The organism is Acrocarpospora sp. B8E8, from assembly GCF_039871605.1.
GTDB classification, from domain to species: Bacteria; Actinomycetota; Actinomycetes; order Streptosporangiales; family Streptosporangiaceae; genus Acrocarpospora; species Acrocarpospora macrocephala.
Genome location: NZ_JBDPLV010000082.1, coordinates 1 through 45,568 on the forward strand (window position 1 = coordinate 1; position 45,568 = coordinate 45,568).

Here is a 45,568-nt window from a genome sequence, read left to right on the forward strand (position 1 = left end):
TTGAGATGAGGTCTCCCACCCTGTGAGGGGGTAAGGCTCCCGGTAGATGACCGGGTTGATAGGCCGGGTGTGGAAGCGCGGTAACGTGTGGAGCTGACCGGTACTAATAGGCCGAGGACTTGACCATGAAGCAGTCTTTTGCTGCGGTGGTTGTGCTGCGCTCTGGGGCATGTGTGTTGTGTTCTGGGGCTGCGCGAACTCTTTGTAGCGATGTTTTGCTCGCGTCCACTGTGTGATTCTGAGACAACAAGCAGATACGCGTGCGTGCATGTGTGTGTTGGTTGTTTGTTTCATAGTGTTTCGGTGGTTTTAGCAGTGGGGAAACACCCGGTTACATTCCGAACCCGGAAGTTAAGCCCTCCAGCGCCGATGGTACTGCACCGGGGACGGTGTGGGAGAGTAGGACGCCGCCGGACAATCTTTAACGTTAGCCCCAGCCAGTACGGCTGGGGCTTTCGTGTTTTCTGAGGCTTTTCTGGGAGCTTCGCCAGGCAGGGGACAACCCACCCAAACCCCCACTAAGTTGGGTCCCAAACCCGACGCCGCTCCCCGGAGACCCCCCATGGCGCCCAGGCACGCGACGATCGCAGCCGCACTCGCCCTGGCAGCGGCCTGCGCACCGGCCTCTCCGTCGGTCACCCCCGCGGCGACTCCCCAGCAACAATCCGCTCCTGTCAGCCTGAGCGCGGTCGCCACGGAGAGAGCCGAACACGTCCTCCCGATCGACCAGGCAAAGCTCACCAAGCAGCTCCGCGCCTTCCTGGCCAAGCACCCCGGCCGGACAACCGCCGCCGTGGAAGACCTGCTAACCGGCCGCGTCTACCACTTCCGTCCCAATGAGCAGCTCCCGACCGCCAGCACCGCCAAGGTCAACATCCTCATGGCCGCCCTCCGGACAACCCGCTGGAAGAAACTCCCCGCCTCGGCCCGCCGCGACGCCGACATCATGATCCGCGTGAGCGATAACAAAGCCGCCGACCGCCTCTGGGAGCGAATCGGCCGAGAAGGCGGCCTGACCAGGGCAAACAAAGCCTTCAAACTCAAGAAGACCACCGCCATCGGCGGCCGCTGCGTAGACCTCTACTGCTGGGGAATCACCAAAACAACCGCCCCCGACCAGGTCCGCCTAATCAAACTCCTGGCCCGCAAGAACAGCCCCATCAAAGACCGCCGAACCATCCTGACCCTAATGGAAAAGGTAGTCCCCGAACAAAAATGGGGCATCAGCGCAGGCGCCTGCGAAGGCGAATCCGTCGCCTTGAAGAACGGCTGGCTCAAACACGTCTCGAACGAACAATGGGTCATCGTCAGCGTCGGCCTCATAGCCAACAGATTCGCCGTAGCCGTCCTCACCGAGGACAACCCATCCAGCGAGTCCGGCATCGCCAAGGTAGAAAAGATCACCGAACGCCTGATGGCGGCATTCCGCACGTGCCCGCCAGCAGAGTGACACCGGGTTGCTCGCCGTTATCCGGCGCCGTTTACGTCTAAGCCGCTTCTCGCCGCAGGTGGTCCGCATGGAGGGGTTGCGCGACCTCAGCCTGAGCGGGGACTTCACCGACGACGGCCTGGTCGCGCTGCGGTCGCTGCGCCGCCTGGAAACGCTCAACCTGCGCTCCGACCGCATGACCGGCGACATCGCCTTCCCCGATTCGCCGCTGCTCACGGTCAGGTTGCGCGGGCGGGCCCTCAGCGACCAGGTGTTCTGGCGGGTCGCCGAACTCCCGCTCGCGGTGCTGGCCGTGACCGGGGACGGGATCACCGGGTCCGGCCCCGGCGCGTTCGTCGGCTCGACGCGACCCGGGCTGAGCCGAGCAGACCGCCGCTCCCGCTACCGGGTGCCAGGGGCGATGTGGTTACCAGCCCAGCTCGCTGTCGTCTTCCTGGAAGGTGCCCGTGGGTCCGTCGCGGCCGATGGTGGCCATGCGGACGATGTTCCGTGCGCTGATCTCGACCGGGCGGCCGTGGCTGTTGTCGTGGCCACCGAGCTCGGTTGCGGTGTAGCCCGGCTCGACCGCGTTGAATTTGACCTCGGGCACTGCTCTCGCGTACTGGACCGTGAGCATGGAGACGGCCGCCTTGCTCGCACCGTAGACGATCGCGGAGACGTGCGACGCGGGGCGGGCGGGGTCGTGGTTGGCCGTGAAGGAGCCGAGCGCGCTGGAGACGTTGACGACGACCGGGTTGGCGGACTTCTTCAGCAGCGGGAGTGCCGCTTCCGTGACGCGGACGATCGAGACGGCGTTCGTGTCGAACACCTTCAGCGCGTCGGGGCCGTTGAGGGCGAGCATGGCAATGCCGGCGTTGTTGACGAGCACGTCGAATCCGCTGTCGGTCTCGATCTGCGCGAAGGCCGCGGCGACGGAGGTGTCGTCCGTGACGTCGAGCTGGACAAAACGGGCGCCGAGTTCCGCCGCGGTCGCACGGCCGCAGGCTTCGTCGCGGGCGCCGACGTACACGGTGTGCCCGACGGCGGTCAGCTGGCGGGCCGTTTCCTTGCCGAGGCCTCGGTTCGCCCCGGTGATAAGTGTGGTGGTCATGGTCCGAGCTTGGGAGATTGGTCAAAGGTCAGGCAGTCGTTCGGTTTTCCTAGGAATGCTAGGGCCAGGACAACGGCGGCACCTTCGTGCAGAGTGAATGAGTGGAGTCGTGGGAGTTCAGCCGGATGGTGCGCCGTTGGCGTGATCGTGTCGCGCCCGAGACCGTCGGTGTGCCTGTCGGCGGGCGCCGCCGGGCGAGCGGGCTCCGCCGCGAAGAGCTCGCCGGGCTCGCCGGAATCTCGGCCGACTATCTGACCCGGCTCGAGCAGGGGCGGGCGACAGCGCCCTCGGCGCAGGTCGTGGAGTCGCTCGCGCGGGCACTGCGCCTGTCCGACGCCGAGCGTGACCTTCTCTACCGGCTGGCCGGCCACGCCGCTCCCGGACTCGACGTCGTTCCGGCACGCATCACGCCGAGCGTGCAGCGCCTGCTCGACCGGTTGACACACACTCCGGTCGTGGTCTACGACGCCACCTGGACGCTCATTCTCGCCAACGCACCCTACGACGCGCTCATGGGCGAAACGTCCACCTGGCGCGGGATCGAACGCAACGCCGTCTGGCGTAACCTCGTCGGGCCCGGCACCCGCACCGTCCACACCGCGGCGGAACACGCCGACCACGAGGCGCGACTCGTCGCCGACCTGCGTCTCACCGCCGCCCGGTATCCCGCCGATCGAACGCTGACGCGGCTCGTCAGCGAGCTCGCCGCCAAGAGCCCGCGCTTCGCCGAACTCTGGGAGTCCGACGCCCCCGAGCCGCTCCCGGACCCGTCAAGGCGCAAGGTCATCGACCATCCCGCAGTCGGCCGCATCATGCTCGACTGCGACACACTCATCGTCGCCGCAGACGATCTGCGCATCACGGTGTACACGGCCGAGCCTGGCACCGAAGACGCCGCCCGCCTCGAACTCGCCATCGTCCTCGGCACGCAGACGCTCGTCGAATAACTGCCCGGACAAATCCCGGCTAGTGGGCCACCGTGTGGAAGACCGTCTACTACCGCGCCGACCCCGAGCAGGTCGCCGATGGCATGTACTCGGCGATCATCCGCGCAACTAAGCCCGCCAGCGCCGACGACAAGACCACGGCCAGCATTGCCGGCGCGGCACCGGCACAGGCCCGGCACTCGCAGGCCGCGCCCAGGCACAGCTCGTCTGCTGTGGGGTGACGGCCTGCTGCACCCCGGCCGACCAGACCGACGATCCCGCGCTCACCGTGACCCAGGCCAAGACACAGGCAGGCTGCGGCTGCCAAAGCGGAATTCAGCCATCAAGATGACGTACGCCCCTGGCTCCGACGTGTTCAGCGGTTCGGCGTGAGAGTGGGGAGCGCGTGGATGGTGCCCATGATGCGGGTCAGGCTGGCCAGCGCTGCCAGGGTCATTGCCCACGTGGGGGGTACCTCCACAAGCACGACGGCCAGCAGGGCCAGGCTATCCAGGACAATCAGGCCGCCGCTGGCGGCCAGAACGGCGGGCCGGGTGCGCCGGTAGTGCCGCCTGGTGCGCACCACCGCGAGCAGCAGCAGTGCGCAGAGCGTCAGCAGCACGCCGTAGCCGATCTTGATCTGGGCGGGGATTGGCCATCGCCATGCCTGGGTGGACAGCAGGGTGGTTGCCCATAGCGCGGCCATGACCGGGCCGGTGGCCAGCAGCAGCGTTGCCGCGCGCCGCCAGGGGGAGGCGCGGATGAAGGCGGCCGTGACGGTATCGGCGTCGCCGAATTCGGCGATCGCTGCCCGTGCGGCCGCCTCAGGGTCGCCGCGCCACGCGAGTTGGTGCTCATATGCCTCGCTCAGGCCGTCGGCCAGTTCTTCGGCGACTTCGGCGGGCAGCCGGGCGGCGAGCAGGCTGAGCTCGGCGTCGATTAGTTCGTGGCCGGCCATGACCCGGCCTTCAGTGCCGCGGTGACGGCGTCGGCGAACTGCCGCCAATGGTCGCGTTCCCCGCCTAGGGCGGCCTGCCCGGCGGCGGTGAGCCGGTAGGTACGGCGGCGGCGCCCGCCGACCACCGACCAGGTCCCGGTGATCAGACTGGCCCGCTCCAGCCGGTGCAGGGCCGGGTAGACGGTGCCGGTGGGCAGGTCGAAACGGCCGCCGCTGGTGTCGCGCAAGGCTTCTTTGACCGCGTATCCGTGCAGCGGCCCGTCTTCCAGCATGGCCAGCAGCAGGCCGTCCAGGTGCCCCTTGAGCGCCTCAGCCTTCATAGGTAGCAACGCTATATCGGGCCTTCTCTCCCGGCAATATCCGGAGTAGCATCGCTATATATAGTAACGCTACATATGAGGTCGCGATGGGCGGAATCGATCTTCTCGGGATCCCGGTGCCGGACGCGGGTCCCGTCTTCCTGGTCGCCCTGGCGGTCCACATCGTGGCTGGCGTGACGTGCGTCGCATTCGGGGCCGTGTCCGCGCTGTCAGCGAAGGGCGGGGTCTGGCATGTGCGGTCGGGCCGGGTCTACCTATGCGGTCTGGGCGCGGTGTTCGCCTCGATGGCGGTCTTGTCGGGTATCCGCTGGCGGGAGAACGCCCACCTGTTCGCCATCGGCTGCCTTGCCTTCACCTCCGCCTTGACCGGCTACCTGAACCGGCGACTACGGCCCCTACTCCATATCGCGGGCATGGGCACCTCCTACATCGCCCTGCTCACGGGGTTCTACGTCGACAACGGTGCCACCCTGCCGGTCTGGGACCGACTGCCCGGCTGGAGCTACTGGGTCCTGCCCAGCCTGCTGGGACTTCCCCTGATCGCGCGAGCCATCTGGCGCAGGCGTCCGGTGAAGACGACAACCTCGTGATGGTCGGCCCGCCCGGGGCCAGTCGGTGGAGCCACTGTCGGCTCCCCAAAGCCGGAAAGACCCGGCGACTCGACACCGAATCCACGCAGAATGGGCAGGACGCACACCGGCCGCAGCCGGTGGGCCACTCCCGGCGGCGTGAGTCCCGGCGCGAACAATTCCGCCGCCTCAAAACGGACCAGCTCCCGATTCGGCCGGCCCTCCGCGTCATCACACCACCATCCGGGTACCGCATAGCCCCGGTGTAGTTGCTCGGGTCTAGGGAGTGACCAGGCGGTAGCCGACGCCTCGGACTGTTTGGATGAGTTTGTCGTCTTCGTCGCCTAGGCGGGCGCGGAGGCGTTTGACGTGGACGGCGATGGTGTTGGTGGACATGGCGTCTACCGAGTGCCAGACGTGGCGCATGATCTGCTCGCGGGTGACGGTGCGGTCCGCGTTGCGCATCAGGTAGTGGAGGAGCTCGAATTCGCGGAGGGGCAGGTGGACCACGCGGCCGTCGACCTTGACCTGGTAGGCGGTGACGTCGAGGGACACCTCGCCGATGGTCAGGACGGTGCGCTGGATGCCCTGGCGGCGGAACGCGGCCTGGACCAGGGGGAGAAGTTCGGGAACGCGGTAGGGGCGGGCGACGCAGGCGGTGGCGCCGGCCGCCAGTGCCTCCATGGCCTGTTCCGCGTGGCCTTCGCCGACGCCGAGGAGGACGGGGATGGCGCGCGCCAGCCGTACCGCACGGACGAAGTCGACCGGGCCGATGATCGGCAGCGAGGCGCTGATCAGCACGGCGTCGGGGCGCAGGGCGCCTGCTTGAAGCAGGGCCTGCGCCCCGTCGAAGACACCGGTGACGTCGATGCCCTCGGATTCGAGTTCGGACGTCAGCGTCTGCACCATGTCACTGTCGGGATCCGCGATCAGTAGCACCGGCGCCGATCGAGTGTCCCCCTCCACTGCGGGTGCCGTCACCCGGGTCCTCCCTGCGAGTGTGCCTGTGAACCAGAGCGAGTTCCGAAGAAACGATCAGCCGAAGCGTCCGGTGATGTAATCCTCGGTCCGCTTGTCGGAGGGCTTGGTGAAGATCCGGGTGGTCTGGTCGAATTCGACCAGGCGCCCGTGCCGCACCCCGGCGCTGTCGACGTCGGCGGTGAAGAACGCGGTCCGGTCGGAGACCCGGGCCGCCTGCTGCATGTTGTGGGTGACGATCAGGATCGTGTATTCCTGGCGCAGTTCCTGCATCAGGTCTTCGATCTTCGTCGTCGCGATCGGGTCGAGGGCCGAGCAGGGCTCGTCCATGAGGATGACCTCAGGCTTGACCGCGATGGCCCGGGCGATGCACAGTCGCTGCTGCTGACCGCCGGACAGCGAGAGCGCGTTCTGCTTGATCTTGTCCTTGACCTCGTCCCAGAGGGCGGCCCTGGTGAGCGCCTCCTCGACGATGGTGTCCATGTTGCCCTTGATGCCGTTGACCCTAGGCCCGTACGCGACGTTGTCGTAGATCGACTTCGGGAACGGGTTGGGCTTCTGGAAGACCATGCCGATCCGGCGACGGACCTCGATCGGGTCGACGTGGTCCCCGTACAGGTCCTCCTCGTGATAGAGGATCTTGCCCTTGATGTGGGCACCTGAGATGAGATCGTTCATCCGGTTGAAGCAGCGAAGTACGGTGCTCTTGCCGCAGCCGGACGGGCCGATCATGGCGGTGATCTCGCGACGACCGATCATCATATCCACGTTGCGGACCGCTTCGTAGTCGCCGTAGAAGACGCTGAGATCCTCGACTGTGAACACCGGGTCGAGCGAGCCTGGAGTGTTCGGCACTTCGGGGCCACGGATGGTCACGTTGGGCTGGGACACTTGAGTCACTCTGCCTGCCTGAGTCGATGCGTGGTCCATGGGCTTACCAGCGCTTCTGGTATCGGTTGCGGAGCCAGATGGCGACGGAGTTCATCAGCAGCAGGATCGCCAGCAGCGCGACGATGGCAGCCGCCGCGAGGACGTGGAACTCCTCACGCGACTGGCTGATGAAGTTGTAGATCTGCAGGGGCAGCACGGTGAAGCTGCTCCAGACCCCTTCCGGGTTGAAGCGGACGAGCGTCGCCGCGCCCAGCATGAGGAAAGGGGCGGCCTCGCCGATCGCCCGGGACAGGGCGAGGATGGAGCCGGTCGCGATGCCGGGGATGGAGGCGGGCAGGACCTGGCGCCAGATCGTCTGCCACTGGGTGGCGCCGAGGGCCAGCGAGCCCTCCCGGATGGACGGAGGAACCGCCCGGATGGCCTCGCGCGCGGAGATGATGACGATCGGCAGCACCAGCAGGGATATAGTGATCGCGCCGGTCATGACGGTGAAGCCGAACTGCAGCCAGCGGGCGATGATGCCCAGACCGAGAATTCCGTACACGATCGAGGGGACCGCGGCCAGGTTGCTGATGTTCAGCTCGATGACCTTGTTGTACCACCTGGTGCGGTCGGCGTACTCCTCCAGGTACACGGCGGCGAGAATGCCGGTGGGGAGGGCCATCAGCGCGGTGAGTGAGATGATCCAGAGGGTGCCGATGATGCCGGACTGGATGCCCGCCGTCTCTGGCCTCCGAATCGACGGCATGTTCTCCCAGAGGAGGGAGTTGAGCCTTGGCCAGCCCTCTTCGACGACGTAGATGAGGAGCATGCCCAGGAAGATCAGCGCGATGGCCAAGCTGGAGAGCAGCGCGATCCGGAAGAGGTGCTCCTTGAGCGGTCGTCCCTTACTGGCGAGCTCGACGGCTGACTGTGGTGTGGAGAGTACAGCCATTACTCATACACCTCGCGATATTTCTGGACCATGCGGGCGCTGAAGTAGTTCATCAGGAACGTCATGACAAACAGCAACGAGCCCACCGCGAAGATCGTCTTGTACGGGATCGAGCCGACCGCTGCGTCACCGGAGCCCGCCTGGGCGATGAAGGCCGCCATGGTGGCCATCTCGTCCGCCGGGTTGAAGGTGAACACCGACTTGAAGCCGCCCGCGATCGCGACGATCATTGTCTCGCCCGCGGCACGGGAGATGGCGAGGATGACGGCGGCCACGATGCCGGAGAACGCGGCCGGCACGACCACCCGTACGGACGTGAGCATTTTGGAGGCGCCGAGCGCATAAGAGCCCTCGCGCAGGCCGTTGGGAACGGCGGTCATGGCGTCCTCGGAGAGGGACGCGACGATCGGGACGATCATCACGCCGACCAGAAGGCCGGCGCTGAGCGCGTTCTTGGCTTCCAGTCCGAGGAAGGGCAGCCAATCCTTGAGGAGCGGGGTGACGAAAGTGAGAGCGAAGAATCCGAAGACCACCGTGGGCACGCCGGCCAGCACTTCCAGGACCGGCTTGAAGATCTTTCGGACCCGGGGGGTGGCGTACTCGGACAGGAAGATCGCGGCGGCCAGGCCCAGTGGAACCGCGACGATGATGGCGATGAGCGTGATCTCCAGGGTGGCCACGATGATCGGCCACACCCCGAAGGCCGGGGGGGTGAACAGCGGTCCCCACGTCGTCGAGCCGAAGAACTCGCCGAGGCTCACCTCGGAGAAGAACTCGATGGTCGGCTGGAGCAGCGCGACTACGATGCCGACGGTGGTGGCGATGGAGACGAGGGCGGAGATCAGCAGGATCGCCTTGATCAGTTGCTCGCCGTAACGCGGGCGCGACCGCGCCAGGGACTTGGGGGAACCTGGCGCGGTCGCTCTCACCGGAGCCGACATCAGCTCGCCTTGAGGGCGGTCAGGTCGGACTTCAGCTTGGCCTCCTGCTCGGCGTTCAGCGGGATGTACTTCGCGTCCGTGGCGATCGTCCCGATGTTCGACACGTAGTAGTCGAGGAACGCGGCCACCTCGGGACGCTTGGCGGCGGCGGTGGACGGGTAGATGAACAGCGGTCGCGCGAGCGGGGTGTAGGTGCCGTTCTGGGCGGCCTCCACGCTCGGACTGACGCACCCGGCGCCGGAGTCGATCTGTACGGCGTTCAGCTTGTCGGCGTTCTCCTCGAAGTAGGTGAAGCCGAAGTAGCCGAGCCCGCCCTTGGCGCCGGCGACACCGGTGACGATGTCGTTGTCGTTCTCGCTCGGGCTGTAGTCCTTGCGGCTGGCGCCCTCCTCACCGTTCACCTCGTCGGTGAAGTAGTCGAAGGTGCCCGAGTCGGTGCCGGGGCCGTACAGCTTGAGAGGCTCGTCCGGGAACTTGGCGTCGATGTCCTTCCAAGACATGACCTTGCCTTCGGCGGCCGGCTCCCACATCTTCTTGAGCTGGTCGACGGTGAGGCAGGTGGCCCAGGTGTTTTCCTTGGGCACGACCACGGTCAGGGCGTCTACGGCGACTGTGAGTTCGCTGAAGGTGATGCCTTTGGCCGTGCAGGCCGCCTTCTCCTCGTCCTTGATCGGACGGGACGCGTCGGAGATGTCGGTCTCGCCCGCGCAGAACTTCTCGAAGCCGCCGCCGGTACCCGAGGTCCCGACCGCGATCTTGACGGTGGGCTGGTCCTCGCCGAACAGCTCCGAGGCTGCCTGGGTGAGGGGCGCTACGGTGCTGGAACCGTCTACCTTGATCTCGCCAGCGAGTGCGGCCGGCGCGCTTTCGGCACCGCCCGTGGTGGCGGCGGGTTCCGCCGTGCTTCCGCTGTCGCCGCCGCCACATGCAGCGAGCGAGAGCACGCCAGCGAGCGTCACCACGGCGAGTCGACCTGCATATTTCACGGTCTTTGTCCTCCCACTTTGTTTCATCAACGGGAAGGACGGTAAAGAGCGAAGGTGACCTAAGCCCCCGACAGAGGTGAACGGATAATGAACGGGCCGGGTCACTCTTGTGCGGTCGCGGAGAGGTAACAAGCAGGTCACAGGGATATTGAGCAGGTAGTCGGGCGCTTAGACGCTCGGCCGGTGTTCACAGAACGGTCGAACGCAGCCGGTCGTCGAATTCGCGGACCAGCAGGGAGGGCGGTCCCTCGTAGTCGCGCCGGAATCGGCGGACTCGCTGGAGCACCCGCTCGGAGGAGTAGACCACGCCCGCTTTGAGGGCTTCCTGGGCGAGGGTGAACGCCTCGTCCACCTCGCCGGCCATCCGCCGGGCGGTCGCGATCTCCAGCATCAGCAGGGCCTGCTGCTTGGCGGCGGGCCGCACCGACACCAGGGATTCGGTGAAGGCGGCGACGGCGTCCTGGGGACGGCCGAGCCGGACCATGACCAGAGCACGGTATCCGGCGAGCTTGCCCGGATCGAAGGGGAACACCCACGGCCATGGCGGCGAAACCGTGCGTTCACCCGCGGCCACCGCGAGTTCGGCTTCGCGTAAACAGCGCAGGGCGCTGTGCGCGTCGTGGCGGGCCGCGTGGCCGAGCGCCTCGATGCAGGCCAGCCAGGCGCGCGCGGTCGGGGTCGGGTGCGATCCGGTCCGCGCCCGGGCCTGGGCGACCATGGACAGGCCCAGCTGCGGATCGTCATGATCGATCTCGAAGGCGGCCAGGCTGCCCAGCATGTACGCCTCCAGCAGCGGATGCTCGGCCCGGCGCGCCGAATCCACCGCGAACCGGTAGAACATCCGGGCGGTGCCGATGTCCTGCATGTCGGCGTGCAGCCAGGCGGCGAACCCGGCGGCCTCGCTGACCGTCGGGCACACCTCGATCGCGAACGGCGTCTCCGCCGACCGGGCCAGGGCGCGCTTGGTCAGCTCCACGTGGGCGACCGCCCCCCGGGCGAGCTCGCGGGCGGGCGTGTCGGACTCCAGCCTGCGCTGCGCGCCGGTGATCGCGGCGAGCGAGGCGGCGGTGGTCTCGTCGGCGGCGCGGTAGGAGATCGACGGCGCCACCGGCAGCGCGGCCAGGAAGGCTACCTTGCTGAAGTCGCGGCGTTTCGTGGGATCCTCACCTCCCCGGTCGCCAATCCGGAGGAGGTACTGGGGCACGCCGAGCGTCCGGGCGATGTCCCTGATCTGGTCGACCGAGAGCATCTGCTGCCCGCGCAGGACCTTGGACACCCAGCTTTGCGAATAGCCGACCGCGTGGGCGAGTTGGCTCTGGGTCCAGCCATGAGCGGACCGGACCTCGTCGAGGAGCGTCGCCATGTCGCATTCCGCGAGCGCGGTGGCGACCAGGGGGCGGGCCCAGAATTCGGGCTGCAGACCGTTTCCGTCATGACCCATGACCGTAAGTTACTCCCGGTCCCGGCGTCACGCAGGAATTCGTCTCACGAATAGTGCGATTGCTGATCGTGGTGGCGTATTCCTCCGGTCGCTCGACCCTGTTGAGGATCGCGAGTATGGATGCTCTCACCAGGACAGGCTCGCGTGGAAAGGTCATGACCAGCTATCACGGCCCGCACGTGCCGAGTCGGCCGGAGCCGGACGCGAAACAGATCAACTGGCGCCCCGGGATTCGGCGGACCGATCGGGAACGTGTCCGGGCTCATTCGTGCTCGTGCCGGGGCGTGGTGTACGAATTCGTCGGCGCGGCGGGGCAGTACTTCATCCGCAGGACGACCCTGCAGACCGGCGCGATGGAAGAGACCGAGCGCATGCTGGCAGTGCGCGCCGAGCAGATGTGGGCCGATCTCTTCGCCGGCCGCGTGTATTAACCGGCGAGGCGCTTGAGCACCTCACTGTGGAGCAGGCCGTTGGTGCTGACCAGGTTGCCGACTTCCAGGGGTGACGCGCCGTTGAGCCCGGTGCAGGTGCCGCCCGCTTCCTCCACGATCACCGTGATGGCGGCCATGTCCCAGGGCGACAGTTCGGGTTCCGCCGAGATGTCGACCGAGCCCTCCGCCACCATGACGTGCGACCAGAAGTCGCCGTAGCCGCGGCTGCGCCAGACGGCGCGGTTCAGGTCGAGGAAGTTGTCGAGTTTGCCCGCCTGCTCCCATTCGTGCAGGTCGGAGAAGGACAGCGAGGCGTCGTCCAGGCGGTGCACCGAGGAGACCTGGCAGCGGCTGGCCTTCGTCAGGCTGCGGCCGGTCCACGAACCGCCGTCCTTCGCGGCCCACCAGCGGCGTTGCACCGCGGGCGCGGAGACGACGCCGACGACGACCTTGCCCTCTTCCATCAGGGCGATGAGGGTGGCCCAGACGGGCACGCCGCGGACGTAGTTCTTGGTGCCGTCGATGGGGTCGATGACCCAGGAGCGCATGCCGTATCCGGTCTTGCCGAACTCCTCGCCGATGATGGCGTCGCGGGGGCGGGCGCGGCGCAGGGTGCCGCGGATGGCCTCCTCGACCGCGCGGTCGGCGTCGCTGACCGGGGTGAGGTCGGGTTTGGTGTCGATCTTGAGGTCGACGGCTTTGAAACGGCGCATGGTGATGTCATCGGCGGCGTCCGCCATCACGTGCGCGAGGCGCAGATCGTCGCTGTATCCCATCACGGGACACAACGCTACCGCGTATACACGGGCCGCATCAGAGTCGGGATCGGGCCAAATGCTACGGGCCGGTAGCTAATCGTCGGCGTTTCCTTCGCGGCTGAGCAGGAGCCTGCGCAGCGATTCGAGGCGGGCGGGCTCGGCGTGTCCCTCGGCCACGAAGGCGTTGAGCGCGCAGTCGTCGCCCAGATGGTTGCACCCTTTGGGGCAGTTGACGGTGGCTTCGTTGAGGTCGGGGAAGGCCACCAGGACGTTTTCCATCTCCACATGGCCGAGTCCGAAGCTGCGCACCCCGGGCGTGTCGATGATCCAGCCGCCCTCCGGCAGTTCCAGCGCGACCGCCGAGGTGGAGGTGTGCCGCCCTCGCCCGGTGACCGCGTTGACGTCGGAGACCGCCCGTGCGGCGGTCGGCACCAGCGCGTTGACCAGCGTGGACTTGCCCACACCCGAATGCCCGACGAGCACGCTGACCCGGTTGACGAGATGGTCGCGAACCTCGGTCAGCGCGCCCCCCTTCCGGTGCACCAGGTACGGCACACCCAGCGGCTCGTACTGCGCCACCAACGGCCCAGGCGAGGCGAGATCGGCCTTGGTCAAGCAGAGCAGCGGTTCGATGTCGGCGTCGAAGGCGGCTACCAGCATGCGGTCGATCATCCGGGGCCGGGGCTCGGGGTCGGCCAGCGCGGTCACGATGACCAGCTGGTCGGCGTTGGCGACGATCGGGCGCTCGATCTCATCGTTGTCGTCGGCGCTGCGGCGCAACATCGAGCGGCGCTCCTCGCGGCGCACGATCCGGGCGAGCGTGTCCGGCTGGCCGGACACGTCCCCGACGAGGGCGACCAGGTCGCCGACGACGATGCCCTTGCGCCCGAGCTCGCGCGCCTTCATGGCCACCACGACCGCGGAGTGTTTGCCCCGGCGTCGCGGGATCGGCGCCTCGCCGTCCACCAGCGGGGGGAGGGCGGGGATGCTGGGACCGATCAGGCAGGTGTAGCGGCCACGGTCGACGGCGATCACGAAACCCTCGACGGCCTCCTCGTGGGCAGGCCGGAGCCGGGTCCTGGGGCGGGAGCCCTTCCCCGGCCGGACCCGGACGTCGTCCTCGTCGTATTCCCTCTTTCTCAGGACATGTCCCCCAGCATGTGCGCCCACATCCGGGTGAAGTCCGGGAGGGTCTTGCGCGTGGTGGCGATGTCCTCCACCTGGACTCCGGGCACGACCAGGCCGAGCACCGCGCCGGCGGTGGCCATGCGGTGGTCCTCGTAGGAGTGGAAGACGCCGCCGGTGAGCGCGCGCGGGCGGATCTCCAGGCCGTCCTCGGTCTCGTTGGCGTCGCCGCCGAGACGGTTGATCTCGGTGACCAGCGCGGCCAGGCGGTCGGTCTCGTGGCCGCGGATGTGCCCGATGCCGCGCAGCCGGGTGGGCGAGACGGCCAGCGCCGCCAGGGCCGCCAGCGTGGGTGCCAGCTCGGAGGCCTCGCGCAGGTCGGCGTCGAGGCCGGTGATCGTGCCGGTGCCGCGCACTTCGAGGCCGCCGGGCACCCGGGTCACCTGGGCGCCCATGCCGGCGAGGAGGTGGCGCAGGTGGTCGCCGGGCTGGGTGGTCTCCGCCGGCCAGTCCGGCACGGTGACCGCGCCGCCGGTGGCCATCGCGGCGGCGAAGAAGGGGGCCGCGTTGGACAGGTCGGGTTCGACGGTGAAGTCGGTGGCCGCGATCGGGCCCGGGGCCACCCGCCAGAGGTCGCGCTCGCTGTCGTCCACCTCGACGCCGCGGGCGCGCAGCATCTGGACGGTCATCTCGATGTGCGGCATCGAGGGCACCGGCGGGCCGACGTGCCGGACCGTCACGCCCTTCTCGAACCGGGCGGCGGCCAGCAGCAGACCCGAGACGAACTGGGAGGAACCGGAGGCGTCCAGGGAGACCTCGCCGCCGGTCAGCGGGCCGCGGATGGTGAACGGCAGGGTGTCGGCGCTGACCTGGGCGCCCAGGGTGCGCAGCGCGGACAGGATGGTGCCCATCGGGCGTTTACGGGCGGCCGGGTCGCCGTCGAAGGAGACCTCGCCGTCGGCCAGCGCGGCCACCGGGGGGACGAAGCGCATCACGGTGCCGGCCAGGCCGACCTCGATGTGGCCGCCGCCGGTGAGCGGGCCGGGGGTGAACGCCCAGTCCGCGCTTTCCGCGGTCTCGTTGGAGGCGGTCATGCGGGCGCCGAGCGTGCGCAGCGCGGCGGTCATCAGGTCGGCGTCCCGGCTGCGCAGCGCGAGCCGCACCGAACCCGGGCCGTCGGCGAGCGCGGCCAGGAGCAGCGCGCGGTTGGTCACCGACTTCGAGCCGGGCAGGCGGACGGTCGCGGTGACGGGCTCGGCGGCCGTCGGCGCGGGCCACAAGGGAGCGGACATGCGTCCAGCCTATCGGTGGGGCAGGATGTGAGCTCAATGAGAAAGGCGTGATCCTGGACAACCGCGGCGGTGAGTAGCCTGGTCGGTGGCAATGCGGTTGGCTATGGGGACGGGTTTCTCGTTGATATGTGCGGAAGATATGCGTCGGCGCGCAACAGGCATGATCTGCTGGAGGAGTTCGAGATCGAGCTCGACTCGGAGGAGGAGATCGAGCCCGACTACAACGTGGCCCCCACCAAGGACGTGTACGCGGTCATGAGCCGGGTCCCCAAAGTCGAGAGCGCCACCCAGCCGGTACGGCAACTGCGCGTGATCCGCTGGGGCCTGGTCCCCAGCTGGGCCAAGGACCCGTCGATCGGTTCCCGCCTGATCAACGCCCGGATGGAGACGCTGGCCGACAAGCCCGCCTTCCGCAAGGCGTTCGCGTCCCGGCGCTGCCTGCTCCCGGCCGACGGCTATTTCGAGTGGATGCCGACCCCGGACAAGAAGAAGCAGCCGTACTTCATCCACCCGTCCGACGGCGGGGTGCTGGCCATGGCCGGCCTGTACGAATTCTGGAAGGACCCCGAAGGCGAGTGGCTCTGCACCTGCACGGTGATCACCACAGCCGCCGAGGATCACCTGGGCGAGATTCACGACCGCACCCCGATGTGCATTGAAAAAGACCACTGGACAGATTGGCTCGACCCGCGCATTACGGACGCCTCTGAACTCCTGGTTCCGGCCAGTGCCGCCGGGCTGGTCGCGGAGCCCGTGTCAATGGCGGTCAATAACGTCCGGAACAACGGCCCGGAACTTATCCACCCACTTCAGGACACTGGGGACCCCAGCCCGCTCTTCTAACCGCCCACTGGTGTAAGAACAGCGCCAAGTGGGCATCCGGTGAGGAAAGCATGTAACAAATGGCCCTTGCCGGGAGACCGGGGGATATCTCCGGCGGGGGTTTCCCCCCATTTTCCCGGAGGTGCGGATTCGTGGACGACGCGACCGCGCGTATGCGCCTGGAGAGCATGCTCGAAGAACTGGACCGCTCGATCGGGGTGCTCACCGGAGACCCGGTCTCGGTGCGGGAGCGGTCGGCCGCCGACGCGGGCTCCGATCTGACGGATGCGGACCGCACCCGGGCGATGATCGATGTCGCCACCCGGCAGCGCACGGCCGTGCTGGCCGCGTTGAAGCGCTTGGACGAGGGCGGTTACGGCCGCTGCGTGGACTGCGGCAAGATCGTCCCAGAGGGTCGCCTGGAGGCGCGCCCTGAAGCCGCCCGGTGCGTGCAGTGCCAGTCCCGGGTGGAGCGCCGCCGCTAGGCGGGTTTGCGCGCGCTAGCCACCAGGTGGATGCCGACCGTGTCGTCGTCGTCGGGATGGGCCTCCAGCTCGGTGCGTACCAGCCAGGACAGGGAGCGGCCGTCGGCGCCTAGGACGTGGTCGACCGTGGACGGTGACAGCACCGTGCGCGGCCGGATCCACTCCACCTCCAGGCCCGCGTCGGCGAGCACCTCGCGCAGCTGCAGGCTGGTGAAGCACCGGGTGATGCTGCCGTCGGGCCACGGCACCAGCATGACCTCGCCGGTCTGGCACAGATGCGCCCAGTAGTTCTGCTCGGCCAGGATCGCCATGCCCAGCACCAGCGAGTCCACGCAGACCAGCGCCCGGCCGCCCGGCTTGAGCACCCGGGCCACGTCGGTCAGCGCGGACTCGGCCATGATGTCCATCGACAGCGCCCGCTCCTCGGCGACCACGGCGTCCACCGAGGCGTCCGGCAGGAACCCCAGATCGTCGGCCCGCACCTTGTGGATCAGATCGTCGGCTTCGCGCAGCCAGGGCTCCCCGTTCCTGCGGAAGTCCACCAGCTCCACCACCCGATGCCCGGCCCGCGCCGCCTGGGCCGGCCAGCGGCCGCGGCCCCCGGACAGGTCGAGCAGGAGCGAAGGCCGGTCCGGCAGCCAGCGCCGCAGCTGCTCGGCGACGACCGCGTGGTAAAAGGTCCAGTACGGCCCGAGGGTTCCCGTGCCGTTCAGTTCGGTGGCCGGAATGGGCAGCACGCTAGGCTCCTGGACGTTGGGTTCCGGGCTACCAGCCGGTACGTAGCTTTTTCCCCGAAGTTGGCCACCCGTACCTTTCCACGGGAACAGACTCTACGCGTGCCCTGTTGCAAAGGGGCATGAACGCGTTGCTGGTGAGGCCTTTCCAGGCTGCCGATGTCGTGCCGGTATTCTCGGGTGCGAACGGTGTCCTTGAGGGGGTGGGTCCGGTCTCCAAGACAGCCGAGGAGACTCTGGAGCAGCGCAGTGAGCGGTTCGAGCGGGATGTCATGCCGTACTTGGACCAGCTCTATTCCGCCGCGCTCCGGATGACCCGTAACCCCGCCGACGCGGAGGATCTCCTGCAGGAGACCTTCGCGAAGGCCTTCGGCTCGTTCCACCAGTTCCAGGTGGGCACGAACCTCAAGGCCTGGCTTTATCGAATCCTGACGAACACCTTCATCAACAGTTACCGCAAGAAGCAGCGGGAGCCCAAGCAGGCCGGGACCGAGGAGATCGAGGACTGGCAGCTCGCGCGGGCCGAGTCCCACACCTCCGGCGGGCTCAAGTCGGCCGAGATCGAGGCGCTCGAACACCTGCCCGACAGCGACGTCAAGGACGCCCTGGCGGCGCTGCCGGAAGAGTTCCGTATCGCGGTATATCTGGCTGATGTAGAGGGCTTTCCCTACAAGGAGATCGCCGACATCATGGGCACCCCCATCGGGACCGTGATGTCGCGTCTGCACCGCGGCCGCAGGCAACTGCGGGCGCAACTGGAGGATTACGCGCGCGAGCGCGGGCTTGTGCGATCGGAGGACGAGGCATGAGCTGTGGTGACCACCACGACACGGACTGCGGTGACGTGCTGGACCGGGTGTACAGCTACCTCGACGGGGAGCTGGACGAGGCCGGGTGCGCCGACATCCGGCAACATCTCGACGAATGTAGCCCGTGCCTGCGGGAATACGGCTTGGACAAGGCCGTGAAGCAGCTGGTCGCCAAACACTGCGGCTGCGATCCGGTCCCGGACGACCTCCGGGCCAAGATCCGCACCAGGATCGACGAGGTCCGCGCCGAACTGGTCGAGTGACCAGTGAACTAAGATCGGTGTCCATGCGGATACTGGTCACCGGGGGCGCGGGGTTCATCGGTTCGACGCTGGTCGACCGGCTGCTCGCCGACGGCCATGACGTGGTCGTCGTGGACGATCTGTCCACGGGTTCCCACCGCAATCCGGACGCGGCGCTGCACGTGCTGGACGTGCGCGATCCCGCGCTGGCCGAGGCCGCGAAAGGCGCCGAGGTGGTCTGCCACCTGGCCGCCCAGATCTCCGTACGGCGAAGCGTCGCCGACCCCGTCCTCGACTCCCGGGTCAACGTCCAGGGCACGGTCAACGTCCTGGAAGCCGCCCGCCGGGCAGGCACCCGCAAAGTCGTCTTCGCCTCTTCTGTCGCCGTGTACGGCACGCCCGCGACGATCCCCGTCCCCGGCGACGCCGTCCCCGACCCTCGTTCCCCCTACGCGGCCAGCAAGCTGAGCGCGGAGACGTACCTGTCGTCCTATCGCGCGCTCTACGGGCTTGAATACACCACGCTCGTGCTCTCCAACGTCTACGGCCCCCGCCAGTCCCCCGACGGCGAGGCCGGCGTCGTGGCCATCTTCACCGACGCGCTCCTGGCCGGGCGCCCCACCGTGCTGTTCGGCGCCGGCACCCAGACCCGCGACTACGTCTTCGTCGAGGACGTGGTGGACGGCTTCGCCCGCGCCTGCGGTCCGCGCGGCGACGGGCGGCGCTTCAACCTGGGCACCGGCCTGCAGACCACCGACCGCGACCTGCACACCCTGATCGCCGCCGCCGCCGGAGCGCCCGACCTGCCGGGCCTGGCCCCGGCCCGCCTCGGCGACCTCCCGGCCATGGCCGTGGACCCGGGCCCGGCCAGGGACGGCCTCGGCTGGCAGCCCAGAACCGACCTGCCCACCGGCCTGAAGATCACCGTAGAATGGGCACGCGACCACGCAACGTGATTGCTTGGTTACGTTTTGGCGGCGGTTCGCCGACATCCCTGACCAGGCACGTTGATTTCTGTAGCCTGAGTGGCGAATCGAGTGGAGGCAGCGCATGTCAACAGCGCACCCGGGAATCTCCTGGACCTGAGCACGCGCCTTCGTGAGGGATGGCCGCATTGCGGGAACTACCGTGGCCTGCCAAGGTCTACTTCGTCGTTCTCATCGGGGCCGCCGGAGTGCTGCTCGCCCGCAGCGCGCTGGCTTACGACCGCCTGGAGTGGTCGACGCTGCTCGTGCTCGCGCTGCTGTTCCTGGTGTGCGAGTCCGTCCCCACCCTGCTGAGCGTGCGGCAGGCGGCGGTGTCGGTCAGCTACTCCGCCGCGCTGGCCGCGGTCGTGCTGGTCGGGCCGCAGGGCGCGGCGCTGGTCGCGGCCACCGCGGTGCTCAGCGTGCGGCCTGGCCTGCCGATGGTGAAACGCCTGTTCAACGGCGCCCAGTTCGCGGTCTGCGGGTATGCGGCGGGGCTGGCGTACAACTGGGCGGGCGGCACGGTCGGGCTGCCGCAGAAGACCGACTTCCCGGAGATCATCCTGCCGTACGGGGCGGCCACCGGCGTCTTCTTGGCGATCAACTTCGTCCTGACCGCGTTGATCCTGGCGCTGGCCGAAGGGGTGGGCAAACGGCAGGTGCCGGTCCGGAACATGGTGCAGTTCCTCGTCTCGTACTGCGGGTATGCGACGTTCGGGCTGCTGATCGCCGGGCTGTGGGCCACCGTGCAGTCGATCTCGGCGGTGCTGGTGCTGCTGCCGCTGTTCGTGGCCCGCTGGGCGTTCGGGCAGTACCACGCCCAGCAGCGCTCGTACGAGGCGACGATCGCCGCCCTCTGCCAGGCCGTGGAGACCAAGGACTACTACACCCGGGGCCACTGCACCCGGGTGTCGCTGGCCTCCTCGATGATCGCCGAGGAGATCCGGATGGGCACCGAGCGCCTCAACGCCATCCGGTATGCGGGCATGCTGCACGATGTCGGCAAGCTCGGCGTGCCCACCAAGGTGTTGCAGAAGGACGGCGTGCTCACCGAGGAGGAGTTCGCCGCCATCCAGCTGCACCCGATGCGCGGCCTGGAGATCGTGCGCGGCATCGACTTCCTGGACGAGGCGTTCGCCGGGATCATGCACCACCACGAGAAGTACGACGGGCGCGGCTACCCGATGGGCCTGGCCGGGGCCGAGATCCCGGAGTTCGCCCGGATCATCGCGGTGGCCGACGCGTTCGACTCGATGACCTCCGACCGCTCCTACCGCAAGGCCAAGCCGATTTCCGACGCGGTCGGCGAGCTGCGCAAGAACGCGGGCACGCAGTTCGACCCGGTCATGGTGAGCGCGTTCATCCGGGCGCTGGACCGGGTCGGCTGGCAGCCGCGTACCATGCCGGAACCCGCCGAACCGGTGCGGGAGATGGCCGCGAAGGATCACGACGACCCGACGACGCCGATCCAGGTGGTGTCGGAGCGGTGACGATGACCAGCCGGAACATGGACGGGCTCGACTCGGGGCAGTTACTGCTGATCTGCGCGGCCGGGCTGCTCACCATCGCCGGGATCGCGCACACGGCCGCCGTCGGCCTGGTCGGCCCGCAGGTGGCCATCGGCTTCGGCGCGCTGATCGCGGCCGGGGAGCTGGCCCGGCTGACCATGCCGGGTAACCGCGAGGTGGCCCCGATCAGCACCGCCGCCGCGCTCGGCTACGCGCTGCTGCTGGACGTGGGCGGCGAGCCCGCCACCCATTCGGCGCTGCAGGTGGTCGCGGTGATGGCGGTCGGCATGATCGCGGGCGGGCTGCCGCACCTGGCGGTCGGCCGCGCGCCCCGGCTGGACGCGATCGCCCGGCGGCTGTTCTCCGGCTCGCTGCTGGCCTTCGCGTTCCGCCCGCTGGCCGACGTGCTGCGGCCGGAGCAGGGGGAGGGCTGGTGGGCGCCGCTCGGCGTGATGACCGTGCTGATCGGGCTGATGCTGGCCGCCGACGTGGTCATCGCCTCGATGCTCAGGGCCGAGCAGGTGCGCACCGCGTTCGGCGTCGCCGTACGCGACGAGACCAGGATGGCCGCGCCGCTGGGCGCGGCCGTGGCCGCCTCCGGCATCCTGCTGGCGCTGGCCTCGCACAGCATGGACATGACCGCCCTGCTGGCCTTCGCCGCGCCGCTGCTGGTCACCCAGGTCGCCTTCCGCAAGTACGCCGGGATCAGGGCCACCTATTTGCAGACCATCCGGGCGCTGGCCCGGGTGACCGAGGTCGGCGGCTACGTCGAGCCGGGGCATTCGCGGCGGGTCAGCCGCCTGGCTGTGGCGGTCGGCCGCGAGCTCGGCATGGCCGAGCCGGAACTGCTGGAGCTGGAGTACGCGGCGCTCATGCACGACATCGGCCAGCTCTCGCTGAGCGACCCGATTCCGGGCGGCGCGACCGTGCTCACCGACGCCGACCAGGCCCGCCGGATCGCCGCCCTGGGCGCCGAGGTGATCAGGGAGACCGGTGTGCTCGGCCGGGTGGCGGAGATCGTCCGCCGGCAGTGCGACGGGCTGGAGAAGAACCCGCCGGCGGCCAGTAGGATCATCAAAGCCGCCAACGCCTACGATGATCTCGTCAGCGGTTCCACCGACCGGGATCGGGCCGCCGCCGCGCTGGAACGGCTGCGCTTCGACGGCGGCGCCGAGTACGACCAGGACGTGGTCACCGCGATGGCCCGGGTTATCGACCGCCTCGCCCCGGTGAACCGGCTCTGAGCCCCAGTTGTGGGCTTCCTACAGATTGTGGCCGGGTGATCGGTGGTTTGCGATGTACGGCTGACAACAGGCACTGCCCATAGGGTTGGCTGCGTGTTCGACTCTGTACTGATCGCCAATCGTGGTGAGATCGCGCGCCGGATCATCAGGACCGTGCGCGGCATGGGCCTGCGGTCGGTCGCCGTGTACTCGGAGGCCGACGCCGACCTGCCGTTCGTGCGCGAAGCCGACCAGGCCATCCCGATCGGCCCGGCCAACCCCGCGCAGAGCTACCTGGACCAGGACAAGGTCCTGGAGGCCGCGCGGGACTCGGGCGTAGGGGCGATCCATCCCGGCTATGGCTTCTTCTCGGAGAACGCCGACTTCGCGCAGGCCGTGATCGACGACGGGATCGTCTGGATCGGCCCGTCGCCGGACGCGATCCGCCGGATGGGCGACAAGATCAACGCGCGCAACCTGATGGAGGCGGCCGGAGTCCCGGTGGCCGCGGGCACCCGCGAGCCGGTGACCGAACCCGGCGCGGCCGTGGTCGCCGCTGAGCGCATCGGCTACCCGGTCATGGTGAAGACCACGGGGGGCGGCGGGGGCATCGGCATGGGCGTCGCCCACGACGAGGAGTCCCTGGCCAAGGCGTTCGAGCAGGCCTCTCGCGCGGCGGCCAGGTTCGGCGGCACGCCGGCCATCCTGCTGGAGCGTTATATCGAGCGGGCGCGTCACGTCGAGGTGCAGATCCTCGGCTTGGCCGACGGCACCGTGCTGGCGCTGGGCGAGCGCGACTGCTCGGTGCAGCGGCGGCACCAGAAGGTCGTCGAGGAGTCCCCGTCGCCCGGTATCACGCCCGAGCTGCGGGCGCGCATGCTCGCGGCAGCCGTACGGGCCGGGGAAGCGGTCGGCTACCGCGGCGTGGGCACGGTGGAATGCCTGGTCGACGCCGACGCGCAGGACTTCGTGTTCCTGGAGATGAACACCCGGCTCCAGGTCGAGCACCCGGTCACCGAGCTGGTCACCGGCGTGGACCTGGTCGAGGCCCAGCTGCGGATCGCCGCGGGCGCTGATCTGGTCCTGGACGTCACGCCGAGCGGCCACGCCATCGAATTCCGGGTATATGCGGAGGATCCCAAACGTTTCTTCCCCGGCCCTGGCAAGATCGCCCTGTGGAAGGAACCCACCGGCGAAGGCGTCCGGGTCGACTCCGGCTATGTCGAGGGCAACACGGTGACGCCCTTCTACGACCCGCTGATGGCCAAGCTCTGCGTGCACGGCGCCACCCGCGCCGAAGCCCTCGACCGGGCCCGCACGGCGGTCGCCACCTTCGCGCTCGAAGGACCCAAGAACAACCTGCCGTTCTGCGCGGAACTGCTGGAACACCCCGAGTTCGTCAGCGGCGACTACGACACCGGCCTGGTGTCCCGCATGAGATCGTGATCAGGAAAGAATTGAACGGGAGACAACCATGGCTGAAGTGCGCGCGGAGATGGTGGCGAACGTCTGGAAGGTCGTCGTCGCCGCGGGAGACGCCGTCGAGGACGGCGACACCCTGGTCATCCTGGAGTCCATGAAGATGGAGATCCCGGTGCTGGCCGAGGACGCCGGTGTGGTGGCCCAGCTGAAGGTGGCCGAGGGCGACGTGATCCAGGAGGGCGACCTGATCGCCGTCATCGAGTAATTCTGGCCAGGAAACGTTCCCGGTCGACGAGCACACGTTCGATGGTCGCGGTGAACACCAGAACCCCCCGCCGGTCGACCGCGGTGACCGAGAAGACGAGCCGTCTCCCCTCCACTTCGGTCAGCTCGGCGGCGATCTCGACGTGCGCGCCGACGCCGGTGGCGGCCAGGTGGCTGAGTTCGACGCGGGTGCCGACCGACGTCTGGCCAGGTTCCAGCTCCTTGGCGATCGCCGCCGTGGTGACACCCTCAGCGAAGGCGAGCAGCCGGGGCGTGGCCAGCACGGGCACGTCCCCGCTGCCGGCGGCGATGGCGGTGTCCTCGCGCTCGACCATGATCGTCCGGGAGGCGCGCAGGCCGGGTGCCAAAGTCATGTGCGCGATTGTATTGGGAGGGGCCGTGGACACTTATTGCGATCATTGCGGCGCGCCGGTGAATGAGGGCGATCATGGCGGATGTCGTGCCGCACGGGTGATGGAGCCGCCGCGTTATTGCGGCGCGTGCCGCCGGAGGATGGTCGTGCAGGTGACGCCGACCGGGTGGACCGCGCGGTGCGCCGAGCACGGCACAATTGGGTCTTGACCCTTTTCGTGGGGGGTAAAACCCATTCGTCCGTGGCCCGCTACACTTCCGCACAGGTTCTTGTGACCGTGGCGTGACCCGCGTCTGCTTGGTTGGACAACTCCGGGGTGGCTGTGATTTAGGGGGTAAAGGGGCACCATGGTTGCCCGAGGGACGACGCTCGACGGGCGCTACCGCTTGGACGTCCGTATCGGTGCCGGTGGTATGGGCGAAGTGTGGCGGGGCGAGGACACGGTTCTGGCTCGCACCGTCGCCGTTAAGGTGCTGCTCCCAGGCCGCCTGGACGACCCCGGCTTCGCCGTGCGGTTCCAGGGTGAGGCCCGCGCGATGGCCACCATCAACCACCCCGGTGTGGTCGACGTCTACGACTACGGCGTCACCGAGGTGCCCGGCGACGGTCCCACCGCCTATCTGGTGATGAAGTTCGTGGACGGCGAGCCGCTGGACAAACTGCTGTCCCGGCTCGGGCGGATCCGCCCGGAACCGGCCATGGAGCTCATCGCTCAGGCCGCCGCCGCGCTGCAGGCCGTGCACGACCGCGGCATCGTGCACCGCGACGTTAAACCCGGCAACCTGCTCGTACGGCCGGACGGCACGCTGGTCCTCACCGACTTCGGCATCGCGCGCTCGGACGCGGCCAGCCGGTTGACGGACGCGGGGATGGTGCTGGGCACGGCCGCCTACTGCGCGCCGGAGCAGGCCGAGGGTGAACCGGTCACGTTCGCGGTGGACATCTACGCGCTGGGCGTGGTCGCGTACGAGTGCCTGCGCGGGCGGCGCCCGTTCGAGGGCGACACGCCGGTCACGATCGCGCTCAAGCACATCCGCGAGATGCCGCCGCCGCTGCCCGCCGACATCCCGCCCGCCATCCGGCACGTGGTGGAACGTGCCCTCGAGAAGGCCCCGGCCGACCGCTGGCCGACCGCCGCCGCGATGAGCCAGGCCGCCGCGCAGTCGGTCCACGCCGGTCCGGTGTCGGCGGCTTTCCCCGAGCCGTTCCCGCAGACCGGCGGATTCGCGGCCGAACCGGCCGGTCAGGGGTACGGCGGGCCGGTCAGCCAGGGCTTCAGCGGACCGGCCAATCAGGGCTTCAGTGGGCCGGTGACGGGTGCGACCACCTGGAACGAGGAGGTCCGGGTGGGCGACGGTCCGCCCACCGGGATCACCGCCGTCACCCCGCAGCAGCCGAATCGAGCCTCTCGCCGGGCCGCCAGGAAGCTCAGCAAAGGCCCGGCCATCGCGGCCGCCGGGCTGGGCGTCGCGGTCTTCTCGGGGCTGGCGGTGCTCGGCATCAATCTGGCCAACGCCGGTTCGGGCGCGGAGCCGACCAAGGAACCCCAGCTCTCTGTCGAGTCGCCGACGCCGAGCACGACGCCGACCAGGACCAAGCCGCCACGCAGGTCGCCCACGCCCTCGCCGACGCCGACGAAGGAGACGCCCTCGCCGACCGTGGAGCCCTCCACGGAGGAGCCGACGCCCACGCCCACTCCGACGCCGCCCAAGCGTTCCCCTTCGCCGTCGCCGACCCCGACTGGGCCGACCAAGGCGGTGCCCACGCTGTGGAAGCTGACCGAGGCGCAGGCCAATACCGTCCTGCTGAAGGCCGGCTTCAAGCCCAAGTTCACCTTCGAGGGCGCCGCTGCGGCCTGCACGTCGGTGTTCAAGCAGCTCCCACGGTCGGGCACCCAGGCTCCCGTCGGGTCGACCGTGACCGTGTGGGTGCGCCGGATCGCGTGCCCGACGCCGACTCCTAGCCCGACGCCGAGCCCTTAGACGCCGGTCGTGGTGCGCGGGTAGGCGACCTCCGGGTCCGTGGCGATGTTGACCAGGTAGGGCACGCCCGAGTCGAAGGCCCGCTGCAGCGCCGGGCCGATCTCGGACGGTTTCGTGACCAGCTCGCCGCCGCCGCCGAGGGCGGTCACGACCTGGTCGTAGCGGGCCTGCGGTTGCAGGTCGGCGGCCACGTCGTAGCCGTACAGCATGCGCATGGGGTGCTTTTCCAGGCCCCACATGCCGTTGTTCCCGCAGACCATGACGACCGGGAGGTTGTGGCGGACCAGGGTGTCGACGTCCATCAGGGAGAAACCGGCCGCGCCGTCGCCGAGGAGCAGGACGACCTGGGAGGACGGGCGGGCGATCCGGGCCGCGATGGAGTAGCCCAGGCCGGTGCCCAGGCAGCCGTACGGGCCCGGGTCGAGCCAGTTGCCGGGTTTGCGGGGCTCGACGTACTTGCCGGCGTAGGAGACGAAGTCGCCGCCGTCGCCGATGACCACGGCGTCGTCGGCCAGCTGGCGGTTGAGCTCGCCGTACACGCGCATGGGGTGGATCGGGTCGGAGTCGGACTCCAGCAGGTCGGCGTCGGCGGCGATCGCGCTCGCGGCCGCTTCGCGGAGTTTCTCCGTCCAGTCCGGGCGCGGGGTGACGCCCGCGGTGGCGCAGGCCTGGGTGAGGGCCCAGAACAGCATCGACAGGTCACCGGCCGCCGAACCGGACAGGCCGGTATGGGTGGCCAGCTGGGAGGGCGCGTCGGCCAGGTGCACGACGCGGGCCAGCGGCGCGCCGTCCTTGCCGCCGAACCAGCCGTAGCCGAGCCGGAAGTCGAGCGGGGCCCCGGCCACGATGACCAGGTCGGCCTGGCCGAACGCGAGGCCGCGGGCGCGGGTGGCGAGCAGCTCGTGCCCGGCGGGCAGGATGCCCCGGCCCTGGCCGTTGGGGATCACCGGCAGCCGGAACTCCTCGGCGAAGTCGCGGGCGGCCTCCTCGGCGCGGTCCATCCAGACGTCGGAGCCCAGCACCAGCACCGGGCGTTCCGCCTCGGCCAGCAGGCGCGCGATCTCGGCCAGCCGGTCCGGGTCGGGTTCGAGCGGGGACGGCGCCAGCGTCTCGGTCGCGCGTTCCTCGGCGGGGGCGAACAGGTGGTCCATGTAGAAGTCCAGGAACACCGGGCCGCGATGCGGGGCCAGCGCGGTGCGGAACGCCATCTCGACGTCCTGGCCGATCGCGTCCGCGCCGGACCCGGTGAAGGCCAGCTTGGTGATCGACTCGAACAAGGGCGGATGGTCCATCTCCTGCAGCGCGCCGGAACCCCAGCGGGACGCCGGCGCCCTGCCCCCCAGAACCACCACCGGGGAGCCGTTGAAATGGGCGGTCGCGACGCCGGAGACCCCGTTGGTGATCCCCGGTCCCGCGGTGAGCACCGCGAGCCCCGGCTTGCGCGTCAGCCGCGCGGTCGCCTCGGCGGCGAAGACCGCGCTCTGCTCGTGGCGCACATCCAGAATGCGCATATCCTCGTGCACGGCCCCGTCGTACAGGGGGAAGACGTGGCCACCCGAAAGCGTGAACATCGTGTCGACGCCGTAGGCCTGGGAGACGGCGACCGCGATGTCACCGGCATGCTTGTCCATGCGCTGAAACCTACCAGTCGGTTAACTAGCGGGGCAGGAGATGCTCATGCTTCCCGCCCCGCCCCGCCCCTCTTCATGCTTTCCGGCTGGTACGGCTTGCGCGCCGGCGGTCCGGCCCAGGTTCCCGGCGCACGTGTTCACCTGAGACCTCCGAGGATGCCCCGGCCTTCAGGACTCTGTTGCCCAATTTTGGTGTGCCTCCTTCGGGGTGATCGTTCTCGGGTGCAGGATGTCCGGTCATGATCCGGTTTCCCCTCCTGGGTTGTGACGAGGAGAGCGTGTGATGTCGCTGCAGCCGCGTTCGTGGTGAAATCCCCGAGATGACGGCGCGGGTGGCGTGGGCGGCGTGGGCGGCGTTCCCCAAGGGGACGCCGGCGATTCGGATCCGTGATGCGCTGGGGCCTTTGTTCGCCGATGAGAAGTTCGCGGGTATGTTCGGGGTCCGTGGCCGTCCTGGCCTGTCTCCGGGACAACTGACACTGATATCGGTGCTGCAGTATGTGGAGAATCTCTCCGACCGGCAGGCCGCTGACGCGGTCCGAGGCCGGATCGAGTGGAAGACGCCCTGGGCCTGGAACTGGATGATCCCGGGTTCGACTTCTCGGTGCTCAGCGGTTTTCGCGCTCGTCTGGTGGAGCACGGCCAGGAAGAACACGTTCTGGAGCGCTCGGGTGAGCTGGGATTCTTGCGTGCGGGAGGAAGTCAGCGCACGGACTCCACACACGTGCTGGCGGCGGTGCGTTCGCTGAACCGGGCCGAGTTCGTCGGTGAGGTGATGCGGTCGGCGTTGAACGCGCTGGCCGCCGCCGGGCAGGACTGGCTGATGGCCTGGGCGCCGGCGGGCTGCGGGAACGCTACGGGGAGCGGGTCGATGCCTACCGGCTTCCTGACGGTGAGATCAGCCGGACTCATTACATGGTGCGGGTTGAAGTGGACGGGTACCTGCTGCTGGAACGGATCTACGATCCTGCCTCCCCGATGTGGCTGCGTCAGATTCCCGCCGTGCAGATCCTGCGCCAGTCCTGGGTCCAGCAGCACCACCGGCACGATGGGGAGGTCGCCCACGTGAGCGATGCCAGGCCCTCGAACGAGCCCGGCGTGAGCAACTCACCGACGAATGGAAAGAGCGCTACAGGATACGGGCCGGTGTCGAAGGAACCATCTCCCAAGCCGTTCGGATCGGCATGCGCCGAACTCGCTACCTCGGCCTGAACAAGACCCACCTCGGCAACGTACTCGCCGCGACCGCGATCAACCTCATCCGTCTGGACGCCTGGCTGACCGGAACACCTCTGGGAGCCACGCGGACATCGCACTTCGAACAACTGGAGCTGGCAGCATGATCCACTCAATTGGGCAACAGAGTCCTTCAGGCCGGGGAGGAATCGGACTCCTGCGGAGCAGGGCAGGAAGAGGCGATTCGCCGTCAGGGCGATTCGCCGTCTGCCACGGCGGCGGCGCGCTCGACCTCCAGACGGTAGACGATCTCGGAGTTGAGGGACCTGCGGGCGGACTTGGCCTGAGCGACCAGCCACCGGTGGAGATCTGCGGGGAGCCTGAGAGTGATCTTTGTTTCTTCATCCATGCCTCTAGCGTAGTGGTAGAGTGGTGGCATGACGACCCCGAAGGAAGCCGAGGATCCCGGGCGCGCCCGGTACACCTACCGGCTTCGCGTGTCGTCGACCGCCCGCGCTTCGCTGCTCGCGGAGTGGGCGCGGTGTCGGTGGATCTGGAACGAGTGCTGCGCCCGGTCGAAGAAGGCCCACGCCGAGGACGAGAAGTGCGGCCCGGCACGCCTCGACAAAATGCTGACCGAGGCCCGCACCGCGAACGCGTGGCTGCGCGAAGGCAGTTCGGTCCCGCAGCAGCAGATCATCCGTGATTTCGCCAAGTCCCGCGCGAAGGCCCTGAAGGACATCAAGGCCCGGCTGCCACAGCGGCAGCGGGCCGGGATGCCGAAGTACAAAAAGAAGCACGCGGCCGACCCGAGCCTGAACTACACGCAGCGCGGGTTCCGCCTCAAGGACGGCCGCCTGCATCTCGCGGGTGGGACCGTGCTCAGCGTGGTGTGGTCGCGCGACCTGCCCAAGCCCCCGTCCTCCGTCCGCGTCTACCTGGACAGCCTCGGACACTGGTACGCCTCGTTCGTCGTGGCGACGACCACCGATGTCCTGCCCGCCACCGGGCAGGACATCGGCATCGACTGGGGCGTGAAGGAGACCGCGACCACCACCTCGGACGCCCACGACCTCCCGCACGCCCAGCACGGCAAGAACGCCGCCCAGCGCCTCGCCCGCTACCAGCGGGTGATGGCGCGCAGGAAGCCCAAGCGCGGCCAGCCCGGCTCAAAGGGCTACCGGGAAGCGAAGCGGCAGACCGCGAAGCTCCACAAGAAGACCGCCCGGCAGCGCGAGGACACCGGCCGCAAGTGGGCGAAGAAGGTCGTGACCGACCATGACCGCCTCGCGGTCGAGGACTTCCGGCCGAAGTTCCTCGCCAAGTCCACCATGGCTCGCAAGGCCGCCGACGCGGCGATCGGCGCGACCAAGCAGGCACTGATCCACATGGCCCGCAAGCATGGCCGTGAACTGCACCTCGTACACCCCGCGCACACCACCATGGACTGCGCACAGTGCGGAGCGAGAACCAAGCACGCACTACCTCTCTCAGAACGAACCTACGCCTGCACCGCGTGCGGAGCCGTGTCCCCCAGGGACAAGAACTCCGCCCGCGTGATGCTCGTCCGGGCTGGTCTCAACCCGGCTGGTGCTGATCGTGTAAGAGCTGCCGGACCGCCGGTCCGCAGCCAACGTGAGCCAGGAATCCCCCTCCTTGGGAGGGGGAGGATTCAAAGCGTCTGGGACAGTGCCTTGATCGGCATCTTCAGGTCCTGGAGCAGCCCCAGATCCTGCTCGGCGGAACGGCCCAGCGTCGTGAGGTAGTTGCCCACGATGATGGCGTTGATGCCGCCGAGCATGCCGTCCCGGGTGCCCAGGTCGCCCAGGGTGAGTTCGCGTCCGCCCGCGTACCGCAGGATCGTGCGGGGCAGGGCCAGCCGGAAGGTGGCGATCGTCTTGAGCGCTTCGGTGCCGTCCACCAGGGGGTAGTCGGAGAAAGGCGTACCAGGCCGGGGGTTGAGGAAGTTGAGCGGCACCTCGTCCGGCGCCAGCTCGCCCAGTTGGGCGGCGAACTCGGCGCGCTGCTCCACCGTCTCGCCCATGCCGATGATGCCGCCACAGCACAGCTCCATGCCCGCCTCGCGCACCATCAGGCAGGTGTCCCAGCGCTCCTCCCAGGTGTGCGTGGTCACCACGCTGGCGAAATGCGACTCGCAGGTCTCCAGGTTGTGGTTGTAGCGGTGCACGCCCATCGCCGCGAGCTCGTCCACCTGCTCCTGCGTGAGCATGCCGAGCGAGCAGGCGACGTTGATGTCCACCGCCGCCCTGATCGCCTTGACGCCCTCCCGGACCTGCTCCATCAGCCGCTTGTCGGGCCCGCGCACGGCGGCCACGATGCAGAACTCGGTGGCGCCCGTGGCGGCCGTCTCCTTGGCCGCCTCGACCAGCGACGGGATGTCCAGCCAGACGGCGCGCACCGGCGAGGAGAACTGCCCCGACTGCGAGCAGAAGTGACAGTCCTCCGGGCAGCCCCCGGTCTTCAGCGAGATGATCCCCTCGACCTCCACCTCCGGCCCGCACCACTTCATCCGCACCTCGTGCGCGAGCGCGAGCAAGTCGGGCACCCGCTCGTCGGGCAGGGTCAGGCAGGCCAGCGCCTGCTCCCGCGAGAGCCCTCGCCCGTCCTCCAGAACCTGTTGCCGCGCGACATCGAGAATGTCGGCCTGTACGTCACTGCGAATCTCGGTCTCCGTCACAGGCCAAAGCCTAAAGGCGGCCGATTTCCCCCGGGCTCCAACCCGCCATCAGCGCGGCGGAGTCACCTCCGCCCGGAACTTCGCCGCGTCGAACCCCCCACCCAGCACAGGCGCGAGCCCCCCATGAGCGACAGTCCGGAAATCTCCGGAATCGAGCGCGCCCGCCCCTTCCGGCAGCGCCCCCGCCAGCGGCCGCGCCCCCAACATCTCCAGATCCGCCACATTGCACCGCTCCGCCAGCCCCGGCTCCCTCGGCCACGACCCGATCACCACTCCCGCCAGCGCCAGCCCCCGAAGCGCCAGCACCTCCAGCGTGAGCGCGGTGTGGTTCAACGTCCCCAGCCCCGCCCTCGCCACGACCAGCACCGGCGCCTGCAACGCGTGGGCCAGATCCGCGATGGTCGCCCCCTCCTCGTCGAACCGGACCAGCAGCCCACCCGCCCCCTCGACCACCACCAGCCGATGCGACTCGGCCAGCGCCCCGATCCTGGCCGCCGCACTCGTCAGCGACACCGGCGGCAATCCGGAAACCCGCGCCGCCGCGGCCGGAGAGAGCGGATCAGGAAACCGAGCGAACTCAAACGTCGTCGTCACCCCCGACAGCCGGATGACCTCATCCAAATCCCCACCCTCACCCTCCCCAACCCCCGTCTGAGCAGGCTTCACCACCGCCACAGAAGCCCCCCGCCCCACCGCCAAAGCCGCAATAGCCGCAGTAACCACCGTCTTCCCGACACCAGTATCGGTCCCGGTAACAACCAGCACACTCATCCGCCCAACTTTAGAGAGACTCCATGCCACTTCGTGGCGCCCGTGGATAGGTGAAACTTGGGGTGCGTCGCCCGCTCGACGTCGGCATCAGCCCGCATTGAGCTGTCGCGACCTGCGCCAAGGATCAGAGGCGTACCACGGTCCTGGGGGAGTGGAAGCCTGGCGGGACGTATTCGTTCGCCGCTGCCCCGGCACCTATCCTCACGCGGTCGGTCACTCGTACCGATTGAGCGTCCGACCGCAGGCACTGGCGATCTTCAACCGGGGCCGCTGGCCGATGGCGGCTCAGCGTCAAGCTCTGGGCTGCTGCGGATCACCTCATATGTCGAGAACTAACCTCGAAGATCCCCGCGGCTGGCACGGGTCGGTCGAGGACAGTGGTGATGGCGGTGAGGATATTGGCGGGTTCGGTGCGGCTGCTGTAGTTGGGATGTACGTCGATCCAGGCGATGACGCCGTCGGCGTCGGTGAGGACGACCGTGGGCATGGGCATGGATGCGGTGCCGTCGGCGTTTCCGGCGGCCACGTCGATGCCCATGGCCAGCTGTGCGGCACGGGCGTCAGGGTCGGGTGCGGTGATGATCCCCAGTTGCCGTGCGATCTGGTTGCCGGGGTTGGACAGCACGGCAAAGGTCAGGTTGTTTATCTGGCGCATCGACACTGAGCGGTCGGGTCTTTGCGGGCTGATCGCGATCAGGGGGATGTCGAGGGCGGCCAGGTGCGGCATGAGTTGCTGCTGGTAGGTGCGGAGTACCAGGTTGCAGTAGGGGCACCAGTCGCCGCGGTAAAAGATGATGACGGCGGGCTGGCCGGCGCGGGTCTGCTCCAGTGTGGTTGGCGCGTTCTGGACGTCCAGCAGGTCACCGTCGGGCATAGCAGAGCCCGGGCGGAGGACTGTGCTCGGCACACCGGCCGCGTCCAGGCTGGCCTGCTCAGCGGCTAGGGCGGCGCGTACATCCGGTGGAATCTTGCCGACGTGCTCGGCGAGGAAGGCGGCACGTCGCTCGGCATACGTCTGATCTGTCGTGTTCACGTGATTTCCTTCGGTAATCGTGCATGGCGCATGGCTGCCGGGCGCGGGGCGCCGGCACGCTGCCAGGGTGGAGTGTTGAGATCTGCTATGTGTTGAGGGGCTCGCCGGTCTCGAGCAGGGTTTTCAGGCCGCTTAGCACGCGCATCCAGCTGGGGCCGGCCACTCGCGCGGCGGTCTTGGGGGCGCCTTCAAGCCGGTCGTGCACGACGGTGAGCAGGCATACGCCGTTGTCGCCGGGCTCGATCCGCCAGGACACCCGGCTGGCCGGTTCGGTTGCCAGGTCGGGGTGGTACAGGCCGCGGTAGCCGACGACGAGCCGGTGGGGCGGCTCGGCGTCCAGGACGGTCTCGTCGCCCCAGAGGCTGGATCGATCCGGTGAGTGATAGCGAAACGGTGAGCCGATGTCCCCGGTGGTCTCGACCAGGGCACCGAACAGGTACCCGGCGCTGTATTCGGGCTTGGTGACGGCGTCCCAGATCTGCTGTGGGGTGGCTCGGATGAAGAGGTGATAGGTCTGCGTGGCGGCTGCGGCCGTCGTGGTCACGGGGCTGCTCCTTGGCGTTGAGATGGCTCAGCCGGCGGGCTGAATGAGGAAAGCCGGGTGGCGGTGTGCCTCGATGGCGAAGAGCTGAGGCCGGTCGTCGGCACCGGCGCCGAAGGCGGCTCGGACGAAAGGCACCAGGCCGAAGACGCGGCGGTAGGCGCGCAGGATCTCGGGTTTGCGGTCGTCATCCACTTCGACGAGACGCACTGGGCGGAATCGGCGTCCGCGGCCCAGTTCGGCTCGGGCGTCGGCGCGGATGTTGTGAACCCAGTGGGTGTCGCCGAAGGGGGAGACGAGCCAGTGATGGCCGTCGTGGCGCAGCGTGGCGATCGGGACGGTGCGGGGTAGTCCGCTGTGTCTGCCGCAGGTGCGCAGCAGTACCAGCGGTCCCATGGGGATGCCCCAGGTGAGGAGCAGGTGCGGGATGCGGCTGAGGCAGATCATGCGCGGCGAGAGGTTGGGGGTGGTCACGGCTGGGCCTGAGCCCTGGCAGGGTCTCGGTCGGCGAGGTTGCGGGCGGCCCGGCCGAGCATGCGGCCGTTCATTCGTACGGCCTGGGCGCGCGGCACAAGCCGGGTCATCACCCGCATCAGCCTTCCGGGGATGTGCATGGTCCGCCCTTTGAGAAAGGCCGTCATGAACTCGGCCACGGCCCGGTCGGCAGGTTGCGGGCGGATCGGAAGGGCCGAGCGGTCCAGGCCGAAGGCGTCGATGATCGGGGTGTCGACGTTGCCGGGCAGCATCACGGTGACGCTCACGCCGGCGGGCGCGAGCTCGTGGTGCAGGGCCTCGCCCAGATTGAGCACGTAGGCCTTGGCAGCGCTCTCGTGTGCCATGTTCGGCAGGCCCTGCAGCGCGCCGTGCGCGGAGACCAGCACGATGCCGCCCCGGCGATGGGCGTGGCCGCGGGCCGTCAACCGGGGTGCGAAGGCGTGGACCAGGTCAAGGTGGGTGACGGCGTTGAGGGTGAGACGGTCGTGCAGGTCCTGCAGTGATTGATCGAGCAGGCGCCCTGGGCGGCCGGCTCCGGCGTTGGAGACGAGCAGGCCGACGTCGAGGTCTTCGGCCGCCTCCACGATGGCCGAGGCTCCGGCCGGTTGGCTGAGGTCGACGGTGACCACCCGGTGCGCGATGCCATGGCGGCGGGACAGCGTCTCGCCCAGTGCGTGGAGCTTGTCGGTGGAACGAGCGGCCAGGACCAGGTCCAGACCGGCTGCGGCGAGGTGTTCGGCGAAGGCTTTGCCGATGCCGGAGGAGGCTCCTGTGATCACTGCCCATGGCCCATAGGATAAGATTTCAACCATGTTTTAGACTCTAATCTAGACTCTGGTCGGAACTCAAGACGATAGGCTTTCTCGGCGTGAAGAACCCGCCCGCGGATCTGGCCCAACGCCTGCTCGATGTCAGCGAACACGTGCTGCACACCGACCCGCCGCCCCGACTGGAGGACGTCGCACAGCTGGTGGGTGCATCGCGCGCGACGCTGTACTACTACTTCTCCGGCCGCGAAGACCTGCTGACCTTCCTGCTCACCGCACACGCCAAGCGCGGAGCCCAGGCGGTGCAGGCCGTGATGACACCCAGCGACCCACCCGAGCCGCGGCTACGGGCCATGGTCTCCGCCCTGGCCGAGTACCTCGGCCACCACCCCGGAACATGCGCCGGCCTACTCGGTGCCCTGGGGGCCAGCGGACGCATGAGCGAGGTCCTCGCGGCCAACGACACCTGGATCGCCGGCCCGCTACGCGATCTGCTCGCCGAGGGCCGAAAGACTGGCGCCTTCGCCATCGACGACATCACCGACGCGGCCAACGCCGTGCTCGGCAGCCTTCTCCTAGCGGTACTCGGCCGGTCGATGGCCGGAGCCGATGCCACCGACGCCGCCTTCCGCCACCAGCTCACCGAACAGACGATCCGCGGCATCCTTACCCGCTGATCCGAAATAAGCCCCATCCGCTGTCGCATCGTGCCGCGAGGTCGGCGGCGTGGCCTTGGTATGGCGTAGCCGGTGGCTGCGGGAGTAGAGCAGCAGTTCGCCCTGGGAGTCGCGCAGGTCCGGGTGGTGACTGAAGTCTTTCAGGACGTGGGTGTAGTTGCTGGTCTCCCAGGATTTGGTGCCGTGCCGGTTGCCGGTGGTCTTGGGGAACAGGTAGCGAATGGTCTCCTCGGGTCGGAGGTTCCACCGCTGGCGCACCCAGGCTTGCTGTTCTTTGATGATCTCGACGACGTCGCGGCCGACCAGGATGGTGTTCGGCGCGTTGTCGATCTTGGTTTGCTGGTAGCGGAGGCGGGCGACCATGCCTCCCTCGGCAACGTGGGCGACGTCCAGGCCGGGGATGTCGGAGAGTGGGTGAAAGTCGATCATCAGCACCTCGCTGGCCCGCCGTCCGGTCAGGGCTTGAAGGAGCCAGGCTCGCATCACCGCCGGATGTCCCCAGCCGCGCAGCTGAGCCTGCCGCCCGTCGCGGACGATGGTGCGGGTCTGGTCGGTAGGCACACCACGCGTCTGCATCACGCGCCGAATCCCTCATCGGGGTCGCTGGTAAGCTTCCGCAGGTCGTCCTCCACCTCGGCGCCAACCCCGCGGACCCGTCGGCCCTGCCCTGGATGCAGATGCGCGCGCAGCAGCACCAGTTGTTTCTGTGACCCGCCATCCATCGGCACGCGCGCGAAATAGTCGATGTCGACGGCGTCCGTCATCGTCATCCAGTCGCCGTCACAGAGTCCCACCTCCACCTCGGTGTCAAGGCCGGTCGGAAGATCGGCGGTGATCACTTTCAAGATCTCGATCAGTTCCCGGACGGTTGCCATGCATGCATGGATGGTAGATCGCCGCCCGCCTATCACCGAGTAGAGCTGACGCCAGCCCGTCCAGCCAGGTCCGGCCACCTGTACACCGACCGCTTGGAGGGTGCCGGTCGCCCAGTACCACCTGTACGTCGCTTCCGGCACGACCTTCCGGGCCAGGGCCCTCGTCCGACCCGAGAGAGCTCGGCGACCGCTGGAGGCTCATTCTGTTGTTGCTGGCGGACGTTGTGGCGGGGGCGGTCGCGCTCGGTCAGCGCCGGTGGAGGGGAGGCGTCGGGGGTGGCGGTCGGGGTTGGAAGTGGCGGAGCCGTAGAAGAAAGAGAAGAAGATTACGGGCGGCGCAGCCGGGTGACGAATTTGTAGCGGTCGCCTCGGTAGAGGGATTGGGCCCATTCGACCGGGTTGCCGTCGGCGTCGAAGGCGTGGCGGGTGAGGAGGAGCATGGGGAGGCCGACGTCTACGCCGAGGACCTGGGCGTCGTAGGGGGTGGCGAGGACGGTTTCGATGATTTCCTCGGCGTCGGTGAGGCGGACGCTGTAGGCGTTGTGGAGGGTTTCGTAGAGGGAGGGGTGGCCTTCGAGTTCGCGGCGGAGGCGGGGGAAGCGGCGGGCGGACAGGTGGGTGGTGTCGATGGACATGGGTTCGCCGTTGGCGAGGCGGAGGCGGTGGATGCGCAGGACACGGCCGCCGGGGTTGATGGCGAGGCGGCGGCCGAGGGCCTCGTCGGCGGTGATGTAGCTGATGTCCAGGATCTTGGTGTCGGGTTCGAGGCCGACGGTGCGCAGGTCCTGGATGTAGGAGGTGAGCTGGAGGACCTGGGCGACCTTGGGCTGGGCGACGAAGGTGCCCTTGCCCTGGATGCGGAGCAGGCGGCCCTCGACGACCAGCTCGGTGAGCGCCTGCCGTACCGTCGTGCGGGAGGTTTCGAAGCGGACGGCGAGCGTGCGCTCCGGCGGGAGGGCGCTGCCGGCCGACAGGCTCTTGGTCAGTTCGAGCAGGCTGCGCTTGACGTCGTAGTACTTCGGCACCCGGGGAGTGTCTTCGGTCACGCGGTCACCTTCGTTCCGGCCACGGCGGCGAGCGCGCGCCCGATCACCGCGAGATCATCGCACCCCAGATTGGCCCGAGCGGTCAATCTTAGACAAGAGCGACCTTGCGGGACGGAAGGGGGGCGGAAACATCCAACTCGCACTCCATGCTCCGCGCACAGCGCGGCGGCGGCCAGCGCGGCCTGGGGCGCGCCGAGCACGACCGGCACCACGGCGGCGGCCGGGTCCGCGCTCTCCAGGCCGAGCTCGCGGGCCAGCGCGGCCAGCTCCCGAGCCCGGGCCCTGGCCTGTTCCGGCAGGTCAGCGTCCTGCTCCAGGATCTCGACCGCAGCCAGCGCGGCCCCGGCGCAGGCGGGCGCGAGGCCGGTGTCGAAGATGAAGGAGCGGCCGGTGTCGATCAGCGTGTCGATGACGTCGGGCCCGCCCAGCACGGCGCCGCCCTGCGCGCCCAGGGACTTCGACAACGTGACGGTTCTCACAATTGTAGGATTCCCCGCAAGTCCGGCTTCGTGCACCGCGCCGCGTCCGTGTTCGCCGACCACGCCGAGCGCGTGCGCCTCGTCCACGACCAGCAGCGCCCCATGCCGTACGGCTGCCGCGTGCAACCCCGGCAGCGGCGCCAGATCCCCGTCCACCGAGAAGACCGAGTCGGTGACCACGATCGCCCGCTCCTCGGACCGCTCCCGCAGCGACCGCTCGACGGCGGCCACGTCCCCGTGCGGCGTCACCACGACCCGGGCCCTGGCCAGCCGGCAGGCGTCCACGAGGGAGGCGTGGTTGCCCGCGTCGGAGACCACGAGCCCGCCCCGCCCCAGCGTCGCCACCGCGGCCAGGTTGGCCAGGTAGCCGGAGGAGAACACCAGCGCCCTGGGCGCCAGCGTGAAGGCGGCGAGCCGCTCCTCCAGCTCGGCGTGGAGCAGCGTGGTCCCGGTGACCAGGCGGGACCCGGTCGAGCCCGTGCCCCATTCCCGGGTGGCCCGCACGGCGGCCTCGACCAGGCGCGGATCCCTGGACAGGCCCAGGTAGTCGTTCGATGCCAGGTCGAGCAGCCCGTCATGGTCGGGATCACGCGGGTGTAGGACCCGGCGCAGCCCGGCCCGCTCGCGTGCCGCCGTGTCCGCACACAACTGGTCTAGGGGTTGCAAGCGGCTCGGAATTGAGTCAACTCTAGTATGCATTGCAGCCTCTGAGTGAGTGTTACGGTCACTGTATGAACCTCAAGGAGTGGGCGATAGCGAACGGTGTGCATCCGCATACCGCTTACCGCTGGTTCCGTGAGGGCACTTTGCCGGTCCCTGCGGAGCGGGTAGGGCAGCGCACGATCTTGGTGAACATCGAGGCGAACTCATCACCGTCTGTGACAGGCGGTGTGGGCTTGTATGCCCGGGTGTCGTCGCATGATCAGAACTCGGATCTTGAGCGGCAGGTCGCGCGGCTGGCCCAGTGGGCCACGGCGTCCGGTCATCGTGTGGTGCGGATCGAGTCGGAGATCGCCTCCGGGATGGACGGCGGACGCGCCAAGGCCAAGCGTCTGCTGGCCGATCCGGACGTGACCGTCGTGGTGGTGGAGCACAAGGACCGCCTCGGCCGGGCCAACGTGGAATTGATTGAAGCCGCCCTGTCCGCGACCGGCCGCAGTCTGGTTGTGCTGGATGACGGTGCGGCCGAGGACGATCTCTCGCGCGACATGATCGAGATACTGACGTCGTTTTGTGCCCGCTTGTACGGGCGCCGTTCGGCGAGGAACCGGGCGAAGAAAGCCCTGGAAGCGGCGGCTGGCGATGGCTGAGCCGAACAAGCGGCTCCGTCCGATCGCCCCGTCGTTCGTCGCGCCGGGCCCCTCTGGTGTGTCGATACGCGACCGCCTGAAGGGTCTCACCACGCAGGATGAGAAGGTGCTGCGTCAGCTCGGCGCGCATCTCGGGTCGCTGGCCTCGCGTGACCTCAAGGCCCGGTGCATGGACGGTCTGGAGCACTCCGCGGACACCTGGGCGGTGCGGAAGCGGGAACTGACCGCCAACTCGTCGTCGCGATGGGCCGGGTCGCTGACGAAAGCCACCCACGATCAGTGGGCATTGTCCCGGCGCGGGCAGGCCGCGCACATCCAGAACCTGGAGGCAGGTGCCCGCACTATCGCGCACCGGCTGTCTCTGCCGATCGGGGAGAAGGGCGGCAATCGCGCTCCGGGTGGTTATCGGTCGAAGGGTGAGTGGTTCCAAAAGACGCGCCGCCTGGCGACATTGGAGGACCGGCTCGCTGGTGTCCGGGCGGATCGAGAAGCCGGTCGCGTGCGTGTGGTACGTGGCGGTAAGCGTCTGATGAACAACCGCCACAACCTCACCAAAGCGCAGCTCACCGAGCCGCAGTGGCGTGAGCGCTGGGAGGCGGCGCGCTGGTTCCTGTCGGCTGACGGAGAGTCCGGGAAGCGGTACGGCAACGAGACGATCCGCATCGCCCCGGACGGTGAGGTCACTATCAAGCTGCCCGCGATGATGGCGGAGTACGCGAACGCCAAGCACGGCCGGTATGTGCTGGCCGCGAAGGTGAGCTTCCCGCATCGGGGAACCGAGTGGGCCGACCGCGTGGAGGCCAACCGGGCTGTCGCCTACCGCATCCACCTCGACGTGCCACGGCGGCGCTGGTATGTGGACGCCTCCTGGACCTTCCCGCTCACCCAGACCATCCCCTTGCAGACGGCTCTGGCACACGGGGTGGTCGGCGTGGACACCAACGCCGACCACCTTGCCGCCTGGCGGCTGGACCGGCACGGCAACCCGATCGGCCGGCCCCGCCGCTTCTTCTACGACTTGTCCGGGACCGCCGACCACCGCGACGCCCAGGTCCGCCACGCCCTGTCGGGGTTGCTGAACTGGGCCAAGACCTGTGGTGTGGCCGCCATCGCGGTCGAGGACCTGGACTTCACCGACTCCAAGACCCGCGAGAAGCACGGCCGCAAGCGTCGCTTCCGGCAGCTCATCTCCGGCATGCCCACCGGGAAACTCCGGGCGCGGCTCACCTCGATGGCTGATGCCACCGGTATCGCGATCATCGCCGTCGATCCGGCCTACACCAGCATGTGGGGAGCGCAGCACTGGCAGGCCCCACTCACCAGCAAGACGAGTAAGAGCACCCGTCACGACGCCGCTGCCGTGGCGATCGGACGACGCGCCCAAGGGCATCCGATCCGGCGACGGACGGCACCGCCCCACGACGACCAGAGCGATCGTTGTGGGCATCGGACCGTCCAGGCCCGAACGGAGACCTTTGGGCGTGAGGAAACCCGCCGCCCCGTCATGGACCGTGGTCGAGAGCCACCGGCCCGGACGGGGAGAAGACAAGGAAAGCGGGCGACCAGCGCATCCAAAACCGTTCGGGATGCGCGCGGCGACGGGCAGTGGGTCCAAGACTCACTCCTGCTCGCTGATTAGGAACGGTTTCATGCAGGCATCTTGCCAGGTCGTGAATGTCGATTCGCTTTCGACCCGGCGTAGCACGCATCATGCACAGGTGCCCACCCTTAGCGATCTGGTCGTCAAACACAGCGCACTCGACGCGGCCGACCTCGAATGGATGCACTCGCTGGTCTCGGACTGGCAGTTGCTCGCCGACCTGTCCTTCGCCGATCTGATCCTGTGGATCCCCGGCAGGGACGGGTGGATCGCGGTCGCCCAGATGCGCCCGACCACCGGTCCCACCGTCTATCACGACGACGTCGTCGGCTCGGTGGTGGCCAAGGGGGAGCGGCCGCTGATCGAGACGGCCTGGAACGAGCGCCGGATCTGCCGGGAGGGCGACCCCGACTGGTCGACCGGGGTGCCGGTGCGGGAGGAGACGATCCCGGTGCGGCGGTCGCTGGAGGGCGACTTCATCGCGGTCATCCAGCGGTCCACGAACCTGTCGTCGGCGCGTACGCCGTCGCGGTTGGAGCTCACCTACCTGCAGAGCGCCTCGGATCTGGCCCAGATGGTGTCGGAGGGGCGGTTCCCGTTCGCGGAGGCCGAGCCGATGCTGGTCAGGTCGCCCCGGGTGGGGGACGGGCTGCTGCGGCTCGATCGGGCCGGGCGGGTGACGTACGCGTCGCCGAACGCGCTGTCGGCCTACCGGCGGCTGGGGCTGCACGCCGATCTGGTCGGCTCGGAGCTGGGCAAGACGACGGCGGAGCTCTGCTACCGGGATGAGCCGATCAACGAGGATCTGATGCTGGTGGCCAGCGGGAAGGCGCCGCGCGAGACCGAGGTGGAGAAGGGCGGCACGGTCGTGCAGCTGCGGGCCATCCCGCTGATCGTGGGCGGCGGGCGGATCGGCGCGCTGGTCCTGGTCCGGGATGTGACCGAGCTGCGCCGGCGGGAGCGCGAGCTGCTCACCAAGGACGCCACCATCCGGGAGATCCACCACCGGGTCAAGAACAACCTGCAGACGGTGGCGGCGCTGCTGCGGCTGCAGGCGCGCCGGATGCGCATGCCGGAAGGCCGGGAGGCGCTGGAGGAGGCGGTCCGGCGGGTCGGCTCCATCGCGATCGTGCACGAGACGCTGGCCCAGATGCCGGAGGAACTGGTCGAGTTCGACGACATCGCGGACCGGGTCATCCAGATGACCGCGGAGGTGTCGGTCACGCCCGCCATGGTCCGGCGGGTGGGGTCGTTCGGCATCCTGCCGGCGGCGGTGGCGACGCCGATCGCGATGGTCCTCACCGAGCTGCTGCAGAACGCGGTCGAGCACGGCTTCGCGCATCAGACCGGAAAGGTGGAGGTGCTCGTCTCGCGCGATCAGGACCTGCTGGAGGTGGTCGTCGCCGACGAGGGCCGTGGTTTGCCGGATGATTTCGATTTGGAGGTCAGCGCCAACCTCGGCTTGCAGATCGTACGGACGCTGGTGGTGGGAGAACTGTCGGGCCGGTTGGGGATCGCACCTCGACCGGAGGGCGGCACAGAGGTCTCGCTCAGCATTCCGGTCAGTCCGGCATAATCACACGCTGGCGAATGTGGGCAATCGCCGCGCCTTTAGTCGTATGTCCCGGCTTGGCCGCGCCTGTGTCTGGACTGAGGAACGCAGGGTCGCGAAGCGGCCCGGAGTGACGAGGGAAGACGCAGGCTGAGGGCGGCCAAGCCCGCCGATCCGAAGGATCGGCCAATGTCACGCGTTGGCGCGAGCGCGAGCGCGTGCGACCCGGCGCTTTACGGCGCGGCGTTCGTCTTCGCTCAAGCCGCCCCAGACGCCGGCGTCCTGGCCGGACTCGAGGGCCCACTTGAGGCAGTGCTCGCTGACCGTGCACGCTCGGCAGACGGCCTTGGCCTCTTCGATCTGCATCAGCGCGGGCCCGGTGTTGCCGATCGGGAAGAACAGCTCGGGGTCCACGTCACGGCAGGCAGCGCGGTGGCGCCAGTCCATGCGTTCCACTCCTTCGTAAGTGGAGCCTCCGCGGCTCCTGCACCTTTGTGAACTCTTTCACTAACTGAGGCGAACGCTTGCCCCCCGGAGTCGGGGCCAGTGTCCGCGATTGATCGCCGGGGACCGTCCGGAAGCTGTGGCTCCCGCAAAGGTCCTACGTTCCGACGTCGCGTTCAGCCTTTCAGGCACGTCTAGCGCACACAAGAGGTTTGGGAGAACGTTTTGCCGGTTATAGCTGTCGGATGCGTCACACTATGACGGCATGTAACGGGCTAGACCAGAACTTGTAACGCGTCCGGGATAGAGCGAAAAACCACCCGTTCGCGTTCGCCCAGGTAATCGCCGTCAAGCTGGAAAGCGACCGGCCGTTCCGCCGACAGGGTGAACTCGGCCTCGTCATGCGCCTGCACGAGGTGTTTACCTGCCGGCAACCCGGAACGCTCTCCGACGATCTGCCGGACGAGCTTCAGCATGGCAGGCAACCCCATGCGCTGCAGGCCGATCAGGTCCAAACCCGTGTCGAATCCCGCCCACGGCGTCGGATTGACCGGACGGTTGCCGATATACGTCCACGGCGCCGTGTTCGACACGATCGCCAGGAAGATCCCGCGATCGTCGGCGAAGTTCGGCCGCCGCAGGGTCATCGCGGGATGCCGCCGGTCGGTCATGAAGTAGTGCCGCAGCGCGGTGTGCACATACAGCGTCGGCGACGCCCGGTAACCCGCGCTCCGCAGGCCTTCCACCGCCCTGATGACCTCGGCGTCGTAGCCGAGCCCGGCACAGAAAGTGAAGTACCGCGACCCGCCGCTCCCTGTCGGCAGCCCGCCGTTCCCCAGGGTCTCGTCCAGGTCCCAGATCGCCTGCCCCAGGCTGATCGTCCGGCGGCGGCCGTCGCGCAGGGCCTCCAGGACGGCGCCGGTGGCCTCGATCGGGTGGTTCGGCAGGCCCAGCGCCCGGGCCAGCACGTTCGCGCTGCCCCCCGGGATGATGATGAGCGCGGGCCGCACCTCGTCGGCCATCAGCCCGTTGGCCACCTCGTTGACCGTGCCGTCCCCGCCCAGTACGGCTACCGCGTCGAAACCCTTGGCCCCCGCCGTACTCGCCAGGACGGCGGCGTGGCCGCGATAGCCGGTTTCCTCGACGGTGAGGTCCACCGCGGCGCCCAGTGCCCGGATGAGCACGTCGCGGGAGCGCCGGTTGGTGGAGGTCGCCTTGGGATTGACCAGGAGTAGAGCCCGCATGCCTGAAGGTTAGACCAGCGGTAGGGTCGGCAACTGTGTCGAATCGTCCGGTGACCTTGACCGTGGCAGCCGCCGTCCTGGCCCTCGAAGGCCTGACCGCCCTGGTGTGGGGGGTTTACGTCGGCTACGAGATCGTGATCGGCAAGGCCGAGGATGTGCCGAGCGCGCTCGCGCTGGCCGGGTTCTGCGTCGCGGTGGGAGCCGGTTTCGGCTGGGTGGCCCTGGCCGTGCTGCGCGCGCTGCGATGGAGCCGCGGCCCGGCCGTGGTGGCTCAGATCTTCCTGCTGCCGCTGGCGGTCAACCTGATCCAGGCCGAACAGTATGGATGGGGCATCCCCCTGGTGGCCGCCGCCGCGATCGCCCTGGTCACGCTGCTCGCCCCGCAGTCCACCCAGGCCCTGATGGACGAGTGACAGGCCCCGCTGGGCAGTCCCCGCTGATCGCCGTGAGGATCGGCCGTGAGGATCGGCCGTGAGGATCGGCCGTGAGGATCGGCCGTGAGAATCGGCCGTGAGAATCGGCACTGCCCAGCCGGGCGGGGGATCAGAGCGAGAGTTCGCGCTCGATGCGCTTGAGGTAGTGGCGGGCCAGCGCCAGGCCGGCGCATCCCACCTGACGTGGCGGCACTGCGTCATCGAAGACATTCCGTAACGTTGCGCCGATATGTGGTCACAAGGCCCGGATGGACGTGGGGAGGACGTGCCTGCCATGCGGATATTCGGCTTCCGCTGCCATCGGCAACACGCTAGTGTGTTCGAGTCGTGACAGTGTGTGGCTGGCGTGTGGTTGGTGTGCGGGGAGGGGGCCCGGGGTGAGGCTGCGCTACAACTACCGGCTCTACCCCGACGATTCCCAGCGTCAGGCGCTGGCGCGGTTGTTCGGGTGTGTCCGGGTGGTGTGGAATGACGCGCTGGCGATGCGCAAGGCCGCGCGCAAGGTCGGGCTGCCGTGGATCGGTGGCGGGGATTTGCAGAAGATCTGTATCACCGCGGCGAAGCGGACGCCGGAGCGGGAGTGGCTGGGTGAGGTGTCGGCGGTCCCGCTCCAGCAGGTGCTGCGCGACCTGGATCAGGCGTACCGGAACTTCTTCGACTCGGTCAGTGGGAAACGCCGGGGTCCGCGGATGGGGTTGCCGGTGTTCAAGTCCCGCCGGGACCGGCGGCAGTCGACCCGGTTCACCCGCACCGCCTTCCGCCTGCCCGGGGACGGGACGCTGTACCTGGCCAAGATCGGGAGGATCGAGGTCCGCTGGTCCCGGGAGCTGCCCGCGGCGCCGTCGTCGGTCACGGTCAATCAGGACGCGGGGGGCC

General features: G+C 68.6%; 50 protein-coding genes, 2 rRNA genes and 1 pseudogene. 25 read left to right on the forward strand and 28 right to left on the reverse strand.

The window, feature by feature from the left end; genetic code table 11:
• The 3 genes from ABGB08_RS46050 to ABGB08_RS46060 all read left to right on the forward strand — a co-directional run.
• Positions 1-127, forward strand: a 23S ribosomal RNA gene (locus tag ABGB08_RS46050); the annotation flags it as partial.
• A 172-nt stretch (positions 128-299) separates the two neighbouring features.
• A 5S ribosomal RNA gene (gene rrf, locus ABGB08_RS46055) occupies positions 300-416 on the forward strand.
• A gap of 377 nt (positions 417-793) precedes the next feature.
• Positions 794-1,450 (forward strand): serine hydrolase, encoded by a 657-nt coding sequence (locus ABGB08_RS46060; RefSeq protein ID WP_347604166.1) that lies wholly within the window; start codon positions 794-796, stop codon positions 1,448-1,450.
• Positions 1,451-1,856: 406 nt separating this feature from the next.
• Here ABGB08_RS46060 and ABGB08_RS46065 read toward each other — a convergent pair whose 3' ends face one another.
• Entirely contained in the window at positions 1,857-2,540 is a 684-nt protein-coding gene (locus ABGB08_RS46065) for an SDR family NAD(P)-dependent oxidoreductase (RefSeq protein ID WP_347604168.1), read from the reverse strand.
• 101 nt (positions 2,541-2,641) lie between these two features.
• On the opposite strand from ABGB08_RS46065, the gene ABGB08_RS46070 reads away from it, so the two are divergent.
• Complete coding sequence (locus ABGB08_RS46070; RefSeq protein WP_347604170.1) at positions 2,642-3,487, forward strand: helix-turn-helix transcriptional regulator; 846 nt, start codon at positions 2,642-2,644, stop codon at positions 3,485-3,487.
• Between the two features lie 32 nt (positions 3,488-3,519).
• Positions 3,520-3,708 (forward strand): hypothetical protein, encoded by a 189-nt coding sequence (locus ABGB08_RS46075; RefSeq protein WP_347604172.1) that lies wholly within the window; start codon positions 3,520-3,522, stop codon positions 3,706-3,708.
• A 134-nt stretch (positions 3,709-3,842) separates the two neighbouring features.
• Here ABGB08_RS46075 and ABGB08_RS46080 read toward each other — a convergent pair whose 3' ends face one another.
• Entirely contained in the window at positions 3,843-4,424 is a 582-nt protein-coding gene (locus tag ABGB08_RS46080; protein WP_347604174.1) for a permease prefix domain 1-containing protein, read from the reverse strand.
• Entirely contained in the window at positions 4,406-4,744 is a 339-nt protein-coding gene (locus tag ABGB08_RS46085; RefSeq protein WP_347604176.1) for a helix-turn-helix transcriptional regulator, read from the reverse strand. The genes ABGB08_RS46080 and ABGB08_RS46085 overlap by 19 nt, the downstream gene beginning before the upstream one ends.
• An 86-nt stretch (positions 4,745-4,830) precedes the next feature.
• Here ABGB08_RS46085 and ABGB08_RS46090 point away from each other — a divergent pair, with 86 nt between their 5' ends.
• Positions 4,831-5,334, forward strand: a complete 504-nt coding sequence (locus ABGB08_RS46090) for a hypothetical protein (protein WP_347604178.1) — start codon at positions 4,831-4,833, stop codon at positions 5,332-5,334.
• A gap of 258 nt (positions 5,335-5,592) precedes the next feature.
• On the opposite strand, the gene ABGB08_RS46095 is transcribed toward ABGB08_RS46090, so the two are convergent.
• The 6 genes from ABGB08_RS46095 to ABGB08_RS46120 all read right to left on the reverse strand — a co-directional run bounded on the left by ABGB08_RS46095 (position 5,593) and on the right by ABGB08_RS46120 (position 11,484).
• Positions 5,593-6,294 carry a response regulator transcription factor gene (locus ABGB08_RS46095; protein WP_246264475.1) on the reverse strand — a complete coding sequence of 234 codons (702 nt, stop codon included), beginning with the start codon at positions 6,292-6,294 and terminating at the stop codon, positions 5,593-5,595.
• A 54-nt stretch (positions 6,295-6,348) separates the two neighbouring features.
• Positions 6,349-7,161 carry a phosphate ABC transporter ATP-binding protein PstB gene (gene pstB / locus ABGB08_RS46100; RefSeq protein ID WP_347604249.1) on the reverse strand — a complete coding sequence of 271 codons (813 nt, stop codon included), beginning with the start codon at positions 7,159-7,161 and terminating at the stop codon, positions 6,349-6,351.
• 64 nt (positions 7,162-7,225) lie between these two features.
• On the reverse strand, positions 7,226-8,116 hold the full coding sequence (gene pstA / locus ABGB08_RS46105; protein WP_347604180.1) for a phosphate ABC transporter permease PstA: 891 nt from the start codon (positions 8,114-8,116) through the stop codon (positions 7,226-7,228).
• Positions 8,116-9,057 (reverse strand): phosphate ABC transporter permease subunit PstC, encoded by a 942-nt coding sequence (gene pstC / locus ABGB08_RS46110; protein ID WP_347604182.1) that lies wholly within the window; start codon positions 9,055-9,057, stop codon positions 8,116-8,118. The genes pstA and pstC overlap by 1 nt, the downstream gene beginning before the upstream one ends.
• Positions 9,057-10,043, reverse strand: coding sequence for a PstS family phosphate ABC transporter substrate-binding protein (locus ABGB08_RS46115; RefSeq protein WP_347604184.1), 987 nt, complete (start codon positions 10,041-10,043; stop codon positions 9,057-9,059). Before ABGB08_RS46115 ends, pstC begins: the two co-directional genes overlap by 1 nt.
• 187 nt (positions 10,044-10,230) lie before the next feature.
• The gene (locus ABGB08_RS46120; protein ID WP_347604186.1) at positions 10,231-11,484 is read right to left on the reverse strand and encodes a helix-turn-helix transcriptional regulator; all 1,254 of its coding nucleotides are present in this window, start codon (positions 11,482-11,484) and stop codon (positions 10,231-10,233) included.
• A gap of 155 nt (positions 11,485-11,639) precedes the next feature.
• Between ABGB08_RS46120 and ABGB08_RS46125 the strand changes: the two genes are divergently transcribed.
• Positions 11,640-11,915 carry a hypothetical protein gene (locus ABGB08_RS46125; protein ID WP_155345180.1) on the forward strand — a complete coding sequence of 92 codons (276 nt, stop codon included), beginning with the start codon at positions 11,640-11,642 and terminating at the stop codon, positions 11,913-11,915.
• On the opposite strand, the gene hisN is transcribed toward ABGB08_RS46125, so the two are convergent.
• The 3 genes from hisN to aroA form a co-directional block, all read right to left on the reverse strand.
• The gene (gene hisN / locus ABGB08_RS46130; protein ID WP_347604188.1) at positions 11,912-12,694 is read right to left on the reverse strand and encodes a histidinol-phosphatase; all 783 of its coding nucleotides are present in this window, start codon (positions 12,692-12,694) and stop codon (positions 11,912-11,914) included. The two genes, ABGB08_RS46125 and hisN, sit on opposite strands and share 4 nt — an antisense overlap.
• Before the next feature lie 72 nt (positions 12,695-12,766).
• Positions 12,767-13,843: a ribosome small subunit-dependent GTPase A gene (gene rsgA / locus ABGB08_RS46135; RefSeq protein WP_347604190.1), complete on the reverse strand. Its 1,077-nt coding sequence runs from the start codon at positions 13,841-13,843 to the stop codon at positions 12,767-12,769.
• Positions 13,813-15,090, reverse strand: coding sequence for a 3-phosphoshikimate 1-carboxyvinyltransferase (gene aroA, locus ABGB08_RS46140; RefSeq protein WP_347604192.1), 1,278 nt, complete (start codon positions 15,088-15,090; stop codon positions 13,813-13,815). Before aroA ends, rsgA begins: the two co-directional genes overlap by 31 nt.
• 126 nt (positions 15,091-15,216) lie before the next feature.
• Between aroA and ABGB08_RS46145 the strand changes: the two genes are divergently transcribed.
• Together ABGB08_RS46145 and ABGB08_RS46150 are read left to right on the forward strand one after the other, a co-directional pair.
• Positions 15,217-15,933: an SOS response-associated peptidase gene (locus tag ABGB08_RS46145; RefSeq protein WP_347604194.1), complete on the forward strand. Its 717-nt coding sequence runs from the start codon at positions 15,217-15,219 to the stop codon at positions 15,931-15,933.
• Between the two features lie 131 nt (positions 15,934-16,064).
• Positions 16,065-16,397 (forward strand): TraR/DksA C4-type zinc finger protein, encoded by a 333-nt coding sequence (locus tag ABGB08_RS46150; protein WP_155361438.1) that lies wholly within the window; start codon positions 16,065-16,067, stop codon positions 16,395-16,397.
• Here ABGB08_RS46150 and ABGB08_RS46155 read toward each other — a convergent pair.
• Positions 16,394-17,134, reverse strand: a complete 741-nt coding sequence (locus tag ABGB08_RS46155; protein ID WP_347604197.1) for a methyltransferase domain-containing protein — start codon at positions 17,132-17,134, stop codon at positions 16,394-16,396. The genes ABGB08_RS46150 and ABGB08_RS46155 overlap by 4 nt on opposite strands.
• A gap of 200 nt (positions 17,135-17,334) precedes the next feature.
• On the opposite strand from ABGB08_RS46155, the gene ABGB08_RS46160 reads away from it, so the two are divergent.
• The 7 genes from ABGB08_RS46160 to ABGB08_RS46190 all read left to right on the forward strand — a co-directional run bounded on the left by ABGB08_RS46160 (position 17,335) and on the right by ABGB08_RS46190 (position 23,565).
• Positions 17,335-17,940, forward strand: a complete 606-nt coding sequence (locus ABGB08_RS46160; RefSeq protein WP_347604251.1) for a sigma-70 family RNA polymerase sigma factor — start codon at positions 17,335-17,337, stop codon at positions 17,938-17,940.
• Positions 17,937-18,203 (forward strand): mycothiol system anti-sigma-R factor, encoded by a 267-nt coding sequence (gene rsrA / locus ABGB08_RS46165; protein ID WP_155361436.1) that lies wholly within the window; start codon positions 17,937-17,939, stop codon positions 18,201-18,203. Before ABGB08_RS46160 ends, rsrA begins: the two co-directional genes overlap by 4 nt.
• A 23-nt stretch (positions 18,204-18,226) precedes the next feature.
• On the forward strand, positions 18,227-19,138 hold the full coding sequence (locus tag ABGB08_RS46170; protein WP_347604199.1) for an NAD-dependent epimerase/dehydratase family protein: 912 nt from the start codon (positions 18,227-18,229) through the stop codon (positions 19,136-19,138).
• A 149-nt stretch (positions 19,139-19,287) separates the two neighbouring features.
• Positions 19,288-20,637 carry an HD-GYP domain-containing protein gene (locus ABGB08_RS46175; RefSeq protein WP_347604201.1) on the forward strand — a complete coding sequence of 450 codons (1,350 nt, stop codon included), beginning with the start codon at positions 19,288-19,290 and terminating at the stop codon, positions 20,635-20,637.
• Positions 20,638-20,639: 2 nt separating this feature from the next.
• On the forward strand, positions 20,640-21,899 hold the full coding sequence (locus ABGB08_RS46180) for an HD domain-containing phosphohydrolase (protein WP_347604203.1): 1,260 nt from the start codon (positions 20,640-20,642) through the stop codon (positions 21,897-21,899).
• Between the two features lie 93 nt (positions 21,900-21,992).
• On the forward strand, positions 21,993-23,324 hold the full coding sequence (locus tag ABGB08_RS46185) for a biotin carboxylase N-terminal domain-containing protein (RefSeq protein ID WP_347604206.1): 1,332 nt from the start codon (positions 21,993-21,995) through the stop codon (positions 23,322-23,324).
• A 28-nt stretch (positions 23,325-23,352) separates the two neighbouring features.
• Positions 23,353-23,565, forward strand: a complete 213-nt coding sequence (locus ABGB08_RS46190; RefSeq protein ID WP_155345191.1) for a biotin/lipoyl-binding carrier protein — start codon at positions 23,353-23,355, stop codon at positions 23,563-23,565.
• On the opposite strand, the gene ABGB08_RS46195 is transcribed toward ABGB08_RS46190, so the two are convergent.
• Positions 23,555-23,938, reverse strand: a complete 384-nt coding sequence (locus tag ABGB08_RS46195) for a hotdog domain-containing protein (RefSeq protein ID WP_347604208.1) — start codon at positions 23,936-23,938, stop codon at positions 23,555-23,557. The two genes, ABGB08_RS46190 and ABGB08_RS46195, sit on opposite strands and share 11 nt — an antisense overlap.
• 346 nt (positions 23,939-24,284) lie before the next feature.
• Between ABGB08_RS46195 and ABGB08_RS46200 the strand changes: the two genes are divergently transcribed.
• Positions 24,285-25,919 (forward strand): serine/threonine protein kinase, encoded by a 1,635-nt coding sequence (locus ABGB08_RS46200; protein WP_347604210.1) that lies wholly within the window; start codon positions 24,285-24,287, stop codon positions 25,917-25,919.
• Here the strand turns inward: ABGB08_RS46200 and ABGB08_RS46205 are convergent.
• Entirely contained in the window at positions 25,916-27,550 is a 1,635-nt protein-coding gene (locus ABGB08_RS46205) for an acetolactate synthase (RefSeq protein WP_347604212.1), read from the reverse strand. The genes ABGB08_RS46200 and ABGB08_RS46205 overlap by 4 nt on opposite strands.
• 320 nt (positions 27,551-27,870) lie before the next feature.
• On the opposite strand from ABGB08_RS46205, the pseudogene ABGB08_RS46210 reads away from it, so the two are divergent.
• Positions 27,871-28,893: pseudogene (locus ABGB08_RS46210) on the forward strand (transposase).
• 83 nt (positions 28,894-28,976) lie between these two features.
• Here ABGB08_RS46210 and ABGB08_RS46215 read toward each other — a convergent pair.
• Complete coding sequence (locus tag ABGB08_RS46215; RefSeq protein WP_347604214.1) at positions 28,977-29,135, reverse strand: toxin-antitoxin system HicB family antitoxin; 159 nt, start codon at positions 29,133-29,135, stop codon at positions 28,977-28,979.
• Positions 29,136-29,163: 28 nt separating this feature from the next.
• Between ABGB08_RS46215 and ABGB08_RS46220 the strand changes: the two genes are divergently transcribed.
• Positions 29,164-30,492 carry a transposase gene (locus ABGB08_RS46220; protein WP_347604216.1) on the forward strand — a complete coding sequence of 443 codons (1,329 nt, stop codon included), beginning with the start codon at positions 29,164-29,166 and terminating at the stop codon, positions 30,490-30,492.
• Here the strand turns inward: ABGB08_RS46220 and bioB are convergent.
• The 6 genes from bioB to ABGB08_RS46250 form a co-directional block, all read right to left on the reverse strand.
• Complete coding sequence (gene bioB, locus ABGB08_RS46225; RefSeq protein ID WP_347604218.1) at positions 30,399-31,424, reverse strand: biotin synthase BioB; 1,026 nt, start codon at positions 31,422-31,424, stop codon at positions 30,399-30,401. The genes ABGB08_RS46220 and bioB overlap by 94 nt on opposite strands.
• Positions 31,425-31,472: 48 nt before the next feature.
• Entirely contained in the window at positions 31,473-32,195 is a 723-nt protein-coding gene (gene bioD / locus ABGB08_RS46230) for a dethiobiotin synthase (RefSeq protein ID WP_347604220.1), read from the reverse strand.
• Positions 32,196-32,508: 313 nt separating this feature from the next.
• Entirely contained in the window at positions 32,509-33,228 is a 720-nt protein-coding gene (locus tag ABGB08_RS46235; RefSeq protein WP_347604222.1) for a peroxiredoxin-like family protein, read from the reverse strand.
• A gap of 85 nt (positions 33,229-33,313) precedes the next feature.
• Positions 33,314-33,772: an SRPBCC domain-containing protein gene (locus ABGB08_RS46240; RefSeq protein ID WP_347604224.1), complete on the reverse strand. Its 459-nt coding sequence runs from the start codon at positions 33,770-33,772 to the stop codon at positions 33,314-33,316.
• Between the two features lie 27 nt (positions 33,773-33,799).
• Positions 33,800-34,243, reverse strand: a complete 444-nt coding sequence (locus tag ABGB08_RS46245; protein ID WP_347604226.1) for a nitroreductase family deazaflavin-dependent oxidoreductase — start codon at positions 34,241-34,243, stop codon at positions 33,800-33,802.
• The gene (locus ABGB08_RS46250; RefSeq protein ID WP_347604228.1) at positions 34,240-35,076 is read right to left on the reverse strand and encodes an SDR family NAD(P)-dependent oxidoreductase; all 837 of its coding nucleotides are present in this window, start codon (positions 35,074-35,076) and stop codon (positions 34,240-34,242) included. The genes ABGB08_RS46245 and ABGB08_RS46250 overlap by 4 nt, the downstream gene beginning before the upstream one ends.
• Before the next feature lie 56 nt (positions 35,077-35,132).
• On the opposite strand from ABGB08_RS46250, the gene ABGB08_RS46255 reads away from it, so the two are divergent.
• On the forward strand, positions 35,133-35,708 hold the full coding sequence (locus ABGB08_RS46255; RefSeq protein WP_347604230.1) for a TetR/AcrR family transcriptional regulator: 576 nt from the start codon (positions 35,133-35,135) through the stop codon (positions 35,706-35,708).
• Here the strand turns inward: ABGB08_RS46255 and ABGB08_RS46260 are convergent.
• From ABGB08_RS46260 to ABGB08_RS46275, 4 genes are all read right to left on the reverse strand, one after another.
• A complete protein-coding gene (locus ABGB08_RS46260; protein WP_347604232.1) occupies positions 35,607-36,287 on the reverse strand; it encodes a hypothetical protein in 681 nt (226 codons plus the stop codon). The two genes, ABGB08_RS46255 and ABGB08_RS46260, sit on opposite strands and share 102 nt — an antisense overlap.
• A complete protein-coding gene (locus ABGB08_RS46265) occupies positions 36,284-36,583 on the reverse strand; it encodes a hypothetical protein (RefSeq protein ID WP_347604234.1) in 300 nt (99 codons plus the stop codon). Before ABGB08_RS46265 ends, ABGB08_RS46260 begins: the two co-directional genes overlap by 4 nt.
• Before the next feature lie 326 nt (positions 36,584-36,909).
• On the reverse strand, positions 36,910-37,629 hold the full coding sequence (locus ABGB08_RS46270) for a GntR family transcriptional regulator (protein ID WP_155345200.1): 720 nt from the start codon (positions 37,627-37,629) through the stop codon (positions 36,910-36,912).
• Positions 37,626-38,774, reverse strand: coding sequence for an 8-amino-7-oxononanoate synthase (locus ABGB08_RS46275; protein WP_347604236.1), 1,149 nt, complete (start codon positions 38,772-38,774; stop codon positions 37,626-37,628). Before ABGB08_RS46275 ends, ABGB08_RS46270 begins: the two co-directional genes overlap by 4 nt.
• Positions 38,775-38,839: 65 nt before the next feature.
• Between ABGB08_RS46275 and ABGB08_RS46280 the strand changes: the two genes are divergently transcribed.
• From ABGB08_RS46280 to ABGB08_RS46290, 3 genes are all read left to right on the forward strand, one after another.
• On the forward strand, positions 38,840-39,418 hold the full coding sequence (locus ABGB08_RS46280; protein WP_347604238.1) for an IS607 family transposase: 579 nt from the start codon (positions 38,840-38,842) through the stop codon (positions 39,416-39,418).
• A complete protein-coding gene (locus ABGB08_RS46285; protein WP_347604240.1) occupies positions 39,411-41,057 on the forward strand; it encodes an IS200/IS605 family accessory protein TnpB-related protein in 1,647 nt (548 codons plus the stop codon). The genes ABGB08_RS46280 and ABGB08_RS46285 overlap by 8 nt, the downstream gene beginning before the upstream one ends.
• 79 nt (positions 41,058-41,136) lie before the next feature.
• On the forward strand, positions 41,137-42,594 hold the full coding sequence (locus tag ABGB08_RS46290; protein ID WP_155345202.1) for a PAS domain-containing sensor histidine kinase: 1,458 nt from the start codon (positions 41,137-41,139) through the stop codon (positions 42,592-42,594).
• 168 nt (positions 42,595-42,762) lie between these two features.
• Here the strand turns inward: ABGB08_RS46290 and ABGB08_RS46295 are convergent, their stop codons facing one another.
• The gene (locus tag ABGB08_RS46295) at positions 42,763-43,017 is read right to left on the reverse strand and encodes a WhiB family transcriptional regulator (RefSeq protein WP_155361884.1); all 255 of its coding nucleotides are present in this window, start codon (positions 43,015-43,017) and stop codon (positions 42,763-42,765) included.
• Positions 43,018-43,289: 272 nt separating this feature from the next.
• Positions 43,290-44,258 carry a diacylglycerol kinase family protein gene (locus tag ABGB08_RS46300; RefSeq protein ID WP_347604243.1) on the reverse strand — a complete coding sequence of 323 codons (969 nt, stop codon included), beginning with the start codon at positions 44,256-44,258 and terminating at the stop codon, positions 43,290-43,292.
• Positions 44,259-44,308: 50 nt separating this feature from the next.
• Between ABGB08_RS46300 and ABGB08_RS46305 the strand changes: the two genes are divergently transcribed.
• Together ABGB08_RS46305 and ABGB08_RS46310 are read left to right on the forward strand one after the other, a co-directional pair.
• Positions 44,309-44,671, forward strand: a complete 363-nt coding sequence (locus ABGB08_RS46305; protein WP_347604245.1) for a hypothetical protein — start codon at positions 44,309-44,311, stop codon at positions 44,669-44,671.
• Between the two features lie 398 nt (positions 44,672-45,069).
• The coding region (locus tag ABGB08_RS46310) for a transposase (protein WP_347604247.1) at positions 45,070-45,568 on the forward strand (499 nt) is incomplete at its 3' end.

Coding starts and splice junctions, on each gene's coding strand:
- ABGB08_RS46065 (WP_347604168.1), bottom strand. CDS start 2,540: ATGACCACCACACTTATCACCGGGGCGAACCGAGGCCTCGGCAAGGAA.
- ABGB08_RS46080 (WP_347604174.1), bottom strand. CDS start 4,424: ATGGCCGGCCACGAACTAATCGACGCCGAGCTCAGCCTGCTCGCCGCC.
- ABGB08_RS46085 (WP_347604176.1), bottom strand. CDS start 4,744: ATGAAGGCTGAGGCGCTCAAGGGGCACCTGGACGGCCTGCTGCTGGCC.
- ABGB08_RS46090 (WP_347604178.1), top strand. CDS start 4,831: ATGGGCGGAATCGATCTTCTCGGGATCCCGGTGCCGGACGCGGGTCCC.
- pstA (WP_347604180.1), bottom strand. CDS start 8,116: ATGGCTGTACTCTCCACACCACAGTCAGCCGTCGAGCTCGCCAGTAAG.
- pstC (WP_347604182.1), bottom strand. CDS start 9,057: ATGTCGGCTCCGGTGAGAGCGACCGCGCCAGGTTCCCCCAAGTCCCTG.
- ABGB08_RS46120 (WP_347604186.1), bottom strand. CDS start 11,484: ATGGGTCATGACGGAAACGGTCTGCAGCCCGAATTCTGGGCCCGCCCC.
- ABGB08_RS46125 (WP_155345180.1), top strand. CDS start 11,640: ATGACCAGCTATCACGGCCCGCACGTGCCGAGTCGGCCGGAGCCGGAC.
- aroA (WP_347604192.1), bottom strand. CDS start 15,090: ATGTCCGCTCCCTTGTGGCCCGCGCCGACGGCCGCCGAGCCCGTCACC.
- ABGB08_RS46145 (WP_347604194.1), top strand. CDS start 15,217: ATGTGCGGAAGATATGCGTCGGCGCGCAACAGGCATGATCTGCTGGAG.
- rsrA (WP_155361436.1), top strand. CDS start 17,937: ATGAGCTGTGGTGACCACCACGACACGGACTGCGGTGACGTGCTGGAC.
- ABGB08_RS46170 (WP_347604199.1), top strand. CDS start 18,227: ATGCGGATACTGGTCACCGGGGGCGCGGGGTTCATCGGTTCGACGCTG.
- ABGB08_RS46175 (WP_347604201.1), top strand. CDS start 19,288: ATGGCCGCATTGCGGGAACTACCGTGGCCTGCCAAGGTCTACTTCGTC.
- ABGB08_RS46180 (WP_347604203.1), top strand. CDS start 20,640: ATGACCAGCCGGAACATGGACGGGCTCGACTCGGGGCAGTTACTGCTG.
- ABGB08_RS46190 (WP_155345191.1), top strand. CDS start 23,353: ATGGCTGAAGTGCGCGCGGAGATGGTGGCGAACGTCTGGAAGGTCGTC.
- ABGB08_RS46195 (WP_347604208.1), bottom strand. CDS start 23,938: ATGACTTTGGCACCCGGCCTGCGCGCCTCCCGGACGATCATGGTCGAG.
- ABGB08_RS46200 (WP_347604210.1), top strand. CDS start 24,285: ATGGTTGCCCGAGGGACGACGCTCGACGGGCGCTACCGCTTGGACGTC.
- ABGB08_RS46205 (WP_347604212.1), bottom strand. CDS start 27,550: ATGGACAAGCATGCCGGTGACATCGCGGTCGCCGTCTCCCAGGCCTAC.
- ABGB08_RS46215 (WP_347604214.1), bottom strand. CDS start 29,135: ATGGATGAAGAAACAAAGATCACTCTCAGGCTCCCCGCAGATCTCCAC.
- ABGB08_RS46220 (WP_347604216.1), top strand. CDS start 29,164: ATGACGACCCCGAAGGAAGCCGAGGATCCCGGGCGCGCCCGGTACACC.
- bioD (WP_347604220.1), bottom strand. CDS start 32,195: ATGAGTGTGCTGGTTGTTACCGGGACCGATACTGGTGTCGGGAAGACG.
- ABGB08_RS46250 (WP_347604228.1), bottom strand. CDS start 35,076: ATGGTTGAAATCTTATCCTATGGGCCATGGGCAGTGATCACAGGAGCC.
- ABGB08_RS46265 (WP_347604234.1), bottom strand. CDS start 36,583: ATGGCAACCGTCCGGGAACTGATCGAGATCTTGAAAGTGATCACCGCC.
- ABGB08_RS46280 (WP_347604238.1), top strand. CDS start 38,840: ATGAACCTCAAGGAGTGGGCGATAGCGAACGGTGTGCATCCGCATACC.
- ABGB08_RS46285 (WP_347604240.1), top strand. CDS start 39,411: ATGGCTGAGCCGAACAAGCGGCTCCGTCCGATCGCCCCGTCGTTCGTC.
- ABGB08_RS46295 (WP_155361884.1), bottom strand. CDS start 43,017: ATGGACTGGCGCCACCGCGCTGCCTGCCGTGACGTGGACCCCGAGCTG.
- ABGB08_RS46300 (WP_347604243.1), bottom strand. CDS start 44,258: ATGCGGGCTCTACTCCTGGTCAATCCCAAGGCGACCTCCACCAACCGG.